General features: G+C 69.6%; 54 protein-coding genes and 1 rRNA gene (1 of these 55 cut by a window edge). 21 read left to right on the top strand and 34 right to left on the bottom strand.

What is annotated here, in order from left to right; genetic code table 11:
• The 3 genes from F8S09_RS08630 to F8S09_RS08620 form a co-directional block, all read right to left on the bottom strand.
• Positions 1-250 carry the 5' portion of a DUF6624 domain-containing protein gene (locus tag F8S09_RS08630; protein WP_152871100.1) on the bottom strand. Its footprint begins 212 nt before the window's first position, so only the first 250 of its 462 coding nucleotides appear in the window; the start codon lies at positions 248-250; its stop codon lies beyond the left edge, outside the window.
• 15 nt (positions 251-265) lie between these two features.
• Positions 266-1,012 carry a DUF6683 family protein gene (locus tag F8S09_RS08625; protein WP_152871099.1) on the bottom strand — a complete coding sequence of 249 codons (747 nt, stop codon included), beginning with the start codon at positions 1,010-1,012 and terminating at the stop codon, positions 266-268.
• 210 nt (positions 1,013-1,222) lie between these two features.
• Entirely contained in the window at positions 1,223-3,298 is a 2,076-nt protein-coding gene (locus F8S09_RS08620; protein ID WP_152871098.1) for a S9 family peptidase, read from the bottom strand.
• Positions 3,299-3,335: 37 nt separating this feature from the next.
• Between F8S09_RS08620 and F8S09_RS08615 the strand changes: the two genes are divergently transcribed.
• Entirely contained in the window at positions 3,336-4,388 is a 1,053-nt protein-coding gene (locus tag F8S09_RS08615) for a serine hydrolase domain-containing protein (RefSeq protein WP_152871097.1), read from the top strand.
• Between the two features lie 189 nt (positions 4,389-4,577).
• Here the strand turns inward: F8S09_RS08615 and F8S09_RS08610 are convergent, their stop codons facing one another.
• From F8S09_RS08610 to F8S09_RS08600, 3 genes are read right to left on the bottom strand one after another with little or no spacing between them, the layout of a single operon-like run.
• Positions 4,578-5,750 (bottom strand): hypothetical protein, encoded by a 1,173-nt coding sequence (locus tag F8S09_RS08610; RefSeq protein WP_152871096.1) that lies wholly within the window; start codon positions 5,748-5,750, stop codon positions 4,578-4,580.
• 43 nt (positions 5,751-5,793) lie between these two features.
• Positions 5,794-8,622 carry an LPS-assembly protein LptD gene (locus F8S09_RS08605; protein ID WP_152871095.1) on the bottom strand — a complete coding sequence of 943 codons (2,829 nt, stop codon included), beginning with the start codon at positions 8,620-8,622 and terminating at the stop codon, positions 5,794-5,796.
• Complete coding sequence (locus F8S09_RS08600) at positions 8,612-9,784, bottom strand: SpoIID/LytB domain-containing protein (RefSeq protein WP_152871094.1); 1,173 nt, start codon at positions 9,782-9,784, stop codon at positions 8,612-8,614. The genes F8S09_RS08605 and F8S09_RS08600 overlap by 11 nt, the downstream gene beginning before the upstream one ends.
• 65 nt (positions 9,785-9,849) lie before the next feature.
• Between F8S09_RS08600 and F8S09_RS08595 the strand changes: the two genes are divergently transcribed.
• A complete protein-coding gene (locus tag F8S09_RS08595) occupies positions 9,850-11,001 on the top strand; it encodes an FAD-dependent oxidoreductase (RefSeq protein ID WP_152871093.1) in 1,152 nt (383 codons plus the stop codon).
• 80 nt (positions 11,002-11,081) lie between these two features.
• Here F8S09_RS08595 and F8S09_RS08590 read toward each other — a convergent pair whose 3' ends face one another.
• The 3 genes from F8S09_RS08590 to F8S09_RS08580 all read right to left on the bottom strand — a co-directional run bounded on the left by F8S09_RS08590 (position 11,082) and on the right by F8S09_RS08580 (position 13,612).
• Entirely contained in the window at positions 11,082-12,044 is a 963-nt protein-coding gene (locus tag F8S09_RS08590; RefSeq protein ID WP_152871092.1) for a TolB-like translocation protein, read from the bottom strand.
• The gene (locus F8S09_RS08585) at positions 12,041-12,760 is read right to left on the bottom strand and encodes a M23 family metallopeptidase (RefSeq protein ID WP_152871091.1); all 720 of its coding nucleotides are present in this window, start codon (positions 12,758-12,760) and stop codon (positions 12,041-12,043) included. The genes F8S09_RS08590 and F8S09_RS08585 overlap by 4 nt, the downstream gene beginning before the upstream one ends.
• 66 nt (positions 12,761-12,826) lie before the next feature.
• Positions 12,827-13,612 (bottom strand): enoyl-CoA hydratase-related protein, encoded by a 786-nt coding sequence (locus F8S09_RS08580; protein ID WP_152871090.1) that lies wholly within the window; start codon positions 13,610-13,612, stop codon positions 12,827-12,829.
• A gap of 45 nt (positions 13,613-13,657) precedes the next feature.
• On the opposite strand from F8S09_RS08580, the gene ruvX reads away from it, so the two are divergent.
• The 8 genes from ruvX to F8S09_RS08540 all read left to right on the top strand — a co-directional run bounded on the left by ruvX (position 13,658) and on the right by F8S09_RS08540 (position 24,050).
• Positions 13,658-14,050, top strand: a complete 393-nt coding sequence (ruvX, locus tag F8S09_RS08575; protein ID WP_322618669.1) for a Holliday junction resolvase RuvX — start codon at positions 13,658-13,660, stop codon at positions 14,048-14,050.
• Positions 14,051-14,471: 421 nt separating this feature from the next.
• Entirely contained in the window at positions 14,472-17,795 is a 3,324-nt protein-coding gene (locus tag F8S09_RS08570; RefSeq protein WP_152871089.1) for a COG1361 family protein, read from the top strand.
• Positions 17,796-17,924: 129 nt separating this feature from the next.
• Positions 17,925-19,622, top strand: coding sequence for a long-chain fatty acid--CoA ligase (locus tag F8S09_RS08565; RefSeq protein ID WP_152871088.1), 1,698 nt, complete (start codon positions 17,925-17,927; stop codon positions 19,620-19,622).
• Between the two features lie 25 nt (positions 19,623-19,647).
• Positions 19,648-20,658, top strand: coding sequence for an alpha/beta hydrolase (locus F8S09_RS08560; RefSeq protein ID WP_152871087.1), 1,011 nt, complete (start codon positions 19,648-19,650; stop codon positions 20,656-20,658).
• Positions 20,659-20,713: 55 nt separating this feature from the next.
• Complete coding sequence (locus F8S09_RS08555) at positions 20,714-21,784, top strand: peptidase C39 family protein (protein WP_152871086.1); 1,071 nt, start codon at positions 20,714-20,716, stop codon at positions 21,782-21,784.
• 3 nt (positions 21,785-21,787) lie between these two features.
• The gene (locus tag F8S09_RS08550; protein ID WP_152871085.1) at positions 21,788-22,618 is read left to right on the top strand and encodes a hypothetical protein; all 831 of its coding nucleotides are present in this window, start codon (positions 21,788-21,790) and stop codon (positions 22,616-22,618) included.
• 147 nt (positions 22,619-22,765) lie between these two features.
• Complete coding sequence (locus F8S09_RS08545; RefSeq protein ID WP_152871084.1) at positions 22,766-23,638, top strand: alpha/beta fold hydrolase; 873 nt, start codon at positions 22,766-22,768, stop codon at positions 23,636-23,638.
• A 25-nt stretch (positions 23,639-23,663) separates the two neighbouring features.
• On the top strand, positions 23,664-24,050 hold the full coding sequence (locus tag F8S09_RS08540) for a 2Fe-2S iron-sulfur cluster-binding protein (RefSeq protein ID WP_152871083.1): 387 nt from the start codon (positions 23,664-23,666) through the stop codon (positions 24,048-24,050).
• Positions 24,051-24,066: 16 nt separating this feature from the next.
• On the opposite strand, the gene F8S09_RS08535 is transcribed toward F8S09_RS08540, so the two are convergent.
• The 8 genes from F8S09_RS08535 to F8S09_RS08500 form a co-directional block, all read right to left on the bottom strand.
• Positions 24,067-24,858, bottom strand: coding sequence for a DUF421 domain-containing protein (locus tag F8S09_RS08535; protein ID WP_322618668.1), 792 nt, complete (start codon positions 24,856-24,858; stop codon positions 24,067-24,069).
• Entirely contained in the window at positions 24,855-25,046 is a 192-nt protein-coding gene (locus F8S09_RS08530; RefSeq protein ID WP_152871082.1) for a hypothetical protein, read from the bottom strand. The genes F8S09_RS08535 and F8S09_RS08530 overlap by 4 nt, the downstream gene beginning before the upstream one ends.
• 36 nt (positions 25,047-25,082) lie before the next feature.
• On the bottom strand, positions 25,083-26,114 hold the full coding sequence (mltG, locus tag F8S09_RS08525) for an endolytic transglycosylase MltG (protein ID WP_152871081.1): 1,032 nt from the start codon (positions 26,112-26,114) through the stop codon (positions 25,083-25,085).
• Positions 26,111-27,103, bottom strand: coding sequence for a carbohydrate kinase family protein (locus F8S09_RS08520; protein WP_152871080.1), 993 nt, complete (start codon positions 27,101-27,103; stop codon positions 26,111-26,113). The genes mltG and F8S09_RS08520 overlap by 4 nt, the downstream gene beginning before the upstream one ends.
• A gap of 57 nt (positions 27,104-27,160) precedes the next feature.
• On the bottom strand, positions 27,161-27,796 hold the full coding sequence (locus F8S09_RS08515) for a hypothetical protein (protein WP_322618667.1): 636 nt from the start codon (positions 27,794-27,796) through the stop codon (positions 27,161-27,163).
• 52 nt (positions 27,797-27,848) lie between these two features.
• Positions 27,849-29,258: an Asp-tRNA(Asn)/Glu-tRNA(Gln) amidotransferase subunit GatB gene (gatB, locus tag F8S09_RS08510; RefSeq protein ID WP_194165282.1), complete on the bottom strand. Its 1,410-nt coding sequence runs from the start codon at positions 29,256-29,258 to the stop codon at positions 27,849-27,851.
• A gap of 94 nt (positions 29,259-29,352) precedes the next feature.
• Entirely contained in the window at positions 29,353-29,847 is a 495-nt protein-coding gene (locus F8S09_RS08505; protein ID WP_152871078.1) for a hypothetical protein, read from the bottom strand.
• A gap of 58 nt (positions 29,848-29,905) precedes the next feature.
• Entirely contained in the window at positions 29,906-30,334 is a 429-nt protein-coding gene (locus F8S09_RS08500; RefSeq protein ID WP_152871077.1) for a GNAT family N-acetyltransferase, read from the bottom strand.
• Between the two features lie 51 nt (positions 30,335-30,385).
• Between F8S09_RS08500 and F8S09_RS08495 the strand changes: the two genes are divergently transcribed.
• Together F8S09_RS08495 and F8S09_RS08490 are read left to right on the top strand one after the other, a co-directional pair.
• Positions 30,386-30,886 (top strand): hypothetical protein, encoded by a 501-nt coding sequence (locus F8S09_RS08495; RefSeq protein WP_152871076.1) that lies wholly within the window; start codon positions 30,386-30,388, stop codon positions 30,884-30,886.
• 55 nt (positions 30,887-30,941) lie between these two features.
• The gene (locus F8S09_RS08490) at positions 30,942-32,387 is read left to right on the top strand and encodes an ATP-binding protein (RefSeq protein WP_152871075.1); all 1,446 of its coding nucleotides are present in this window, start codon (positions 30,942-30,944) and stop codon (positions 32,385-32,387) included.
• Positions 32,388-32,470: 83 nt separating this feature from the next.
• Here F8S09_RS08490 and F8S09_RS08485 read toward each other — a convergent pair whose 3' ends face one another.
• From F8S09_RS08485 to F8S09_RS08470, 4 genes are all read right to left on the bottom strand, one after another.
• Entirely contained in the window at positions 32,471-33,505 is a 1,035-nt protein-coding gene (locus F8S09_RS08485; protein WP_152871074.1) for a GGDEF domain-containing protein, read from the bottom strand.
• 97 nt (positions 33,506-33,602) lie between these two features.
• Entirely contained in the window at positions 33,603-34,424 is an 822-nt protein-coding gene (gene panB / locus F8S09_RS08480; RefSeq protein ID WP_152871073.1) for a 3-methyl-2-oxobutanoate hydroxymethyltransferase, read from the bottom strand.
• Between the two features lie 87 nt (positions 34,425-34,511).
• Positions 34,512-34,991, bottom strand: a complete 480-nt coding sequence (locus tag F8S09_RS08475) for a DUF420 domain-containing protein (protein WP_322618666.1) — start codon at positions 34,989-34,991, stop codon at positions 34,512-34,514.
• Positions 34,992-35,036: 45 nt separating this feature from the next.
• A complete protein-coding gene (locus F8S09_RS08470; RefSeq protein WP_152871071.1) occupies positions 35,037-35,720 on the bottom strand; it encodes a D-lyxose/D-mannose family sugar isomerase in 684 nt (227 codons plus the stop codon).
• 146 nt (positions 35,721-35,866) lie between these two features.
• Here F8S09_RS08470 and F8S09_RS08465 point away from each other — a divergent pair, with 146 nt between their 5' ends.
• The 7 genes from F8S09_RS08465 (at position 35,867) to F8S09_RS08435 (ending at position 44,132) form a co-directional block, all read left to right on the top strand.
• Positions 35,867-36,859 carry a COX15/CtaA family protein gene (locus tag F8S09_RS08465; RefSeq protein WP_152871070.1) on the top strand — a complete coding sequence of 331 codons (993 nt, stop codon included), beginning with the start codon at positions 35,867-35,869 and terminating at the stop codon, positions 36,857-36,859.
• Positions 36,856-37,791, top strand: a complete 936-nt coding sequence (locus F8S09_RS08460) for a heme o synthase (protein WP_152871069.1) — start codon at positions 36,856-36,858, stop codon at positions 37,789-37,791. Before F8S09_RS08465 ends, F8S09_RS08460 begins: the two co-directional genes overlap by 4 nt.
• Positions 37,792-38,084: 293 nt before the next feature.
• Entirely contained in the window at positions 38,085-39,305 is a 1,221-nt protein-coding gene (gene coxB / locus F8S09_RS08455; protein WP_407643657.1) for a cytochrome c oxidase subunit II, read from the top strand.
• Positions 39,302-41,761: a cbb3-type cytochrome c oxidase subunit I gene (locus F8S09_RS08450; RefSeq protein ID WP_322618665.1), complete on the top strand. Its 2,460-nt coding sequence runs from the start codon at positions 39,302-39,304 to the stop codon at positions 41,759-41,761. Before coxB ends, F8S09_RS08450 begins: the two co-directional genes overlap by 4 nt.
• Positions 41,762-41,929: 168 nt before the next feature.
• Positions 41,930-42,634 carry an SCO family protein gene (locus F8S09_RS08445; RefSeq protein WP_152871068.1) on the top strand — a complete coding sequence of 235 codons (705 nt, stop codon included), beginning with the start codon at positions 41,930-41,932 and terminating at the stop codon, positions 42,632-42,634.
• 52 nt (positions 42,635-42,686) lie between these two features.
• The gene (ruvB, locus tag F8S09_RS08440) at positions 42,687-43,685 is read left to right on the top strand and encodes a Holliday junction branch migration DNA helicase RuvB (protein ID WP_152871067.1); all 999 of its coding nucleotides are present in this window, start codon (positions 42,687-42,689) and stop codon (positions 43,683-43,685) included.
• A 90-nt stretch (positions 43,686-43,775) separates the two neighbouring features.
• Positions 43,776-44,132, top strand: coding sequence for an ArsC/Spx/MgsR family protein (locus F8S09_RS08435; RefSeq protein WP_194165281.1), 357 nt, complete (start codon positions 43,776-43,778; stop codon positions 44,130-44,132).
• Between the two features lie 14 nt (positions 44,133-44,146).
• Here F8S09_RS08435 and F8S09_RS08430 read toward each other — a convergent pair whose 3' ends face one another.
• Genes F8S09_RS08430 through F8S09_RS08415 form a run of 4 tightly spaced genes read right to left on the bottom strand, consistent with a single transcriptional unit; the run spans position 44,147 to position 47,896 of the window.
• Entirely contained in the window at positions 44,147-44,572 is a 426-nt protein-coding gene (locus tag F8S09_RS08430) for a hypothetical protein (protein ID WP_152871066.1), read from the bottom strand.
• Complete coding sequence (locus tag F8S09_RS08425; RefSeq protein ID WP_152871065.1) at positions 44,573-44,803, bottom strand: hypothetical protein; 231 nt, start codon at positions 44,801-44,803, stop codon at positions 44,573-44,575.
• A 35-nt stretch (positions 44,804-44,838) separates the two neighbouring features.
• A complete protein-coding gene (locus tag F8S09_RS08420; protein WP_152871064.1) occupies positions 44,839-46,872 on the bottom strand; it encodes a molybdopterin oxidoreductase family protein in 2,034 nt (677 codons plus the stop codon).
• A 25-nt stretch (positions 46,873-46,897) separates the two neighbouring features.
• A complete protein-coding gene (locus F8S09_RS08415) occupies positions 46,898-47,896 on the bottom strand; it encodes a phosphotransferase enzyme family protein (RefSeq protein ID WP_194165280.1) in 999 nt (332 codons plus the stop codon).
• Between the two features lie 80 nt (positions 47,897-47,976).
• Here F8S09_RS08415 and pnp point away from each other — a divergent pair, with 80 nt between their 5' ends.
• On the top strand, positions 47,977-50,148 hold the full coding sequence (pnp, locus tag F8S09_RS08410; RefSeq protein WP_152871062.1) for a polyribonucleotide nucleotidyltransferase: 2,172 nt from the start codon (positions 47,977-47,979) through the stop codon (positions 50,146-50,148).
• 67 nt (positions 50,149-50,215) lie between these two features.
• Here pnp and F8S09_RS08405 read toward each other — a convergent pair whose 3' ends face one another.
• Together F8S09_RS08405 and F8S09_RS08400 are read right to left on the bottom strand one after the other, a co-directional pair.
• The gene (locus F8S09_RS08405; RefSeq protein WP_152871061.1) at positions 50,216-50,563 is read right to left on the bottom strand and encodes a hypothetical protein; all 348 of its coding nucleotides are present in this window, start codon (positions 50,561-50,563) and stop codon (positions 50,216-50,218) included.
• Positions 50,564-50,636: 73 nt separating this feature from the next.
• Positions 50,637-50,894, bottom strand: coding sequence for a hypothetical protein (locus F8S09_RS08400; RefSeq protein ID WP_152871060.1), 258 nt, complete (start codon positions 50,892-50,894; stop codon positions 50,637-50,639).
• A gap of 36 nt (positions 50,895-50,930) precedes the next feature.
• Here F8S09_RS08400 and F8S09_RS08395 point away from each other — a divergent pair, with 36 nt between their 5' ends.
• Positions 50,931-51,245 carry a hypothetical protein gene (locus tag F8S09_RS08395; protein WP_152871059.1) on the top strand — a complete coding sequence of 105 codons (315 nt, stop codon included), beginning with the start codon at positions 50,931-50,933 and terminating at the stop codon, positions 51,243-51,245.
• 81 nt (positions 51,246-51,326) lie between these two features.
• Here F8S09_RS08395 and F8S09_RS08390 read toward each other — a convergent pair whose 3' ends face one another.
• From F8S09_RS08390 to F8S09_RS08360, 7 genes are all read right to left on the bottom strand, one after another.
• Entirely contained in the window at positions 51,327-51,794 is a 468-nt protein-coding gene (locus F8S09_RS08390) for a hypothetical protein (protein ID WP_152871058.1), read from the bottom strand.
• A 49-nt stretch (positions 51,795-51,843) separates the two neighbouring features.
• Positions 51,844-52,332, bottom strand: coding sequence for a 2-amino-4-hydroxy-6-hydroxymethyldihydropteridine diphosphokinase (folK, locus tag F8S09_RS08385; protein WP_152871057.1), 489 nt, complete (start codon positions 52,330-52,332; stop codon positions 51,844-51,846).
• Positions 52,329-52,688 carry a dihydroneopterin aldolase gene (folB, locus tag F8S09_RS08380; RefSeq protein WP_152871056.1) on the bottom strand — a complete coding sequence of 120 codons (360 nt, stop codon included), beginning with the start codon at positions 52,686-52,688 and terminating at the stop codon, positions 52,329-52,331. The genes folK and folB overlap by 4 nt, the downstream gene beginning before the upstream one ends.
• On the bottom strand, positions 52,685-53,596 hold the full coding sequence (gene folP / locus F8S09_RS08375) for a dihydropteroate synthase (RefSeq protein WP_322618664.1): 912 nt from the start codon (positions 53,594-53,596) through the stop codon (positions 52,685-52,687). Before folP ends, folB begins: the two co-directional genes overlap by 4 nt.
• A complete protein-coding gene (locus F8S09_RS08370; RefSeq protein WP_152871311.1) occupies positions 53,589-54,365 on the bottom strand; it encodes an ImmA/IrrE family metallo-endopeptidase in 777 nt (258 codons plus the stop codon). The genes folP and F8S09_RS08370 overlap by 8 nt, the downstream gene beginning before the upstream one ends.
• A gap of 169 nt (positions 54,366-54,534) precedes the next feature.
• Positions 54,535-54,789 (bottom strand): acyl-CoA-binding protein, encoded by a 255-nt coding sequence (locus F8S09_RS08365; RefSeq protein WP_152871055.1) that lies wholly within the window; start codon positions 54,787-54,789, stop codon positions 54,535-54,537.
• Positions 54,790-54,932: 143 nt separating this feature from the next.
• Positions 54,933-55,150 (bottom strand): 16S ribosomal RNA (locus tag F8S09_RS08360); the annotation flags it as partial.

The following is a 55,150-nucleotide window of genomic DNA, read 5'->3' as shown; positions in this document are numbered from 1 at the left end:
GCCGCGCCAGCACCTCCCTTTGAAAGGCCAGGTCGGGCGAATGCTGCGCGAGCAAAAAGGCTGCCGTCGCCCCCTCCTCCCCCACCCGCGAGCGGCCCGGCCAGCCCTCTCGCGTCACCACCGCCCGCAGCACGCGGGTGGATTCGGTGTCGAAGGCGAGCCAGGCCGCCGCGTCCACCGGGCCGGAGCGCAGGGCCTGGTCTGCTTCCAGCCGCGAGAGGAGCCAGGGACGGCAGTGGGGGCGTTCCACCTGGGCGCGGCCGGGTCACTGCGGAAAAGCGAACCCGGCGTCGGTCAAGCGCATCCGGGACAGGTCCAGGCCCCGCTGCTGGGCATCCGCGTCCACCGCCTCGGCCAGGGCGATCTGCGCGTCGAGGTCGCCCTGCACCGCCTCATTCGCCGCGCTGATGGTGACCGCCTGAATCAGCAGTTCTTCGGCCATCTCCTGCTTCTGGGCCTCGGTCGCTCTGCCCAGCTCCCCGGAGGCGAGCATGGCCCGCGCCACCTGCACTTTCACCGCCTGGGCCTGCTTTCTGGACCCCGGAGTGCGGACGCCGTTCACGGTTTCCCAGGCGTTGAACCAGTAGGCGGCGTAGGCGTCGGCCACGTTGTTCACCCTGAGGCCGACCTTCCCAAGGTCGTCTGCCAGCACTTTGAACAGGTCCACCCGGCGCAGCACCTGCTGGAAGTCGTCGGCCGCGGTGGGATTCACGGCTCGCCAGCGCACGACCACCGCGTTCAGCAGCTTTTGACGGCGTTCAGGGGAGGGAGTGAAACTCAGGCGGGCGTCTTCCGAGGCGGTCAAGGGGGCCAGCTTGGGCACCACCCAGCGGACCGGCGCAGGGGTCGGAGGTTGTTGTTTCAACTCCTGCAAGGCGGGTTGGAGTTCGGGAGCGAACAGGAGAAAGGGCTGGGCAAGCTCCAATGGTGGGGCCAGCCACCAAATGTCGGATTGCGCCGAAGCAGGAGAGCCAGCCAGCAGGATGCTGACGCCAAGCACCAATCGTTTCATCTCGACCTCCGGGGGCAAACCTCCGCGGGGCAGCCTCGGCATAGGGCGTTGGAATGGGGAGAAGCACAGCCTACCTCACGGCTCCTGGGGCAGCGGGCTGGAGGGGCCGAGGTTCTCCCACCACCCGCCCCATTCTCCCGGCGGTGAGCCTTGACGCATACTGCATAGTGCGCTATCTTTTCTACATCACCGCCCGAAGAGGCGGCTTTTTTATTGCTCGTCCTCCCCGACGTTCAGCCGTCCCTCCACCGCCGCGAGGGCGAAGGCGAACTCCTCGGCCATTTCGTTCAGCGCGTCGTAGCGGCTGCTGGAGCCGCCGTGCCCGGCGCCCAGGTTGGTCTTGAGAACCAGCACACCGCTGCCGGGCTGCCGCAGGTCGCGCAACCGGGCCACGTACTTGGCGGGCTCCCAGTAGGCGACGCGGGGGTCGTTCAGGCCCGTCGAGACGAAGAGATGCGGGTACACGCCCGGCTTCAGGTTGTCGTAAGGGCTGTACTCGCGCATGGTGGCGTAGGCCCCCGGCTCGTTGGGGTTGCCCCACTCGTCGTATTCGCCCGTGGTCAGGGGGATGGAGTCGTCGAGCATGGTGGAGAGCACGTCCACGAAGGGCACACCGACGAAGGCGGCTTTCCACAGGTCGGGCCGCAGGTTCACGACCGCGCCCATCAGCAGGCCCCCTGCGCTGCGCCCCATCGCCACGAGGTCGTCCGCGATGCCCGCCGCCTTCAAGCCCTCGCCCGCCGCGATGAAGTCGGTGAAGGTATTTATCTTGTGCGAGAGGCGCCCCGCGTCGTACCAGCGCCGCCCCAGCTCCGAGCCGCCCCGGATGTGCGCGACCGCCCACACCCAGCCCCGGTCGAGCAGCGGCAGGCGCGAGAGGCTGAAGGCCGGGTCCATGGACGCCCCATAGGAGCCGTACCCGTACAGCAGCGTGGGCGCGGGGAGCGCCGTGTCGCGGCGGCGCACCAGGCTGACGGGCACCCGCTCGCCGTCCGGGGCGTCCACCCAGACCTGTTCGGCCACATAGTCCGCCGGGGCGTAGTTCGGGATGGGCGTGGCCTTCACCAGCGTCGTCTCCAACGTGTCCAGGTTCAGGTCCAGATGCTCGGTGGGCCGGGTCAGGCTGGCGTAGAGGATGCGGGCTGTGGCCGTCTCAAAGACGTGGTTGGCCCCGATGCGGACGGTGTAGCTCGCCTCCGGGAACTCCACCCGGCGGGCGGGGCCGTAGCCCTCCCCGGTGCGCGGCAGCACCCACAGGCGGGTAAAGCCCCCCTCGCGCCCGGAGACGAGCAGGTGCCCGGCGAACAGGTGCATGCCGGTGAGGTACCGCTGGGGGTCGTGGGGCAGCACATCCACCGCGTCGGCCCAGGTCAGATCGTCCTTTTTCGGGAGGCGCACCAGCCGGAACTCGGACGCGTCCCCCTGGTTCGTCAGCGCGAGCCAGTGGTCGCCGCCGTCGGTGACTCTGTACTCCACGCCGCGCTCGCGGGGCAGCAGAACCTGGGACCGGGCAGCGGGGTCGCGGATGTCGAGCACCGCCACCTCGTCGGCCATGTTCGCGGAGCCGCCCAGCAACAGCGTTTCGCCGTTCTCGGCCACGTGCGCCCAGGCGTTGAAGGTGGGGTCGGCCTCGTGCCACAGCTCCTCGTCGGCGGTCTGGGGCTGGCCCAGGGTGTGCCGCCAGATGCGGGCCGGGCGCTGGGTGGCGTCCTCGGTGGCGTAGTAGAGGGTGCGCCCATCCGCGCTCCAGTCCAGGGTCCAGCCGCTCACGTCGGTCAGGGGTGTCTCTGCAAATTCGCCCGTCGCCGTGTCCAGCACCCGCAGTTCCCACAACTCCTGCCCGGTCGTGTCCAGCAAATAGGCCCAGTACCTTCCGTCCGGGCTGGGGCGGGTTACGTACACCCAGACGTTGGCGTGGCCCTCGCGCTCCTTCAGCGCATTGAGGTCGAGGAGGAGTTGCGCCTCTCCCCCATCACGCGGGCGGCGCAGGAACAGGGGGTGCGCCCGGCCCTCCTCGGTGCGGGTGTAGTACTCCCAGTCGCCCTCGGGGACGGGAGGCTGGTCGTCTTCCTCCTGCACGTGGGAGAGGAGTTCGCGGTAGACCGTCTCCTGCGTCTCCCGCAGCGGCGCCATCACCGCGCCCAGGTGCGCGTTTTCGGCTTCCAGGTAGCCCAGCACCTCCGGGTCGGCCTTGCCCTGGGTCTTGAGCCAGTGGTAGTCATCGGGGCGGGATTCGCCGTGCAGGACGTGCGTGAGGGGCTTCTTGGCGGCGCGGGGCGGGGTCATGCCTGAGCGTAGCAAGGCGGGGCGCTAGGCTGAGCACATGTTTCGCCGCAATCCCCTGAACGCTGCCCGGCGCGAGTTGGAGGCGGTGCTGGACCGGGACCTGCGCCCGGCGCTGCCCCTGCTGCGGGCCGCCCTGCGCCGGGGTGGGGTGGTGGGCGCGGCGCGGGGTGGGCGGGTGGCCGTAATCGGCGTGGGCGGTATCCCACGTGACGGCGTGTTCGAGCTGGCGAGCGTGACCAAGCCCTTCACGGCGGCGCTGGCGGGGGCGCTGGTGCGGGAGGGGCGGCTCTCGTGGGACGCGCCCCTGTCGCGGCTGGGCGGCCCCTTCCGGTCCTTTCCCGACTTCGTGACCGCCCGTGCCCTCGCCACCCACACGGCGGGTCTGCCTGCTCACCCCGCGCGGGCAGCGGTGACCACCCTGACCCGCTTTCAGGACCCCTACGGCGGTATGAGTGCCCTGGCAGCCCTGGCGAGTGCCCGGCGCTGGGCAAGTCGGCGGGGGGCGGGCCGCTTCGCCTATTCCAACCTCGGCGCGGGCGTGCTGGCCCTGGCCCTGGCGCACTCGGCGGGTGAGGAGGTCAGCGCGGCGGGCTACGGGCGGGCGCTGGCCCAGTACGTGACCGCACCGCTGGAGTTGCCGGGCGTGGGCCTCCTGCCCCCCGCACGCGGGCTGGTCACCCCCACCGCTACCCTGCTGGGCGAGGGGATCACGGGCTTCGGCCCACTGGCGGGGGCGGGCGGGCTGTTCGGAACGGCGGGGGACCTGCTGGCCTTCGGGACGGCGCATCTGGCTGGGAGGCTGGGCCAGGACTGGCGCGAAGTTCTCCGGCCTCCCGGCCTCCCCCCCCATCTGGACGGCGTCTCACCCGGCTGGTTCCGGCGCGGCGGCGTGTGGTGGCACGACGGGGTGGCGCGGGGCACCCGCACGGCGCTCGCGTTTGCCCCTGCCTCCGGCACCGTGGTCACCCTGCTGGTGCGGGGCGGCGTGCCGCTGGTGGGGCTGCGGGGGGTGGTGGGGGCGGCGGCGCTGGCGTTGGCGGAGCCTTCAGCAATCAACCCTCAGGCGGCAGCATCAGGCTCGGCTCGCTGACGGCTCTGCGAGCGTATTTGACGAACGTCTCACCCAGGTGTCGAAAAGAGGGGGTATGGGTCTAAACAGCCTCGGCGCCCACCCCCTTCTCCTGCAGACCCGCAGAGCTGCTTCCAGCGGAGCACGACCCCGCATTCACAGGAGGGCAGTGCCTCTGGCCGACTCTCGGAACAGGCCCTGACGCCAGCGCTAGCGGCTGGAGGTGGAGGGCTGGCGGGGCACCAGCCACGTCACCCCCCGCGCGTCGTTCAGGCCGCTCAGCAGGGTCACCGGGCGCCAGTTCACCGTGCTGCCGGTGTTGCCCGACCCCAGCCCGATCACGGTGTCGTAGCCGCTGAGGGTGGTTGCGCTCAGCGCGTACAGGAAGCCGTCGGGGGCGAAGGTCACGTCGCGCAGGTCGGCGAAGGCGTTCACGGTGAGGGCCTCGTTCCGCGTGCCCGAAGCGTCCCACAGCCGCAGCGGCTCGGTGCCCAGCCCGCTCACGCGGGGGTCGCGCCACGCGGCGATCAGGTTGCGTCCGGCCACCCCACTGCCCGCCGAGGTCCACACCCGGTCCACCCGGCCCGTGCCGAAGGCATTCAGGGCGTCGTCCGCGACGGGGGCGCCGGTCGTGCCCAGGGGCTGCACCCCGGCATCGGTCGCGGCATAGATGGTGCTGCCGTTCGGCGCCGGGGCGAGGTCGCGGATCGCCACCAGGCTGGGCACCGGGAGCCCCGCTTCGGCGCGGTCGGCCCCGACGGTGGTCACGGCCACCCGCACCACCTCGCTGCCGCCGCCCAGCGCGGGGCGGGCCACCACCGCCACGTCCACCCCGTCGGCCCGGCGCACCACCGCCACCCGCACCGGGGGCACGTCGGTGCCCGTCACTACGGCGGCCCCGCTCACGGCAGCCCGCCACACCAGCGTCCCGTCGGTGCGGTAAAGGGCCAGTTGCTGGCTGCCGTTGAGCACGCCGCCCGTCTCGCACTGGCTCAGGCTCAGAATGCGGTCCCGCGCGGCATTCAGCGCGGTCGTCACGAAACAGGGCGGTGTGAAGCCCGGCGCGTCGAAGGCAGGGGCGAAGGGCCGCACGTCCGCCAGATCAGCATTGCGGCTCTCCAGCCCCTCCCGGCGCGTGAGCAGCAGCCGCGCCTCGCCGCCGGGCAGGGTGTCCACCGCCACGCCCCCGGTCACGGCCACACTGGGGCCAACCACCGGAGTGGGCGTGACCCGCAGGCCGTCTCCCCCCCCCGTCGTGACCGTCCGCAGGGTCGCGCCCCCATCTGCCAGCACGGCGAGCCGCAGCGGGGGCAAGGTTTCCACCGTCCCCGTACAGGCGGAGAGCAGCAGGGCGGTCAGGGGCAGCAGGGCGAGACGTTTCATGGGTGGGACCTCCGGTGGGCTGGGAGCTGGGGACTGGCCGCTCTCACCGGTTCCCCGGATTGAGCGTCCCCGGCAGCAGCGGAATGTTCAACCCGCCCACCCCGTAGTCGAAGAGGGGGTAGCTGGAGCTGCCCGGCAGGCTGACGCCCAGGCGGTAACGGCGCAGGCTCAGGTCGATCTCGGCCTGCAAGGCCCAGCAGCAGCGGTCGATGGTCAGCCCGATCACAGGCGCGAGGGGCGCGGGGTTCAGGCGCTCGCCGTCCCGCCAGGTAAAGGTCTGGCGCAGCGCCGCCGTCACGTAGGCGCCGGGGCGCGGCCCGTCCCCGAGGGCGATCCCGACGCGCAGGGGGTCCACGATCAGCGTGTCGGTGGCGACGTCGTCGGGGAAAGTGCCTGTGCGGGTGCGGCTGTAGGCGGCGCGGCCCGACAGGGCGAAGCGGGTGCCGAATTGCCAGTCGGCGTTCAGGTCGGCCCGCGCGACCTCGGTGCGGGGCTGCTCCAGCCCCGGCGTGTTCACGGTGGCCGAGAGCGCCAGCGACTGCCCCGGCCGGGTGGCCCGCACGCTCCCGGTCAGGGTGGGGCGGGTGTAGCCCCAGCGCTCCACGTCGAAGGGGCCGCCGTAGGTCAGTTGCCAGTTCGTCGCCCGGCCCGCCGCTGTGCCCACGCTGAAAAAGGCCGTCCCGTTGGCCCGCTCGTCGCCAGGGGCCTGTACCCCAAGCTCGTGGGTGTGCGAGGCCGCATACTCGCCGCGCCACGTCGCGCTGTAGCGCCCCGAGAAGCGGTTGTCGATCAGGTTCCACGTCTCGCTGCCGGAAAAGGACACTGGGTTGATCACCGTGTCCGTGCGGGTCGCCCCGGCGAACTCGGCGCTCAGCGAGCGCAGGCGGGGCGTCTGGAGGTCGTGGCTGGCCGACACGCTGAAGTAATTGGAGCGGATGTCCCCGGTGATGGTCGCCTTCACCGTGAAGGGCTGGTACCCGGTCGCCCGGTTGTAGCCCCCCGTCGCGGTGAGGGTCAGGTTCGGCACCGGCCAGAGACTGCTGCGCGTCACCGTCGCCGGGCGGGCGGGCACGGCAGCCTGCGTCTCGGTGGCAGGCTGCGCGGGGCGGGCGGGCACCACCGTGACCTGATCGGCGGTGGGGTCGCTCAGGGTGAGATTAAAGGACGTGCTTTCCAGTTCCCCGGTGGAGAAATTGTGCCGCAACCCGAAGTTCAGGTTGACCGGCTTGCGGTTCACCGTCACCCCGAAGGCCGTGGCGGGCTGCTGGTCTTCCGGCAGGAAGAGGTCGCGGCTGTAGCCCACCGTGAAGGTGGTGTCCTTGACCGGGACCGTGTACAGGTCCAGCCCGATGGGAGCACTGAGGCGCTGGCCCGGCAGTGCGTCGAAGGCGAAGGGGCTGGTCCCCTCCACCCGGATGTAGCTGGCGCGGGCGGTCAGGGTGTTCGTCTCGTTGAAGCGCTGGGTCAGCCGCCCGGAAATGTCGAGGTTCACCGTCCGCGCCCCGGTGCCGTAGTAGCGCCCGGTGAAGGTGTTGGACACCGAGAAGTCGGCGTTCGTCCACGGCTGGGCGCTGTAGGTAACCGCGTGCTGCTCCTCCAGCCGGGTGGTCGTGATGTTCACGCCCTGCGCGGTCGCCGAGCGCGACAGCGGGTTGCTCGCGGCGGTGTAGCGCCCGGCGGTCAGGCGGGTGTCCACCGTGAAGGTGCCCTGCGAGTACGGCTTGGGGTCGATCACGAGTTCGGGCTCACGCAGGGGCGTGAACAGCGCCGTCTTCGGCTCCGGCCCAAAGCGGTCGAGGTAGGTGAGCTGCGCCGAGAACAGCGGATACTCCACCGCCGCCCGGAAATCCACCGTGGTCACGTCCCGCTCGGGGTCGGTCTCGGAGCGCCCGATGTCCCGCCGCCGCACGTTCAGGCTGTAGTCGAGGTCGCGCACCGCCAGCGAGAGCGGTACCCGCCCCCGCACCGAGAAGTCGAGGTCGATGTCGTAGCCGGGCTGCCGGGCGCCGTCCGCCGCGAAGGGCTTGGGATTCGCCAGCGCATAGAGGTCGACCCGGTCCACGTAGGGCAGCGGAGCCGTCGAGCGCAGGTCCACCCCCAGGCCGATGGAAGGTTCGCGGTTCTCGTAGTAACGCAGCAGGGTGGTGCCCAGGGTGTTCGTGCCGATCGAAAAGGGCAGGTCGGCCAGCACGGTCAGGCCATCGGGGTCGCCCGTTCCCACCGAGAAGCGCGGCTGGCGCTCGGGTTCGTTCAGCGGCAGCACGACGATGGGGAGGTACAGCACCGGCACGTCCACGATCAGAAACTGGGCACGGTAGGCGATCAGGCGGTCGCCGGGGTACACGATCAGGCGCTCGGCGCGGAAGGCGTAGTCGTTGGGCGTGCGCCCGCACTTCGCGCAGGGGGTGAAGTAGCCCCCGTTGGCCCGCAACTGCCCCGGAATGCGCTCGACCTGCTGCCCGCGAATCTCGATGTCGCCGTCGCTGATCAGCACGTCCTCGCCCGTCAGCTCCTCGGAGCCGAGGTCCACCACGAGGTTCTCGCCGCGCAGGTCCTGCCCGTCGCGGGCGGTGCGGTAGGTCGCCTGCCCCACCAGCGTCAGCGTGCGGCGGGTGCGGTTGTACTCCACACGGGTCGCCCGCACCACGTCGTCGTCCACCCGCAGCTCGACCAGCCCACCGTCTGGCCCGCCGCTGATAATCACGATCTCCTGCTCGTCAATGCGCCGCAGTTCGAGCGACTGCGCCTGCACGATGCGCACCGTGCGGGCTGCCGCTTCACCCACCGCGAGCATCGCCGCGAGCGCCCCGGCGAGCAGGGGGCCGCGTTTCAGGGTGCGGCGAAAGAGCCGTCCGATGGTCTTACTCGGCATGACCCACCCCTGCCGCCGCGAGCACCGGACGGCCCCGCCCACCGGGCGCGTCGGCCAACACTTCCAGCGTGGTGCCGGGGTAGTAGAAGCTCAGGATGCGGCGGTGGTCGGCATTCGCGCGGGCCAGCCCCAGCGCCCCGTACTGCGAGAGGCCCACCCCGTGCCCGGCCCCGGACCCCTCCAGCACCAGCGGTTGCCCCGGCCCCACGCTCCCGCCGAGCCGGACGCGGGTGCTGTGCGCCCCCAGCGCCCGCACGAAGTCGCCCGCTTGCAGGCCGCTCAGCCGCCCGCTGCCCGACGTGCCCGTCAGCGTGACCTCCAGCACCCGGCCCGACGCGGAAGTCAGGGTGACGCCCACCGAGCGCACGGTGCCCACCCGCACCCGGAAGCGTTCGGCGGCGGCCTGCACCTTCGCGGCGCTCGCCTCCACCCGCCACGCGGCGCGGGGGCCGCCCGCCGAGTGCGGGTCCGGCTGCGCGACGAGGTAGGGAATCCCGCGTCCCCAGACCTCCTCGCTGGACGCCGTGTGCCCACCGGAATCGCTGGAAAAGTACGTCTGTGCGGGCTTGTCCCCGTAGGCGAGCACCTGCCCGGCGGTAGCCTGAATCGCCGTGTCGGTCCCGACCTTTTCCGCCGGGACGCCCCGGTAGACCTGGCAGCTTTCGGTGGCGCAGGTGTCGTAGGGCAGCGCCGGGTTGATGCGGGCGGAGACGTAGGTGCGGGCGATCACCGCCTGCGCCGCGAGCGCGGCGGCGGGCCAGCTCGCGGGCATCTCGGCGGGAACCACCCCGCGCAGGTAGTCCTCCACGTCCACCACGTTGATGCCCTGGACGCCGCCGCTCACGGCCCGCAGCAGCACGCCGCCCCGGTAGGTCTTCCCCGCGATCTCCACCAGACTCCCCGGCGAGGGCGGCACGTACAGCACGTCGCTCCCCGCGTCCTGGCCGCCTAGGGTGAGCTTGCCGCCCCGGTTGCCCACCGTCCAGGGGACCGAGGGGGCGGCGGGGGCAGGCGGGCCTGCCAGGGGTGTGGTCAGCCCTGGCCCCGGCGGGGGCGGCAGCCGCACGGTGAGCTGCGGGCCGCTCGCCACCAGCACCCGCACGTCCAGCGCCCCGGCGGCGCAGGGGGCCACCAGCACCATGAGAAAGGTCAGCACGCGCATGAATGACGCGAGTATACGCAGCCCCTTCTGTGCCCCGACTGACAGGGACGTGAGAGCATGCGCCCATGACAGGCGGGCCGGGGCAGGCAGGACAGGTGTGGGCACACGTGGGGCAACCCTTCGGAGAGCGCGAGTACGACGTGGTGGTCCTGGGCGCCGGGCGGATGGGCACGGCCTGCGCCCTGTACCTGCGGCGACTGGCCCCTCATCTGCGCCTGCTGCTCGTCGAGCGCGGCGGCCTCCCCAACGAGGAGGGGGCGACCATCCTCGCGCCGGGGGTGTGGACCCGGCTGGACGTGCCGCCGGGCCGGGAGGCGGAAGCCCAGTGGACCCACGCCAATCTGTTCGGGGACCCGACGGCCAAGCCTCTCCCCCTGCTGCGCCTGCACCCGGAGGAAGGCCCCGGCCGCGTCCCCACCCGGCAGATGCTCGCCCGCTTTCCAGAGGCGGCATCCCTCCTTGACCCCGACGCCCTTCCCTGGGCTGAGGTGGATGAGGACGCCTCCACCTACCGCCCCGGCGCGGTGGCGCTGGCCTGCGGGCAGGCGGCGGTGCGGGAGGGCGCCGACCTGTTGCTCAACACCCACGCACACTTGACGCCCGGCGGCGTGCGCCTGGACCGCCTGACGGTCACGAATACGCACGAGATCGTCACCCACGAGACGCACGAGGTCCGCGCCGGGATCGTGATCGTGGCGATGGGCGCGGAGGGACCAGCCGCCGCCGAGCAAGACCTGGGCATTCACACGGCGCACGGGCGGGCCTACCGCCAGTTTCCGCGCCTGAACACGCCCAGCGACGGCTGGACCCCAGTCCTGCGGGCGGGCGGCCTGACCCTGCGCCCGCAGCATGGAGGCTTCACGGTGGTTCCACCCCTGCACCACCGCGACCCCTCCGGCTACGTCCCCCAGGGCGGGCGGCTGACCGGGGTGCCGGTGGGCGTGCGCCGCGAGACATTGGAAGACCTCACCCGCCTGATGGACGCCCTGCCCCCCCTGGCGACCGGGGCGCTGGAAATCGGCCGCAGCCTCGCCGACGTGCCCGGCGCGTGGGTGGCCCTGCCCGGCGGCCAGGTGGACGCCCCCCCCCGTCACGAGGCGCTGGGAGACGGGCGGCACCTCCTCCTCGGCGGCCCCCTTGCGGACACGCTGGGGCTGGCGGTGGCCTACGACCTCGCGGCGCGGGTGGCCGGGGTAGAGGAGCGGCCGTGGGGGTAGGGGGAGAGAACCCGTCTCAACCTCCTGCCCCAGGTGTTGCTGACGACGTTTTGCTAGCGACTGGCCGCTGGTTGCTCCCCCTACGGCAGCGTCAGCACCCGTACGTTGCCGTCCCGCGCACTCAGGTACGCCACCTTCTTTCCGTCCGGGCTGACCGACCAGTCGCCCTGCCGCACCTGATCGCCGAGGTCGCCCAGTGTGCGCCACGCATTCGTCCCCACGTTGTACTCGCGCAGGACATGCGGGCCGCCGTTCGGGTCCAGCGGGATGAGGAGCAGGCGCCGGGCGTCGCGCCAGCGGTACGAGCCGAAGGCGCTGAGCTTCCGCGCCGCCCCGCCCGCCGTGGGCCGCACCCACAGGCCATTGCGGGCCGCTGAGTCAAAGGCCACGTAATAGGTCACCCACGCCCCGTCCGGGCTGAGGCTGACCCCCCGGAACGACAGCGCCGAGGCCAGCGTGCGCCGCGCCCCGGTGCGGGTGTCCAGCGTGAACAGGTCGCGGTCCCGCGCCGCCGCCACGCTCTTGCCATTCAGCAGCAGCGTCGTTTCATTCAGCCAGCCGCTGATGCCCCCACCGTACAGGGTGGCGACCTGCCGGGGCGAGCCGAAGGCGTCGGCCACGAAGACGCGGGTGGCCCGGCGGTCGAAGTTCCCGGCCGTGTCGCTGCGCGTGTAGGCCAGCCGATTCTCCGAGCGCGTCCACGCCACGTCCGCCCCGCGCGTGGGCAGCGTGAAGCGGCGCTGGTCCGCCAGCCGCTCCAGCGTGGTGTTCTCCCCGGTGCCCGGCCGCACGGCCCAGATCAACCGGGGAGAGAAGAACGCCACCGAGGAAAAGCGCCGGGTGACCTCTCCCCCGTTCGCCGACACCTGATAGATGCCGGTCGTGGGCCGCGCCGGGGGACCGTCCAGGAACATCAGGTTCCGCGAGTCCGGCGTCCACACCGCGCCGGGGCAGCAGGTGCCGCTCAGGACCGCTTTGGAGGGGAGGGTGGCGGCGAGAACGGGCGAGCTTAAGGCGAGGGCCAGGACTGCCGCCTTCCTCATCGCGCCCCCCCCGGCGCGGGCGGCCACGGCCGGGCGAACTCGTTGAGAATGGCCCCGCCCCGCCGAACCTCGGGCTGAGACTCCGGGGTCTGCCATTTGCGCGGCGAGACGAGGTCGTACTCGTACCCGCGCCCAAAAGACCCTGCCAGCGCCAGCGAGTCCCAGTCGGCGGCGATGTAGGGCAGCGGGTTGAAAAAGCGCTGGTGCGAGCGGTCCCGCAACTCCAGGTGCAGGTGCGGCGCACTCACGCAGGTGAACTGCGAGTCGCCGCTCTCCCCGATCACCTGCCCCCGCTTCACCTGCTGCCCGACCCGCACGCTGGAGCGCACCCGCAGGTGCCCGTACAGGCTGCTGAGGTTGCCCGCGTGGTCAATCACCACATTGTGCGGCGGACTGCCGTGCGGCCCGTCCACCTCCGCGACCACCCCATCCCCGATAGCGCGGACCGGCGTGCCGCACGGAGCGCTGAAGTCCAGGCCCGCGTGCAGCCCCTGGAGGTTGCCGTAGGTGGAGCGGCGCTGGCGGTAGGCGCCGGTGGTATTGCCGTAGCCCTGGCCCAGCAGCCACGTGTTCGGCCCCGGCGCTCCCGCAAAGGGCAGGCCGAACTGCCGCGAGGGTTTGGCGATCGCGCTGTCGGGGAGGGCGGGCGCGTAGTGGGCCATCGCCACCGCCGACGCGGCCAGGATTCCCCCCGCCGCTACTGTCCAAAGTCGCATGGCCGATGCTGGCGTGAGGCGGGCGCGGGGACGGTGCCGGGGGTTACAGGACGGAGGGTTCGTGCCTCACCCTTCCCGCTGGAAGTCGGGCGCCCGCCGCGCCTTGAACGCTGTGACGCCCTCCTCGTGCTCCCAGTGGTCCCCGGCGAGCTGTTGCAACTCGGCTTCGAGGTCTAGCGCTTGATCCAGCGTGCTCGTCATGGCCTGCTGAAGCGCCCGCTTGGTCAGCCCCAGCGCGTGCGCGGGCCGCGCCGCCAGCCGCTCGGCGTACTGCTGCACGTCTTCCCCGAAGGTCTCGTCGGGGAAGACGTGCTCGCACAGCCGCAGCCGCAGCGCGTCCTGGGCGCCCACCTTTTCGGCGAGCGCCATCAGCTCGAAGGCCCGGTGGTAGCCCACCAGCCGGGGCAGGAACCACGTGCTGCCCGAGTCCGGTACCAGCGCGATATTGGAGAACACCTCAATCAGGCTGGCCGACCCCGCCCACAGCCGAATATCGCCCGACAGCGCGAGGCTGGCCCCCGCCCCGGCCGCGACCCCGTTCACCGCCGTGATGACCGGCTTGTCCAGCCCCCGGATGGTCCGGATCAAGGGGTTATAGGTGTGGTTCAGGTGCTCGGTGAAGGTCATGTCCCGTCCCGACACGTCCCCCAGGTCCTGCCCCGCGCAAAAGCCCCGCCCGGCGCCCGTGATCACCACGACCCGCACCTCGGGGTCGGCGCCAGCAGCCCGAAGTTCCTCAGTCAGCGTGAGCAGCAGCGCGTCATTCGCGGCGTTGAGCTTGTCCGGGCGGTTAAGGGTCAGGGTGCGGACCCCGGCATGGGTGCGGGACAGGATCACGGGTTCGCTGGTCATGGGGTCAGTGTAGGGCGGCCGCGCCCACGCCCTACACTGACCCGCGTGACGCCCCCGTCCCTTCCCACCATCCTCGCGCTGGACGTGAGCAAGTCCCGCATCGGCTTCGCGGTCAACGCCGGGCGCCTCGCCTTCGGACGCGGCAACGTGGACCGCAAACGGCTGCCGCTGGACCTCAAGGCCGTGCGCCTCAAGGTCGAGGAGACGGGCGCCGAGCTGCTGCTGCTGGGCCTCCCCCTGCGGACGGACGGTGCCCCCAGCCCCTCTGCCGACCGGGTGCGGGCCTTCGGACGGGTCCTGGAAGAAAAGGGCTACCGGGTCGCCTATCAGGACGAGCGCTTCACGACCCAGCGGGCACGGGCGCTCGGCGCCGCCGATGAGGACGAGGCGGCGGCGGTGCAGATTCTGGAGATGTACCTCCTGGGTCACGGGTCTTAAGAGGGGAGTCGTCAACCAGCAGGCACTCACTTCGAACGAATGAGCTTATAGTTAAGGAGCTATTAGGGCTCCTCTGTAGACCTCCGGAGTGGGCAGAGTGAGCGTCTCATGGGAACAGCGTAGCCCGAAAGTATGTGCTGAGCGATACCCCGTCCCCTCCTCGCCAATTCGGTGAGTTTGATCTGACCAATTTCTTACAAGTCGTAGGGGAGATTGTCGCGCTGCACCGCTAAATCTTGTTGACACCCCTAGGGGGCGTCCATATACTCGCCACAGGACTCACATCCTGACCTAACGTGTGACTGCTTTGTGAGCAGCGAAGTCCGAGCGGACAGGAAACCCGGCAACTGGCTCCGTTCTCCTTCTGAACACTTACTGGCATTCTCATGAGAGGTCAACGGGGATATCCCTTGGAGGAAGTATGCATAGGAACCTGGCTCTTCTCGCCCTGACTGGTGTTCTGACCCTCGCGTCGTGCAGCACCGGCACCACCCCCACGCCGACTCCCACGCCGACTCCCACGCCGACTCCCACGCCGACTCCCACGCCGACTCCTACGCCTGTGCAGACGGCGGTTCTCACCATTGACCTCAATGGTGTGGGCCGCGCTCCGATCGTCATCCGTGACGCTAGCGGTGCGGTGGTTGCCGGGTACAACGGCACCGAGACGGCTGACGGCCAGGTGATTACCCTGCCGCGCGGCCGCTACACCGTGCAAGGCGGGATCGTATCGGGCTTCAACGCGCCCGCCGTGGTCAATGTCGATCTCAGCAGCGGCAACGCCACCGCGCAGGTGAACTACACCGCTGTTCCTGCTGCCCAGACGGCTGTCCTGACCATCAACCTTGAGGGTGTGAGCACGGCTCCGATCACGATCAAGGATGCCAACGGCGCCATCGTGATGGGCTACAACAACGCCCCCACCACTGACAACAGCACGGTGACCCTGCCCCGTGGCGTGTACACCGTGATTGCGGGTGCAACCCCCGGCTTCAACGCTCCGGCCAGCACGACGGTTGACCTGACCAACGGCAACGGCACCGCCAACCTGACCTACACGGCGATTCCCGTTCAGACCACCCCCGATCCCAAGACGGGCGCCTACTACGTGAACGCTGAGGGCGACCGGGTCTACTTCTCGGACCTCAATGGCGGCCGTATTGATCCCAGCCGCTTCCGCTTCAACGCGTGGCTTGACGACAAGGACGGCGGCATCAACTCCGATCTGGTCGGCCAGGCGAGCGCGACCGGCATCGGCGAAGTCCGCAACGACGGTACTGTCAACGAGCAGCAGGAGTTCGCGCCCCTCAATAACCAGAACATCGTCGGCGCCTACATGGAGTACAACGACGACGGCACCTGGCGCCCCGTCGTGAACTCCGAAGTGCAGATGAATGTGCTGCCCGAGTTCCAGAACTCCATCCCGCTGATCCGCTTCAGCGCGGCTGACGACCAGAACCGCACCACCGCGCCTATCAGCGCCCAAGACATCACCACCAACGGCTTCGACAGCCGCAGTTGGACTAACGCTGGCCCCAGCGATCCCAACCTGATCGGTTATCCCCAGAGCCAGAAGTACGGCTACTACAACGCCACGGGCGTTGAAGACCCCTTCGTGGCCGGGTACACCTGGGCCGCGCTGTTCCACGACCCCGTGGCCGATGGCTTCTTTGGCGAGGCCGGTGAAGACGGTCTGTACGCCCGCGTCCGCGTGATCGGCTACGTGAACGGGCAGGAAATCGAGAAGCACTTCCTCGACAAAAACTTTGTGCCCAGCGCCGAAGTCAGCGTGATCAAGGAAGTCGTGAGCTTCAACCGGACGACCGGCGAAGTGACTGGCGTGCTGGCCGACGACGGCAGCTACACCGTTCGCCCCGGCGAAGAAGTGGGAATCCGCATCACGGTGCGCAACACCGGTGAGGCCGACGCCCGTGACATTCAGCTCCAGGAGCGCTTCAGCGAAGGTGTGCGTCAGGGCTACAGCATCGGGATCACGCCTCAGGAGCGCGAGCGCCTGGCCACGAGCGGGAACAACGTTCGTATCGAGGGCCTCGACCTGACGGCGGACAACGACTTCGCGGACGAGCAGTTCAACGCGACCCTCGACCTCGAGGCCGGTGAGTCCGAGCGCTTCCTGTTCTTCGCCTCGGGTGAGCAGAACGGCCGTTACTGCGATACGGCGACCATCACGAGCTACATCAACAATGACGGGCGTCTGGAACCCTACTACCTGAACGGTGCCGAGAACTTCTACAACGGCAGCGTGACGGATAACGCCTGCTTCACGGTGTTCGGCCAGCCCAATATCAACATTATCAAGGAAGTCGTCTCGGCGCGCGACAACAACCCCATCCGTGCGGGCACGACGGTCAACGGCAACGAGGACGTGCAGATCCGCATCCGGGTCAGCAACAACGGCGACCAGACGGCGACCAACATCCGCGTGACCGACGTGCTGCGTGACGAGGCTCTGCTGCCCTTCCACAGCATCACCCTCGGCCCGGTGGTTACTGGCATGACGGACCTCGCCACGACCCAGGGCAACGATGGCCTGACCTTCACCATCCCCACCCTGAACCCCGGCCAGGAAGTCGTCTACCTGTACAACGCGCGTGGTCAGTTCCGTGGTCTGGACACCAACAACGACGGCATTGCCGAGAACGACGTGTACTGCGACGTGGCGAGCTTCACGGCCGATGGTGGTCAGACCGGCCGCTCCGAGGCGTGCTTCACGGTGGCGCAGGCCCGTGTCCTCATCAGCAAGACCAACACCCCCACCGACCTCGTGGGCGGCGACGTCTACACCAGCACGATCATCGTGCGCAACACGGGTTCCTCCGACGCGCTCAACGTGCGTGTGCAGGACATCCTGGGTGTCAACGCCACCGGTGCGCAGGTCGAGTTCGTCAACGGCCGCTACATCATCCGCACCGACGAGGATCTGCCCTACACCGGCGAGCGTGGTGTGGAACAGTTCGACAGCGACGGCAACGGCACGCTGGACGCGGTACGCACCATCGGCGAGGCTGGCGCTCCTGGCGTCACCATCCCTGCGGGCGGCTTCCTGACGCTGAACGTGGTCAGCCGCGTGCCCTTCGGTGCGGCTCCCGGCGAGTACTGTGACGTGGCGAGCTTCACTGCCGACACCCTCAACCTCGTCAACACCATCCGCGAGGCGCGTGCTTGCGTCAACGTGCGTCCGGTCTCGGCCATCCAGACCGAGTTCGTGGACTCGGCGGACAACCTGCGTGCGGGCGAAAGCACCAACTTCACGTCCACCGCCTACAACGAGGCCAGCAGCACCGAAGGTCTGCGCAACAACGTCTTCCGCTTCAACGTTGGTTACCCCGAGGGGCAGGCGAGCAGCGAAGGCCTCTTCGATGTGTCGAACGTCGTGGTCTACCTCGATACCGATGCGGACGTTGACGAGCGTGGCACCGTGATCTTCCGCGCCCCCGGCGTGGATACCACTGGCACCACCTCTGTGATCACCCCGGCCCGCATCGAGTATCCGGATAACAACACCCGTGGGTCGTTCAACGTGGTCCTCCCCGAGGACTTCGTCATCGCCCCCGACCAGGCAGTCTTCGTCACCTTCACCGGTGGCACCCGTGCCGACCTGCCGCTCGCCGAATACTTCAGCTCCTACAGCTGGAACTCGGTTGGCGCCATCAGTCGCGATGCGAAGGGACCGGCCACGGTGATCGAGAGCACCAAGATCTCCTTTACCGCCCCCACCCCGTAACCTTCTCTCTCACAACAGGCTCCCTCCGGGGGGCCTTTTTTCGTCTCTCGCCCCCGCACGGGCTACACTGAGCGCCCGGTTTCCCTATCTCTCCACAGCCCGTGCGGCACCGCCCGCCGAGGAGGCCCTATGCAAGGCACCATGATGGACGTTCCCCTCACCATCCCCTTTATCCTGGAACGCGCCCGCACGATCTACGCGGGGCGCGAGGTCGTCAGCCTGCTGGTCGCCGGGCGCGACGAGGCCGGGCAACCCATCCCCCACAAGCACCGCACAACGTACGGGGCAGTGGCCGACCGGGCGCTGCGGCTGGGCACGGCGCTTCAGGAGCTGGGCCTGAATCCCGGCGACCGGGTGGCGACCCTGGCGGTGAACTCGTTCCGGCACCTGGAAGCGTACCTGGGCGTCCCCAGCGCGGGCTATGTGCTGCACACGGTCAATATCCGGCTGCACCCCGAGCAGATCGCCTGGATTCTCAACCACGCCGAAGACCGGGTGCTCCTGATTGAGAATGTCTTCGCGGCGATGATTCCAGCGCTGAAGGCCGCCTGCCCCCAGCTTGAGCACATCGTCGTGCTGGGGCCGCTGCCGCAGGCCATTCCTGGCGTGCTGGACTACGACACCTGGGTCATGGAGCACGCGCCGATGGGGCGTTACCCGCAGCTCGCGGAGACGGACGCCGCCGCCATGTGCTACACCTCTGGCACGACCGGGAACCCCAAGGGCGTGCTGTACACCCACCGCTCGACGGTGCTGCACTCGCTGGCGAGCGCCCCCAAGGACGCGCTGAACGTGGGCGAGCGCGACGTGGTGCTGCCCGTGGTGCCGATGTTCCACGTCAACGCCTGGGGCCTGCCGTACACCTGCGCGATGTACGGGGCGGCGCAGGTCTTCGGCGGGGTGTTCAGCGACGGGGCGACCCTGGCTCGGCTGATGCAAGACGAGCGCGTGACCATCACGGCGGGGGTGCCCACGATCTGGATGGGCCTGCTGGCCGAACTCGACCGGGCGAAGGCAGCGGGGCAGCCCTACGACCTCTCGGCCCTGGAGCGCCTGGTGGTGGGCGGCTCGGCGGCGCCCGAGAGCATGATCCGCGCCTTCGAGGAGCGGCATGACCTCAGTCTCGCGCACGCCTGGGGCATGACGGAAACGCATCCGCTGGGCACCGCCAGCATCGTGCCCGTCGGCATCGACGAGCGCAGCGACGAGGGCTACCGCCTGCGGGCCAAGCAGGGCCAGCCTGTGCCGCTGGTCTTTCTGGAAATCGTCTCGGAAGAGGGCGAGCCCCTCCCCCACGACGGCAAGACGATGGGCCGCCTGATCGCGCGGGGACCGTGGATCGCCAGCTCGTACTTCAAGGGCGAGGGCGAGAGCAGCTTCTTCGAGCGCGGCGGCGAGCTGTGGTTCGACACCGGGGACATCGCCACCCTCGACGAGCGTGGGTACATGCACATTCAGGACCGGGCCAAGGACCTGATCAAGTCGGGCGGCGAGTGGATCAGCAGCGTGGACCTGGAAAACGCGATCATGGCCCACCCCGCCGTCGCCCAGTGCGCTGTGATCGCCATGGACGACCCCAAGTGGGACGAGCGCCCGCTGGCGGTGGTCACCCTGCGGGGAGGCGAGCAGGTCACCCACGAGGAACTGCGCGACTTCCTGGCCCCGAAGTTCGCCAAGTGGTGGCTCCCCGACGCGACGGTCTTTGCCGAGAGTCTCCCTATCGGCGCGACGGGCAAGTTCCTCAAGCGCGAGTTGCGCGAGCAGTACCGGGGCTATCCCCACACCCACGAGACGCACCACACCAACCTCGCGGGCGAGGGAAGCTAAGGCCTAACCCCGTAGAATTTCCCCTATGGCCGTTTCGGTGCGGGGACAACAGGTGACCTTCGTTCCCCCGGCGGGTGCTGCGGCGCTCGTCGGGGATTTCACGGACTGGAAAAAACAGCCCGCCCTCCCGGTCGTGGGGGGGCAGCCCATCACGCTGACCTTGCCGCGCGGGGCGTGGGTGGAATACGCTTGGCTGGACGCGGAGGGCAAAGCCTTTCCTGACCCCGACAACGCGCAGCGGACGCTCAACCCGTGGTGGCCCTACCCCCGCGCCGCCGTGGTCGGGGAGTACGTGCGCCACGCCCTGTGGCAGCTTCCCGACGCGGCCCAGAAGGGCACCGCCCACCGCCTGACCTGGCCCGGCGAGGTGTTTCCCGGCACCCGCCGCGCCATCGTCTACACCCCGCACGGCCACGACCCCACTCGGCCCACGCCCGTCTACTACGTGCAGGACGGGGTGGCCTTCTACCGCACCGGGCGGCTGGGCGAAGTCATGGACCGGGCGGTGGAGGCGGGGCGGGCGACGGGCGCGGTGCTCGTCTTCGTGGAGCCAGGCGACCGCAGCGCGGAGTATTACCTCAACGACCGCTATCTGGATTTCCTGCGGCAGGAGGTGTTTCCCCGTGTGGAAGGCGAATACGCCACCGTCTCCGAACGGGGACTGTGGGGCGCGAGCCTCGGCGGACTGATCTCGCTGCATCTGGGGAGCGGGCACCCGGAGCTGTTCTCGCGGGTGGTCAGCCACTCCGGGGCCTTTATCGCCCGGCCCGGCGCGACCGACCCGGACGGCACCATCAACACGACCACGGCGGGTGAGTGGCTGCGCGAGCGGCTGGAGACGAATCCGCCCCGGCACCTGCGGGTCAGTCTGGACACCGGGGTGATGGAATGGCTCACCGCGCCGAATCGCCGCATGGCCGCCTCGCTCGCCGACCTCGGCGTCGAACACCAGTACCGCGAGTATCCCAGCGGCCACAACTGGGTCACGTGGCGCGACGCGCTGCCCGAGGCGTTCCTGTACATGCAGGGCACGTGACCTCCGCCCCCCGGCACTCACCCGCTTCCGCGCCCCAGACGGCACAATCGGCCCCATGCGTGCCCCCCTACTCGCGGCGCTGCTCCTCGCGGGCGGCGCGGAGGCCCTGACCATGACCCATCCGAACTCCACCACCGCCCTGCACGAGCGGGCGGCCGACTGGCAGGGGGCCACGCTCGCGGGCGTGGCGGTGCGTGGCGACGCCCTGACCCTGGCGCCGGGCAAGACCTCCGGCACCCTGACCAGCCTCCCCGTGAAGGTGCCCGCCTTCGACGAACTCGTGCCCTCGTGGAACGCGACCACGGCGGGGGGCGGCAGCATGACGGTGGAGGTGCGGACGCGGGGAGCGGGCGGCACCTGGAGCCGCTGGTTTTCCTTCGGGACGTGGCAGCGCTCGGAGGGCCGGACCTCCGTGAACGGGCAGCGCGACGCGGCGGGGCAGGTGCTGACCGACACCCTGCGCCTGAGCGCGAAGGCGGGCGCCTACCAGTACCGGGTTACCCTGCGCGGGGCAGGCACGGAAGTCCGGCTGGTCGGGATCAATACCAGCGACCGCGCCCGCCGCAGCGCGGGCCTGGGGCACCCCGGCGACCGGACGGCCTGGGGGAAGGTCGTGGACGTGCCCCGGCGCTCGCAGATGCTCTACCCGGACGGCGGCGAGGTGTGGTGCAGCCCGACGAGCGTCTCCATGATTCTGGCGAAACACGGGGTGGACGTGCCTGTGCCGCAGGCCGCGAAGGGCACCTTTGACCGGGCCTACGGCGGGACCGGGAACTGGGCCTTCAACGCGGCGTATGCGGGCGAGCAGGGCCTGCGGGCCTTTGTCACCCGGTTGCCCCACCTCGCGGCGGCCGAGCGGTACACGGCGGCGGGGGTGCCACTGGCCGTCAGCCTGGGCTGGAAGAAGGGCGAGTTGCCCGGAGCGCCCCTGAGTTACAGCGACGGGCACCTGATGGTGCTGGTGGGCTTCGACGCGGCGGGCAACCCGGTCCTGAACGACCCGGCGGCCCCCACCGACGCGGGCGTGCGCCGCACCTACCCCCGCGTCGCCTTCGAGCGGCTGTGGCTGGGGCACTCGGGCGGCTTGAGCTACGTGATTGCCCCGCCGGGACAGCGGCTGCCCTAGTCCATGCTCTTCCCCACCCGCTGCCCCGAGTGCGCCCGAGAGGTCCGCGCCGAGTTCGCCGACAGCGCGGTGCATGACCTGACCTGCCCGCACTGCGGGGCCGAATTCTGCGTGCTGGTCCGCAAGCACAAGTTCGAAGTGCTGTTCGACCTGGGCACGCGGGCGCTGATGGACGGCTACGCGCGGGAGGCGGTGGCGACCTTCGCGGCGGCGCTGGAGCGGTTTTTCGAGTTCTACGTGCGGGCGGCCGTGCTGGAGCGGATGGCGGACAGCGAGACGGACTTTGAGGGGGCGCTCGCGGCGCTGGACGGCACCTGGAAACATGTCTCGGCGCAGTCGGAGCGGCAACTGGGGATGTTCGCGCTGGCCTACCTGCTGCGCGAGGGCCGCGCCCCCGACTTCCTGACCCCGCAGGCCCTGGGCAGCGAATTTCGCAACCGGGTGGTGCACCGGGGAGCGCTGCCCCGCCGCGAGGAGGTGGAGGCCTACGCCGCCCGCGTCTTCGCGCTGATCGACCGCCTGCTCACCGAACTGGGCGAGGGGGCCGCGCACGCCGCGCTCGCGCAGGAGGCCGAGTTCGCCGCGCACCTCGCGCGGCTGCCGGGACACGTCACCGCCGTGTTCGAGGAGCACCCCGGCATGTTCCGTGCCCGGCGCTTCGGGGGCGACGTGCCCGGCAAGGCCGCCCCGGACAAGGCGGCGCCCGACTCCCCCCGCAACGACGCGCAGGCCTTCGCGCGGGCGCTGGCCGAGCGGGGGCCGGGGCTGGATCACCTGCTGCGGGAACATTTTCTCAAGGAACCCTTCCGCAAGGGAGGCGGGGACCGGTCCTGACAGATTCCGGTTGAACAGTTTTTGTAACTGTTCAACCTGAGCAGAGAAGGAACAAAGCGGTTGCCGTCCACTCCGTTCTCCCACCGGGAGGGCGCCGATGGGAGAACTCCTTTCCCGGCAACCGTATGAAGCCCCCTACACTGGGGCATGACCACTCCCGAGCTTGACCTCCGGCACCGCCACGTCGTCACCAACGGGGTGCGGCTGCATGTCGTGGAGGCTGGGCCGGAGGGGGGGCCACCCGTGGTCCTGCTGCACGGCTTTCCCGAGTTCTGGGAGAGTTGGACCCGGCAGATCGGTCCGCTTGCCCGCGCGGGCTTCCGGGTAATCGTGCCCGACCTGCGCGGCTACAACCTCAGCGAGAAGCCGCCCGGCGTGCGGGCTTACCGGGTGAGCCTCTTGCAGGAGGACGTGGCAGGCCTGATCCGGGCGCTGGGGTATGAGCGGGCGCGCGTGGTCGGGCACGACTGGGGCGGGATTATCGCGTGGGCGCTGGCACTGCGGCAGCCCGAGGTCGTGGAACGGCTGGTCATTCTCAACGCGCCGCACCCCGCCGCCTACCGCCGGGTGTTGAAAAAACCTGCCCAGTGGGCGCGGTCGTGGTACGTGCTGTTCTTCCAGCTCCCCTGGCTACCCGAGCGGGTGCTGCCGCGCTTCGGGCGCTGGGCGCTGCGCGGGACCAACCCGGCGGCCTATCTGCCGGAGGAACGGCGGCGCTACGAGGAAGCGTGGGCGCGGCCTGGGGCGGCCACCGCGATGATCAACTACTACCGGGCGATGGTGCGGCTGGGCGGCCTGGGGCGGGGGGGCGGCTCGGTCCCGTCCATCCACCTGCCCACCCTGGTGCTGTGGGGAGAAAAGGACGTGGCCTTGTTGCCGGAACTCGCCGACGGGCTGGAGGAGTGGGTGCCCGGCGTGCGGGTGGTGCGCCTTCCACGAGCGAGCCACTGGGTCATGCGCGACGAGCCGCTGCGGGTGAACAATCACCTGATCGGGTTCCTGTCCGGCTCAGTGTCTTGAATCGCTTTTCGTGCCATCCTCGGCCATGACGACGGAAACGGTGCAGATCAGGGTCGAGGGCTACGGCGAGGTCACGGCGCGGGCAGGCGAGCGGCTGGTGCTGGCACTGGAGCGCGGCGGGGTGGACATCCTGCACCGCTGCGGCGGCGTGGCCCGCTGCACGACCTGCCGGGTGAGCTTTCAGGAGGGAGAGCCGGACCTGATGACGGTGGCCGAGCACGACAAACTGACGGAAAAGGGGCTGCTGGGCCAGGCGCGGCTCTCCTGCCAGATCGAGTGCGCCGAGGGCATGGCCGTGACCCCGCTGCAAACGGCCCGGTCGAGCGGGCTGGAACCCGGCAAGGCCCCCGCCGAGCAGATCGAACCTGACCCCGAGTGGACCACCCGGCCCGGATCGTCCACGGAGGGCTGAGGCCGCCCAGCCCGGTCTACCCCGGCGCCGTGCCGGGGCCGCCCCCCAGCGGGCCACCCAGGCCCAGGCCGTGGTCTCCCCCATCGCGGCCGGACCCCTGTGGCCCACCCCCCAGCGGGTCGGCGGTCGCGTGGGTCCAGGCCACGCGACCGCACTGGGGACAGGGGGGCACCGGGCCGTCCACCGGGCACACCGCGCCGCAGTGGGTGCAGGCCAGGAGGCCCCGGCCGCCCTGCGTGACCGAGGGGGGCGTTTCCAGGTCCCAGGGGGGCACGATGGGCAGGCCCGGCGGGGCATCCTGCGCGTGCAGGAACACGCTGAGGTTGCCGTCCTGCTCGAAGTAGACCCGCTGTACCTCCCCGAGCTGCCGCACCCCGGCGACCCGCAGGCGCTCGAAGAGGTCCTCGCGGCTGAGGTTGGAGCGGTCGAGCGCCGCGTTGAACATCACCCCGTCGCGGACAAGCTCGACCGGGACGCCCTCGATGAAGGTCTCGACGCTCTCGTTCTTGATGACGAGCCAGGCGAGCAGCCGCTGCATGCCCACCACCAGCGCGATCACCAGCATCGCGTGGGCGAGCGGCACCTCCGGGTAGAACATCGGGTCGCCCGCCGCCGAGCCCAGCCCGATCACGATGGCGAACTCCAGCGGACTGAGCTGCGCCAGCCCCCGCTTGCCCATCAGCCGCAGCAGGAGCAGCAGCCACCCGAAGATCACGACCGTCCGCAGGGCGACTTCCAAGAAGAAGAGCGGTGAGAAGTCGCCCAGGAACATCCGCCCGAAGTCGAGCGGGACCATGTCGGCGCTCACGGGGCGGGCTCCGGCGGCGGGGCTTCGGCCTCGGTCAGCCCCAGCCCGGCGAGCACCTGTCCGCGCGTCCAGCCCACGGAGGCGGCGAGGTCTGCCAGGGCCACCTCGAACTCGGGCGAACCGGGGGGCAACGCCCGCAGCCGCGCCCACAGCGCGTTTCGCCGCTTCAGGAAGTCACGGTCGGGCATCTCGGGCCTCTTCCCCCCTTGTTCGGCGGCCCTGCCTCAGCGGTAGGTCGCGTTGTCGCGCAGGTGCTCGGCGTAGGTGTGGTTGACGTAGATCTTCCCGTCCGGCGCGTGCAGGAAATACAGGGCGTCGCGGCCGTCGGGCAGCTTGCGCTCGGCGTTCAGGACGCTCAGCAGGGCGGGCTGGCCGGGGTTGTTGATGGGGCCAGCGGGCAGGCCCTGACGCGTGTAGGTCGAGTAGGGCGTGTCCTTGGTAAAGTCCCCTGCCGAGCGGTCGAGTTCGGGGAGGTCCTTGCCCAGCCCGTAGGCCACGGTGGGGTCGCTGCCCAGCGCGATGCCGTCCCGCAGGCGGTTGAGAAAGACCCCGGCGATGACCGGCATCTCCGCGTTGTTGGCGGCCTCGGCCTGCACCATGCTGCCCAGAATCACCCAGTCGCGCACTGAGAGGCCCAGCGCCTTCGCCTTCTCCACGTTCTCCGGGGTGAATTCCTGCTCCATGCGCTCGACCATTTCCTTCACCGCGTCCACAGGCGTCTCTCCCACCCGGAACTCGTAGGTCGCCGGGAAGACGAAGCCTTCGAGGTTCTCCTGCTCGCCCCGCGCGTACTGGCTGAGCGAGGCGTCGTTCAGCGCCGCCTCGATGCCTGCCCGGTCAAAACCCGCCTTCTCGAAGACGGGGGGAATGTCGCGGATACGCCAGCCTTCGGGCACGGTCACGTTGACGGTGGGGATGCGGGCAGGTCCGGCGAGCTTCTCGGCGACCTGATAGACGGTCATGTCGCCCTTCAGGTCGTAAAGGCCCTCCTTGAGGCTGCCCGCCGTGCCGTTTTGCCGCATCACGAATCTGAGGGCGTCGGCGTTTTTCACGATGCCCTTGTCCTGCAACTCGCGGGCCACGGCGGGGAGGGTGTCGCCGGGCTCGACTTGCAGGGTGTAGGGGTTCCCCCCGGCAGGCTGGGTCAGGCCGCGCAGGTACACGAAGACCCCGGCGGCGGCGACCAGCAGCAGCACGACCAGCCCCAGCAGGAGCTTGACCCACAGGGCCATCCCGCCCCCCTGAAGCCGGGTCATGCGGGCACCCCATCCGCGCCGAACGGGGTCACGCCGTGCGCGGTCAGCCGCCGCCCCAGCTCCGCATCGGCGGGGGGCCGGGCACCGAAGCGCGAGACGACCCAGCCGCCCACCTCCACGGCGAGGCGGGCGGCGCGGGGGGCGTCCCCGTGCGCGAGCCAGCCTGCCAGGAACGCGCCCCCGAAGGCGTCGCCGGCTCCGGTCGCGTCCAGCGGGCGGTCCGTCGTGGCCGGGATATGCACGCGGGGCTGCTCCGGGCCTTCGATCAGGGCGCCCTCGTCGTCCATCTTCAGAACCACCAGGGCGCGGGGGTAGCGCTCCCGCAGGCAGGTCAGGGCCTGCCTCGGCTCGGCCTCGCCGGTCAGGGCACGGGCCTCGTCGGCGTTGGGGAAAATCACGTCGAAGGGGACCGCGTCGATGATCCCGAGGAAGGTCTCACGGCCAAGTTGCTGAATCATCTGAAAGCTCCCAGGGTCGAGGCTGAGGGTGGCGTCCCCCTCGCGGGCGAGGGCGGCGGCGGCCAGGGCCGCGGCGCGGGGCGGGTCACGAAAGAGGCTCCAGGCGGTGAGGTGCAGGTGCCGCGCCCCGCGCAGGGTCTCCCCCGGCAATTCTTCCGGGCGCAGTTCCCAGTCGGCGGCCCGCCCGGTCAGCATGGCCCGCTGGCCCCGCGCGTCGATCAGGGCGAGAATCACGCCGGTGGGGTGCTCGTCCGAGAGGATGACCTCGGCGCTGACGCCTTCCGAGCGCAACTCGTAGGCGGCGAGGTCCCCGAAGCGGTCGCGGCCCACCTTACCCACAAAGGTGGCGGGGTATCCGGCCCGGCGTGCCCATACCGCCAGATTCGCGGCCGAGCCGCCGCCGGAGAGTTCCAGGCGCCCGGTCGTGTCGCCGCCCGGCAGCAGCATCGTGTCCGGCTTGGCGAGCACGTCCCAGGCGAGGTCACCCAGCGACACCAGCGGGCGGAGCAGGGAAAAGGAGGGTTGGCTCATGCGTGCCTCGCAGCATACCGTTCCGGGGCCGCCGCGCTCTGCCCCCCGGTGCCCCCCCTACCCCCGTGGAAAGGGCGCCGTCAGCACCGCCTGCCGCGCCAGCAGGGTCGCAGCCACGTCCAGCGCCCCGCTCAGGCCGTAAACCCACAGGTCCACGTCGGCAGGAACGCTGCTGAAGCCCCGGATGGGCACCAGATTGAAGACCGCCATCGCCAGGCTGAGCGCCGCCGCCACATTGAGCCAGTCGGCCAGCCGCGCCCGCCGCCCCAGGTCGGCGGGTTCGGGCGCGAGGCGGGCCAGGGTACCGTACACCGCGTTGCCCGCGAGCACGGAGGCAGGCCACACGGACAGCAGGGCGGTCAGGGCGACCGGGTTGGCCTGCGGCGCCGCGCCCCCCAGCACCGACACCAGCGTCAGAAACCACAGCGCCAGCCGCAAGGACGTGAGCCAGGGAAACACCCCCCGCAGCGCCCGCAGAGTGCCGTCCTCGGGCGGCGTGCCCCACCCCGCCGTGAAGCGCCCCAGCACCGCCGTCCACAGGCCCAGCACCAGCGCGGCGAGCAGCGCCTCCGCCGCGTTCAGCCAGCCCAGCTCCGCGAGGCCCCCCCGCCACAGCAGGGAGGCGGCGAGGCCGACGAGCCCGGCGACCTGGACCCACAGGGCCGCGAGGGCGGGGGTGCGCCAGCGGGTCACGGGGCAGCTCCCGGCAAGGCGGCGCCCGGCGCTGGGGCCTGGGGACCCCTCCTCACAGTCCCAGCTTGGCCCGCAGCCGCTCGCGGACCACTTCGGGCTTGGCCTGGCCCCCGGTGGCCTTCATGACCGGGCCGAAGAGGGCATTCATCGCCTTGGCGTTCCCAGCGCGGACCTTCTCCACGGTGGCGGGGTCGGCCTGCATCGCGGCGTCGATGGCGGCGTCGATGGCCCCCGTATCCGTCACCACGGTCAGCCCGCGTTCCTGCACCAGCCGCTGCGGGTCGTGGCCGTCCAGCACGTCGGGCAGCAGGTCCTTGGCAATTTTGCCGCTGATGGTGCCCTCGTCAATCAGGCGCACGAGCGCCGCGAGGTGCGCGGGCTGAAGGGCTGAATCCGCGAGCGCCATTTCCCGCGCCGCCAGCAGCCCGGCCACGTCGCTCAGCAGCCAGTTGGCCAGCTTCTGCGGGTCGGCCCCCCCCGAAAGCGCCGCGTCGTAGAAGCGTGAGAGGGCCACGTCATGACTCAGCGTCTGCGCGTCGGCCTCGCGCACCCCCGCCGCGAGGTAGCGCTCCCGCTTGGCGGCGGGCAGCTCGGGCATCCGCGCCCGCACCCGCGCGATCCACTCCGGGGTGATGTCCAGGGGAGGCAGGTCAGGCTCGGGAAAGTAGCGGTAGTCGGCCTCGCCCTCCTTGGTCCGCATCACGAAGGTCCGGCCGCCGCCCTCGTCCCAGCCCAGGGTGTCTTGCGTCACCGTGCCGCCTGCGTCCAGCACCCGCGTCTGCCGCGCCGTTTCATAGGCGATGGCCCGCTCGACCGAGCGGAAGGAGTTGAGGTTCTTGACCTCCACCTTGGTGCCCCACGGTTCGCCGGGCCGGTGAACGCTGAGGTTCACGTCGCAGCGCATCTTGCCCTCCTCGGGCGTCGCGTCACTGACCCCGAGGGCCTGCGCGATGGCCTGCACACTTTCCAGAAAGGCGCGGGCCTGCTCGGGACCCGTCAGGTCGGCCTCGGTGACCATCTCGATCAGGGGCGACCCGGCGCGGTTGAGGTCGAGCAGGGAGTAGGGGGCGTAGGCGGGGTGCAGCAGCTTGCCCGCGTCGTCTTCGAGGTGGGCGCGTTTGATTCGCACCCGCTCGGTCCCCACGTCCAGATACCCGTCCCGCGCCACGGGGCGGTCGTACTGGGAGAGCTGAAAGTTCTTCGGCGAGTCGGGGTAGAAGTAATTCTTGCGGTGAAACTGGGTGAAGCCCGACACGTCGCAGTTCAGCGCGAGGCCGAACATCAGCGCGAGGTCCACTGCCTCGCGGTTGAGGGTGGGCAGGGTGCCGGGCAGCCCCAGGGTGAGGGGGTCCGCGAAGGTATTGGGGTCCGCCCCGTGGTAGTCGGCCGGGCAAGCGCTGAACAGTTTCGAGCGCGTCCGCAGTTGCAGGTGAACTTCCAGCCCGATAACGGCGCGGTACATGGGGGCGAGCATAGCGCGGGACCGCGTCCCGGACGCGCAAAGGAAAGGGCCACTCCCCACACGGGGCAGCGGCCCTGAACCCGCCCTCAGCCGCTCAGAGCCTGCGGCACTGGCCCTCGCGGTTGCCCTCCACGCGGTTGCTGCCCCCGGTGGGCGTGCGGGCGTTGTTCTCGCATTCCAGGTTGCCGTCCACGGTCACGCGGCTGACGCGCAGGGCGCCGCTGTTGCGTTCCAGCTCAATGTTGCCGTCCACACGGGTGTTTTCCACGGTCACGCCGCCGCCACGCTCGCCCTTGAGGTTGCCGTCCACCCGGCTACCCGTCACAGTGATCTGGCGAAAGCCGTCCTCGCCCTCGACGTTGCCGTCAATGGTGCTGTTGCGGATGGTGACGCTGCCGCCCCGTTCGACCTCCACATTGCCGTCCACCCGCACGTTGATCAGGGTGCAGGTGGCGCCCCGACGCACCTTCACGTCACCGTCCACGGTGCGGTTGCGGAGCGTGCCCGAGCAGGTCACGTCGTCGGCTCCCGCCGTGGGCAGCGCGATCAGGGGCAGCAGGGTCAGGGCCGCAAGCAGCATTCGTTTCATACCTCAAACCGTACCCTGGCCTCCCGCTCCGCTCTCTGGGAAGACGGTGGGGGCGACTTCATTCCCGGCGCACCATTTCCGTTCCGCTGGTCCGGAAGCCCAATGCCTCGTACAGCGCCCGGCCCGCCTCGGTGGTCCCCAGGCTGAGGTGGGTCACGCCACGTTCCCGAGCGACTTCCATGCAGCAGGTCACCAGCTCGCGGGCCAGGCCGCGCCGCCGGAAGTCGGGATCGGTCCAGACGTTCACGATCCGGCCCCGCCAGGGCTGCGGGTCGCCGCGCGTCGGTCCCCACTCCAGCAGGGTCAGGCCCGCCCCGGCGACCACCCGCCCCCCGTGCTCGGCCAGGAAGCCCAGGTACACGCCACGTTCCATCGCTCCCGCCACCCACGCGGCATAGGCGGCCCGCTCCCCGGCGTCCGCCCCGTCGGGAAAGCGGTGCACGGCGAGGGTAGGCGCGTCGGTGGGTGTGGTGGGGCGCGGGGGCATGGGACAGAGTGAACCGCAACCTTCCGTGGCTGCGCCACGTACCCGGTGACGATGAACAACCTCGAAGGACGAATCGGCGGTCTCACGGTGGGCTACGACCTGCACGCCGAGTGGGACGGCACGCGGCTGCGCGGGCGCATCGGCGGGCGTTTCCAAGGCAAGGACCTCGACCTGACCCTGCGCGGGGGCGACGTGGACGGGCGCGTGGGCGGCACCTTCGCGGGCTTCGACGTGGACGGTGACGTGACCCCCGACCGGGTGGCCGTGCGCCTAGGGGGGCGGGTCGAGGGGGACGACGTGGCGCTGACGCAGCGGGGCGACCGCATCGAGGGCCGCTTTTCCGGGCGCGTGATGGGCAAGGACGTGAAGCTGCACGCCACGGCCCGGCGCCTCAGCGGGCGCATCGGCGGCGCGGTGGAGGGCAAGGACGTGGCCCTCGCCCTGCCGGAGGGCCTGCCGCCCCTGCTCGCCGCGCTGGCCGCCACCTGCGCCTACAAGGTGCTGGAGGACGATCACGAAAGCGCCGCTGCCACCAGCGCCGCGACCTCGTGACCCCCGTAAGCCGCACATTCCCGCGCCGGGACGCGTGCTAGCTTCCGCGCTAGCTATGGAAAACAGACCTCGGACGCTCGGAGAACTGTTGCAGACGCCGGAGTACGCGGGGCGCTCGCCCTTCGACGGTCGGGCGCGGACCGTGCAGGACGAGGTCCGCGAGAACCTGACCCGCAAGCTCAGACGCGGCGAGGAGCTGTTTCCCGGCGTGGTGGGCTACGACGACACCGTTATCCCGCAACTCGTGAACGCGCTGCTGGCGCGGCAGAACTTCATCCTGCTGGGGCTGCGCGGGCAGGCAAAGAGCCGCATCCTGCGGGCGATCACCGGACTCCTCGACGAGGTGGTGCCCGTCATTGACGGGGTGGATATGCCCGACGATCCCATCAACCCCATCGGCGCGGAGGGGCGGCACCTGCTCGAAGTCCACGGGCACGACCTGCCCATCCGCTGGCTGCCGCGTGACGCCCGCTACGTGGAAAAGCTCGCCACCCCCGACGTGACGGTTGCCGACCTGATCGGGGACGTGGACCCCATCAAGGCCGCCCGCCTGGGCACCAGCCTCGGCGACACGCGCTCCATGCACTTCGGGTTGTTGCCGCGTGCCAACCGGGGCATTTTCGCGGTGAACGAGCTGGCCGACCTCGCGCCCAAGGTGCAGGTGGCCCTGTTCAACATCCTTCAGGAGGGTGATGTCCAGATCAAGGGCTACCCCATCCGGCTGGAACTCGACGTGATGCTGGTCTTCTCGGCCAACCCTGAGGACTACACGGCGCGGGGCAAGATCGTCACGCCCCTCAAAGACCGCATCGGCTCGGAAATCCGCACCCACTACCCCAGCGACGTGCGGCTCGGGATGGACATCACCGCGCAGGAGGCGGTGCGGGCCGAGGGCGTCACCGTGCCCGGCTTCATCTCGGAACTGATCGAGGAAATCGCCTTCCAGGCCCGCGAGGACGGTCGGGTGGACAAGATGAGCGGCGTATCGCAGCGTCTCCCCATCAGCCTGATGGAGCTCGCGGCGGCCAACGCCGAGCGCCGGGCGCTGGTGTCCGGCGACTCCCCGGTCGTGCGCGTCTCGGACGTGTACGCGGGCCTTCCGGCAATCACCGGCAAGCTGGAACTGGAGTACGAGGGCGAACTTAAGGGGGCCGATCAGGTCGCCCGCGACGTGATTCGCAAGGCCGCGGGGGCCGTGTTCGCCCGGCACTACGGCAGCGCGGACACCCGCGAGCTGGAAAAGTGGTTCGAGGACGGCAACGTCTTCCGCTTTCCGCAGGGCGGAGACGCGGCGAGCGCCCTGAAGGCGGCGAAGGACGTGCCCGGCCTGACCGACCTCGCCGCGCAGGTGGCGAGCAGCCCCGACGACTCGGTTCGGGCGAGCGCGACCGAGTTCGTGCTGGAGGGGCTGTACGGCCGCAAGAAGCTCAGCCGCGCCGAGGAAACCTACGCCGCCCCCGAGCCGGAAGTGCGCCGGGAGCGGGGCGGGCGCTGGAACTGAGCGGCCAGCCACCAGTCCAGGAGAGCTTCAGCACGCGCTGAAGCTCTCTTCTTCTTTTGCGGGCAGCTGGAAGTTGCCTGCTCTTACGCCGCCGGGGCCATCACCAGCCGGTCGCGCCCGCTGTCCTTGGCCTGCCGCAGGGCGGCGTCAGCCTGGGAAAAGGCGTGGGCGAGGCCCTGCTGCAGGCCGTAGGCGCACAGGCCCACGCTGAGGGTGACCTGCTGGCCCTCCCCGAAGGTATGCCCGGCGATGCCTGCCCGCACGCCCTCGAGCAGCCGCGCGGCCTCGTGGGCCGAGCGGCCCGGCAGGCACACCACGAATTCCTCGCCGCCCCAGCGGAAGAGGGGCACACTGCCGCCCAGTACCTCGCGCAGTACGGTCGCCACGCCCTGCAACACCCGGTCCCCGGCCTCGTGGCCCCAGCGGTCGTTGACCACCTTGAAATGGTCGATGTCCAGCACCGCGAGCACGCCGGAGGGGACTGTCTGGGGCCATTGGGCGCACAGTTCGGTGAAGGCCAGACGGTTGCCCAGGCCGGTGAGGGCGTCTTGCCGGGCAAGGCGCTCTTCCTCGCGCATGCGGCGTTGCAAGATCACGACCGCTCCCGCGAAAAAGTGCGTGACGAGGCTGACCGCCAGCAGCAGCGCCGAGGTCGTCAGGTGTGTGGTCGCCACGTCCTCCCAGCGGGTCGCCGCGAGGGTGCCCGCCGCCGTCAGGGCCAGCACCAGCGCTCGCGCCCGCCGGGGCCGGTCGCTGAACAGCAGGTGCCAGATCAGCACGTTCAGCGGAATCAGCAGCAGCAACAGGTGAACAATCAGCTCGTGGTACGGGGCCCGGACACCAAGCCGCTGCGGTTCCAGGCCCAGGACCGCTACAAACACCAGCACGCTGACGGCGAAGGCCAGCCGCAGCCCCTCGCTCCAGCCAGGGCGCAGCAGGTGCAGCAGCGCGAACATCGCCAGCGTGCCCGAGAACAGCGCCACGAGCGGGTGAACGCTCCCCGTCAGCGCCGAGATGATCCACAGCACCGCCGCCGCCACCAACGGCACCAGCAACCGGAAATAGACCCGCGCGATTCGCTCGGGCAGGTCGGCCGGTCCCAGGGGACGAGGAGACATCTTCCTCCTGTCATAACACGCCCATCACGGCCGCGGCAGCGCAGATGTGGAGGTCCCCCAGACGGGTGGAGGGGGGAGGGGGGGGCCTACCTCCGGATCAGTACAGCTTCCCCAGTACCTCGTCCTTCATCACGAAGCTGTGTTCCTTGCCGGGAAACTCACGGGCGCGGACCTCGCGGGCGTAGGCTTCCAGCGCCTCGCGGGAGGTGCGGCCCACTTCGGCGTAGCGCTTGGCGAGCTTTTTCTCGTCGCCCTCATAGAGCCCCAGCAGGTCGTGGTACACGAGCACCTGACCCCGGCAGTGGACTCCGGCGCCAATCCCGATGGTCGGGACCGCGAGCCGCTCAGTAATCAGCCGGGCCAGCCGGGCAGGAATCGCTTCCAGCACGACGCTGAACGCTCCGGCCTCCTGCAACGCCAGTGCCCCGTCCAGCGTGCGCCGCGCTCCCTCCTCGTCGCGGCCCTGCACCTTCAGGCCGCCCTGCGCGGTCGCGGTCTGGGGCATCAGGCCGACGTGGCCCATCACCGGGAGGCCGTTGCGGGTCAGGACCGTCACAGCCTCCAGAATCTCGGGGGTCGCGCCCTCCATCTTCACGGCGTCCGCCCCGGTCTGCTGGATCACCTGCACCGCCGAGCGCATCGCGTCCCCGGCGCCCGTCTGATAGGTGCCGAAGGGGAGGTCAACCACCAGGAACGTCTCCGGAGCACCCCGCCTCACCGCCCGCCCGTGGTGGATCATGTCGGCCAGCGTCACGGGGGCGGTCGAGTCGTAGCCCAGCACCACGTTGCCCAGGCTGTCGCCGACCAGAATCAGGTCCACCCCGGCGGCCTCGGCGTGCCGGGCGCCCGGATAGTCGTAGGCCGTCACCATCACCAGCGGGTCGGCAGCCTGGATCAGGTCGGGGACGGAGCGCTTCATGAGGAAAACGCTATCAGCTTTCAGCAACCAGCCGCCAGCCAAGGGCCGTGAGTGCTGACCGCTGGAAGCGGGTGGCTGGCCGCTCCCTTACCCCGTGACCACTTCCCCGTACCTCCCTAGCACGAGGTAGATGATCCAGCCCGTGACCGCCACGTACAGCCACACCGGGACCGTCCAGCGCACCCAGGCGCGGTGGCGGTTGAACGACGGGCGGGCGGCGGGGGCATCGATGTTGCCGAGGTTTCCGGCGGCCCGCAGGCCCTTCCAAGCGTGCCACAGGGCGCCGAGCGCGAGGGGCAGGTTGGCGGCGGCCAGGATGATGTGGCTGATCAGCAGCGTGAAATACGCGCCCCGCCACCCATCCGGCCCGGCGTAGGCCTTTTCGTAGCCCAGCGCGAGCCGGGTGAGGTACAGCACCAGAAAGACGGTGGCAAGGGCACTCGCGGTGAGCATGGCCCGCATGTGCGCCTCGCGGTTGCCCCGGCGGATAAAGACGACACCGAACACGAGCGCGATGCCGCTCAGGACGATGGTGATGACGGCCCACTGGTTGATGATCGGTGCCACGCCCGGCAGTCTAGAGGCCAGGGGCCGGGGCGGGTGTCCGGACAGTCAGTGCCCGTCCACGCCTCCGACCTCGCTCCACAGCGGGTAGAGGGCCGCCTCCTCAGGCTCCACCGGGGGAAAGCGGCCCACCGCCTCCAGAAAGACGTTGTCGTGCAGGTCGTCGTTCACGGCACTGACCTCCCCGGCGAGGACCGGACCGCCGCCGGGCCGCGCATAGAAGCGGTGGTAGGTCCCCGGCCGCAGGGTGATGCTCTCGCCGGGGTGCAGGGCGAGCGGGGCCAGCGGCGGGACGTGGCGCAGACGGCCGTCGGTGGTGACGGGTACGGGCACGTCACGGACCTCGCCCTGCGGCCCGACGAGCGCCAGTTCCATCACCAGGACCCCACCCCCCCGGTGAATGATGTCCTCGGTCTTGTGGTGGTGGGTGTGCAGCGGCGTCTCCTGCCCCTCGCCCACCAGCAGCAGCTTCTCGGCGTAGGGCACGTCGCCGGGCACACCGGGGCGGCCGTTGCGGGTGCAGATCAGCAGTAGCCCCCGCCGGGCGAAGTCGCCCGAGCCAAAATCGGTCACGTCCCAGCCCATCTGCCGGGCGCGGCAATAGGCGGCGACCTCCGGCTGCGCGGCCCAGTCCCCCGGCCCCCAGGTTACCCAGGGCGGCGCGGCGAAGCGCAATTCGCGCAGCAGGGCGAGGGCGCGGCGCTGGGCGGCATTGACTTCGGAGCGGAGCATGGGCACCTCGGGGGGGCGAACGCGGGAAGGGGGGACCGGGCCAGGGGACAATTTTCAGCGGGGCGGGGCGATTAGAATAGCCGGGTTGACCGCGCCCCCGGTGCAGAGCCGGGCCGAGGCGCGGCGGGAAACAGCAGAGGAGGAAGATGAGCGGAACGCTGACGGTTCCCCGCACGGGTGCGGGCGCGTGGCTCCCCCGGCTGGCGTGGGCGGCCCTGGCCTACAACGTGCTGGTCATTTTGTGGGGGGCGGTGGTCCGCATCACGGGGGCGGGCGCCGGGTGCGGCGACCACTGGCCGCTGTGCAACGGGGTGGTGGTGCCGCAAAGCCCCACGGTCCACACCCTGATCGAATTCAGCCACCGCCTGACCAGCGGGGCGAGCGGGCTGCTGGCCCTGGCGCTGATCGCCCTGGCCTTCCGGGCCACCCCGAAGGGCCACCCGGTCCGGCTGGGCGCGGTGCTGAGCTTCGGGTTGATCTTGCTGGAGGGACTGGTGGGCGGCGTGCAGGTGCTCCTCGGCCTGACCGCCGACTCGACCGACCCCGCGCGGGGCCTGGTGCAGGGCATTCACCTCGCCAACACCTTCCTGCTGCTGGGCGCCCTGCTGCTCACGGCGCTGTGGGCCTCGGGGCGCCCGGCGCTGCGGCTGCGTGGGCAGGGCCGGGCGTTGGGCGTGCTGGCCGTGGGCCTGGGCCTCACGCTGGTGCTGGGCATGGCGGGCGCAGTGACCGCGCTGGGCGACCTGCTGTTCACGCCCGCACCGGGCACGCCGCTGGACACGGTGCGGCGCGACTTCGGCGCGACCGCTGGCCTGATCGAGAACCTGCGGGTGGTTCACCCCATGCTCGCGGTGCTCACGACCGTCTACCTGGTGTGGATGGTGGGGGCGCTGCGGCGCTGGCGGCCTTCCCCGGCCGTCACGCGCTGGGGCGCCGCCTTGTTCGGGGTGATCGCCGCGCAGATGGCGGTGGGATTTGCCAACGTGGCCTTGAAGGCCCCCGACTGGATGCAGCTCACGCACCTGCTGCTGGCGTGCATCATGTGGCTCGTGACCGTTTTGCTGGGGTATGAAGCGCTGACCACCCTGCGCCGGGTGCCGACCCCGGCCCGTGCGGCCCCCCCCGAGGTGACGGCATGACGGACAGCCACCTCGCCGCCTCCGCCTCCCCGGCGGGCACGGCCTCCCCCCGCCCCACTTGGCGCGACTACCTCGCCCTAACCAAGCCCAAGGTCATCAGCCTGCTGCTGTGGACCACCCTCACCGCGATGGTGATGGCTGCCGAAGGCTGGCCGGGGCTGTGGCTGCTGATCGTCGTCAGCCTCGCCGGGTACGCCTCGGCGGGGTCGGCAGGCGTGTTCAACATGATCATCGACCGCGACATCGACCTGCGGATGAAGCGCACGGCGGGGCGGCCCACCTCCAGCGGGCTGATCGGCACCCGCGAGGCGGCGATCTTCGGCACGGCCCTGCAAGTGCTCTCCTTCCTGGCCCTGTGGGTGTGGGCCACGCCGCTGGCCGCGTGGATGAGTCTGGCGGGATTTTTCACCTACGTGGTGATCTATACCCTGTGGCTCAAGCGCACGACCTGGCACAACATCGTGCTGGGGGGCGCGGCCGGGTGCTTCCCGCCACTGGTGGGCTGGGCGGCGGTGACGGGTGATCTGCCGCTGGTGGCGTGGTTTCTCTTCGCCATCGTGTTCTTCTGGACGCCGGTGCACTTTTGGGCGCTCGCGCTGATGATCAAGGAGGAGTACCGCGAGGTCGGTATTCCTATGCTGCCCGTCGTGCACGGCGACCGCCTGACGGCCGCGCAGATCTGGCTGTACGCGATCTATACGGTGGTGCTCTCGGTGATGCCGGTCTTCTTTCAGGCGGTCGGGGGGCTGTACTTCGTGGCGGCGCTGGGGTTGGGCGCGTGGCTGCTGGTGCTCTCGTGGCGGCTACGCGGACACGTGATGGCGGGCCGCAAGATCGAGCGCCCGGTCACGCTGCCGCTGTACCTCTATTCCATGCTGTACCTCGCGCTGCTGTTCCTGGCGGGGGCGCTGGACCGGGTGCTGCTGGCCTGAGCCGACTTTCGTCCCAGGCGGGCCGTGCGCTTCCCAAAGGAGGGGGTGCGCGGCCCGCCCATTGACCGAATCCTCCTTAACCCGATGGACCCGGCAGGCCGCCCTAGCAAGGCTTTCATGAGTGCAGCCTCCCCGGCTCAAAGGACACTTGCCTACCTCCCAGCCTGCTCTCATGGGGAGCATCCCTGACCGCTCGGTCGACCCTGCCGCGAACTGCGCGGGGCGGGCGGTTTTGGAAGGTGCAAGGTTCCGGTGGAAGCGACTACACTGGGGCGCGAGGAAAGAGGAAAGGAGTGACATTGAACACCAACCAGAGTGGCCGCCTGCGCGGCCGAGGGGGAGGCCGGGGGCTCCCAGCGCGGGCCGCCCTGCTTGCAGCGGGAGCGGCGCTGCTGACGGGCTGTCAGGAGTCGAACCAGCTCGTCACCTTCGGCGACATGTCGTCGGCCTTCAACCGCGAGATCTTCTGGATGAGCGTGTGGGCCATCGCCTTCTCGATCATCATCTTCATCGGCGTGTCCTACGCCCTGTTCGCCACGGTGCGGCGCTTCCGTGAGGAGAACAACTCGGCCGAGCCCGCGCAGTTCCACGGCAACAACCGCCTGGAAGTGGCACTGGTGGCCGTGCCCGTCCTGATCGTGATCGTGCTGAGCGTGCTCACCGTGCGCTCGATGGCCCGGCTGAACCCCACCCCGGAGAACGCCACGACCGTCACGGCGCTCTCGCGGCAGTTCTGGTGGAACTTCAGCTACCCCACCGCCACGGCGGCAGCGGGCGGCGTGGTCACCAACGGCAACGAGATGGTGATGCCCACCCGCAACCCGGTGGCCGTGACGATCACCTCCGGCGACGTGATGCACGCCTTCTGGGCGCCCAACCTGGGCGGGCAGCGCAACGCGACCCCCGGCACCGAGAAGACCTGGCAGATCGACACCGACCGCCCCGGCGCGTACCAGGGCAACTGCTCGATGCTGTGCGGGGCTTCTCACGCCAACATGCGCTTCAAGGTGATCGCGCTGGAGCCCGAGCGCTACAACGCGTTCCTGGCGGCGGCGGCGGCCTACCGCGCCCCCACGCCCGCCCCCGGCAGCGCCGAGGAGCGCGGCTATACCCTCTTCATGCAGGGCAAGGCCTCGACCGGGGCGCTCGCCTGCGCCGCCTGCCACCGGGTGCAGGGCACGCCCGCCAACGGGGCGGCCGGGCCTGATCTGAGCTTCTTCGGCACCCGCCGCACGCTGGGCGCCGGGATGTGGGAAGGCGAGCGGGCCGAAGAGATGCTGATTCCCTGGCTGGCGAACAGCCCCGGCGTCAAGCCCGGCAGCCTGATGCCCCCCTACAACGGCGCGACCTATCAGGTCAACGGCAAGGAGCAAAAGGGCGGCGTCCTGACCGAGGCCGAACTCGCGGACATCGCCGCGTACCTGCGCAGCCTGCGCCTGCCCGAAGAAGCCGACTACTGGCGCGGCACGCCCGTGATCGGCAGCGCCCAAGACGCCCAAGGAGGCTCCCAGTGACGGTTCAGCACGCGCCACAGCCCACGGCGACCTCCGCCCGGCGGGGAGCCTGGGAGGTCATCAAGGACTACATGATGACCACCGATCACAAGAAGATCGGGCTGCTGTACATCCTCGTTTCGATCATCGCGTTCGGGGTGGCGGGGCTGATGGCCGTCGCCCTGCGCCTCCAGCTCGCGCTGCCGGACCAGGGCTTTTTGGTGGGCAACACCTACAACGAGGTGCTGACCGGGCACGCCGCGATCATGCTCTTTTTCTTCCTGATTCCGATTGGGCTGTTCGGCTTCGGGAACTTCTTCCTGCCGCTGCAACTCGGCGTGCGCGACGTGGCGCTGCCGCGCGTGAACACCTTCGCGGTGTGGTCCTTTATCGCCAGCCTGGTCCTGATCCTGACAGGGCTGTTCCAGGGCGGGCTGCCGGGCGTGGGCTGGACCTTTTACTACCCGCTGTCGGTGGACGGCAACCAGACGGGCGTGAGCGTGTTCATGGTGGCCGTGATCCTCAACGGGATCGGGTCGCTGCTGGGCAGCGCGAACTTCGCGGCGACCATCGTGAACATGCGGGCGCCGGGCATGAGCCTGTGGAAGATGCCCATCTTCTGCTGGAGCATCTTCGCGACCAGCCTGCTGCAGCTCATTAGCCTGGGCGGCCTGACGGCGGCGGCGCTGGTGACCTTCCTTGAACTCAAGCTGGGCCTCTCGATGTTCAACCCCGGCATCGGCGGCACGCCCATCCTGTTCACGCAGTTTTTCTGGTTCTACTCGCACCCCGCCGTGTACGTGATGCTGCTGCCCTACCTGGGCATCGCCGCCGAGATCGCCTCGACCATGGCCCGCAAGCCGCTGTTCGGCTACCGGGTGATGGTGTACTCGCTGCTGGGCATCGTGCTCGTCTCGCTGCTGGTGTGGGCGCACCACATCTTCGCCATCGGCCTGCCTGAAGGCTGGCAGATCGCTTTCGCCATCGCCACGCTGATCGTGGCCGTGCCCACGGGCGTCAAGATCTTCAACCTGATCGGCACCCTGTGGGGCGGGCGCATCATCATGAAGACGCCGACCTTCTGGCTGGTGGGCTTCATCTTCAACTTCCTGATCGGCGGGATCACCGGCGTCTCGCTGGGCATGGTGCCCTTCGACTACCAGGTCACCAACTCGTACTACGTGGTGGCACACTTCCACAACGTGATGATGTTCGGCACCGCGTTCCTGGCGATGGGCGGCATCTACTACTGGTGGCCCAAGATGACTGGGCGCTTCCTGAACGAGCGGCTGGGGATGTGGCACTTCTGGCTCTTTATGGTCGGATCGTGGCTGACCTTCCTGCCGCAGTACATCCTGGGCCTGCTGGGCATGCCCCGGCGCTACTACACCTACCCGGCGGGCAACTTCGCCTGGACCGAGCTGAACTTCATCTCGACCATCGGGGCGCTGGTGCTGCTCGCGGGCGGGATCGTGTGGGTCTGGAACATGCTCCAGAGCCTGCGTAAGCCCATCACGGCCTCCAACAACCCCTGGGGCGGCTTCACGCTGGAGTGGACAGCGGCGTCCCCCCCTGCCGCCTACAACTTCGCGCACGAGTTCCCCACCACCTTCCCCACCGAGCGGCCGCTGTACGACTGGGAAAAGAGTGGGCAGACCCTGACGCCCGTGGACCCCAAGAGCATCCACCTGCCGCAGGACTCCATCTGGCCCTTCATGACGGCGCTCTCGCTGCTGCTGATGGGCTACGGCCTGAGCTACGGCTGGTTTACCAATTACACCCCGGCAGGCGGATTGCAGGCCTTTTCCGAGGCGAGCCTGAACTTCCAGATCTCCACGGTGATCCTGTACCTGTCCATTCCGCTGTTCCTGTACTCGCTGTTCAAGTGGGCGGGCACCCGTGAATACGCCGTGCCGGTCGAGCACCACCACCTGACCAAGTACGACAACGGCTTCATGGGCATGGCGTGGTTCATCATCTCGGAAATCAGCCTCTTCGGCGTGCTGATCGCCGGGTACGTGTACCTGCGCATCGTGGGCGCCGCCGAGCCGCCCGCACTGCGGCCCAGCATCTGGCTGGCCGCCGTGAACACCCTGATTCTGGTGACCTCGTCCTTCGTGATTCACAAGGCCGAGCAGGACCACCACAAGGGCCGCTACACCTGGTTCCGGCTGGGCCTGCTGATCACCCTGATCCTGGGCGCGGTCTTCATGATCTTCCAGGTGTACGAGTTCGCGCTGTTCGGCGTGGAAAGCGACTGGACGCAGAACCTGTGGCAGTCGTGCTTCTTCATCATCGTGGGCCTGCACGGGCTGCACATCCTGATCGGCGGCACCGGCATCGCGCTGCCCTACTACCAGGCGCTGACCGGCAAGATGGACAAGTACAACCACGGATCTCTCACGGCCGCCAGCCTGTACTGGCACCTGGTGGATGTGGTGTGGCTGCTCATCGTGGCGATCTTCTACGCGTGGTGAGGGCGTCGCCAGCGGCCAGTCGCCAGTCGCCAGAAGGCTAAACAGATTCACTTGGAAGTGGGAGCGTGACGAGCGCTCCCACCATCTTTTTGCCTGGCGACTGTTCCCTGGCGACTGGCGACTCCCCTGGGACACCCCGCCCCCTGCCCCCCCGCTAGCCTCGGCCCGATGAAGTGGCTCACGGCGGTGCTGTTGGCGGTCGCGGCGGTCCTGGGGGGGCTGCTGCTGTACCGGGGTGTCTCTCCCAGCGCGTCCGGGGGGACGGCGCTCGACACCCCGGTAACCTTGCCCGCCCTGTCCCTCCTGAACGACCGGGGCGAGGAGACCCCCCTGAACGACTCGGGCGGCAAGATGCGGCTGGTCTTCTACGGCTTCGTGCGCTGCCCGGACGTGTGCCCGGCGACCTTGGCGAGTCTCGCGCGGGTGTACGCCGACCTGCCGGAAGCTCAGCGCGAGCGGGTGCAGGTGCAGTTCATCACGGTAGACCCGGAGCACGACCGGCCCGAGGTGGTGCGCGACTATCTGGGCCGCTTCAACCCGGCTTTCACTGGCCTGACGGGCGAGGCGAGGGCCATCGACGAGGCCGCCCGCGTCATGTTCGTGGCGAACGTGAAGCCGCAGCCCCAGCCCGCCGAGGACCACAGCGCCCACTTGGCCCACGCGGATGGGGAAGCCCAGAGTGGGGGGGACGGCGCCGCCAACGCTCAGCAGGCCGGGGCGACCGCCGCCGAGGCCGCCCGCATCCACGGCGATCAGGTCAGCGTGGTGGACCCCCAGGGCCGCTTCGTGCGCGTGTATGCCAACGGTGAGGTGCTGGACGGCACCCTGGCCGCCGACCTGCCGGGATTGATCCGGACCTACGGCGGGTCGTGACCTCCACTCAACCCGGCCCACCCTATTTCGCAAATAGCGTAATATGGGCAGCATGACCGAACCGCTCGACGCCGCCCTGCGGCCCAAGACGCTGACCGAGTACGTGGGGCAGGAACGCCTCAAGGAGAAGCTCTCGGTGTACCTCCAAGCGGCCAAGGGTCGCCGTGAGGCGCTGGATCATACGCTCCTCTTTGGCCCGCCCGGACTCGGCAAGACCACGCTGGCGCACATCATCGCGCACGAACTCGGGGTGAACATCCGCGTCACGTCGGGTCCCGCCATCGAGAAGCCGGGCGACCTCGCCGCCATCCTGACGAACAGCCTGGAGGAAGGCGACGTGCTGTTCATCGACGAGATTCACCGGCTGGGGCGGGTGGCCGAGGAGCACCTCTACCCCGCGATGGAGGACTTTAAGCTCGACATCGTGCTGGGGCAGGGACCGGCGGCGCGGACCATTGAGCTGCCCCTCCCCCGCTTCACGCTGGTGGGGGCGACGACCCGGCCCGGCCTGATCACGGCGCCCATGCGCAGTCGATTCGGGATTATCGAGCACCTGGAGTACTACACAGCAGAGGAAATCGGCGTCAACCTGCTGCGCGACGCCCGGCTGCTGGGCTTCGGGCTGGAGGAGGAAGCCGCGCTGGAGATCGGGGCCAGGTCGCGCGGCACCATGCGCATCGCCAAGCGGCTGCTGCGCCGGGTGCGCGACTACGCGGACGTGGCCGGTGAGCCGGTGATCGGAATGGCGCGTGCCCACGACGCGCTGGACAAGCAGGGGCTGGACTCGGCGGGCCTCGACGACCGCGACAAGAAGTACCTCGAAACCCTGATCCACCGCTTTGCGGGCGGCCCGGTGGGCGTAGATACCCTCGCCACCGCCATCAGCGAAGACGCCCTGACGCTGGAGGACGTGTACGAGCCGTACCTGATCCAGCTCGGCTTCATCAAGCGCACGCCCCGTGGCCGCGTCGCCACTGCCCACGCCTACGACCACCTCGGCCTGCCGGTGAGCGGGCGGGACGATGAGGGAATGGGGCTGTACACGAACTGAGTTGCCAGAACCAAACGGCATTTGCCCCGGCCCAGGTCGGGGTCTTTTGCTGGCGGCTGGAAGCTGGCAACTGGCGACTACAATCCCCCCATGACCGCCCCCCAGGTTCAGATGTTCGGCCTGAAAAAGAGTGCCGCCACCCGCGCCGCCGAGCGTTTTTTCAAGGAGCGGCGGGTCAAGATTCACTTCGTCGATCTGGCCGCCAAGCCTATCGCCAAAGGCGAACTCGCCCGCTTCGTGCAGAAGTTCGGGCTGAACGCGCTGCTGGACCTGGAAGGCAAGGCGTATGAACGCAGCAACCTCGCCTACCTCCGTACCACCGAGGAAGGCATCATCGCCCGCATCATCGAGACGCCGGAGCTGCTGCGGCTGCCGCTGGTGCGCGGCGGCAAGGTGCTGACCGTGGGCGAGGACCCGGAGGGCTGGGCACGGATGCTGGAGGGGTAGGCGCACCCGCCGTCCTAACTTCCTAATTTGTCAAAGGAAAAAAACAGTCGGTCCTCTTCCTCAATTAGATCACCTAGCTTCATGTGCCAATCTGTGACCTCGTGCTCACCATACAGCCAGCTCTCGCGCCACAGGATGAAGCGCTGACGCCAAATCTTTCCGTTTGGATTAGAGTAGTACATTGCAATCTCTAGATTGTAACTTTCGGGGATGTCGCCTTCTGCAAGCCCTGGATAATGCTCTGATATTGGAACGTCTATCTCGATACTTTTTAAAGGAAAAATCATCTCTGACCTCAGTTCATCTTCTAGTGAAATGAGAGGGTATAAATTTGTCCTCTTTATAAGGATAGGGTACTTTCCCAAATTTGTTAGTTTAATCTTGTAGTCTTTTTCACTATGATCTATCACCAGATTAGGCTTAGATTCAATAACCAGCATCTATTGGGCTATGTCGATTTGTTTTTGAGCTTTTTCAATTTGAGAATCACTTCTATCAATAGCATTCCAAGTAGCCCACAACAAAACTCCTGCCAAGACAGCTTGTGCAAATCCCGCACGCTCACCAAGGTCAGAGCCACCGAGGAGCGCCCAGACAGCAATTACCAACAGAGCCCCGACAATAAGATAACGAGTAAGCCATATGTGCTTACTAAAATTTTTATGCTGCATAAAAATTGCTACGCAGTAGACCAGTCAATAGTTCCTTAGTTCGCCTGCTCCAGCCGCACCCGCGTGTTGTGGAAGGTGCTCCCGCCGCCCAAGTCGGTCAACGTCTGCGCGGTCACGGCGTTGATGCTCTCCCCATCGGGCGCCGAGAGCCCCCACCACGTCCCCTCCACCACCGCCACGCCGGGCTGCGCGGCTTCCGTCACCTTCACCCGGCGGCGCACCTGCCCGACCTCGCTGACGATGCGGGCATAGCCGCCGTCCTCCAGCCCGTAGCCCTGGGCGTCCTCGGGGTGGACCAGGACGTGCGGCTCGTCTCCCTCGGCGCGGTTGAGGTTGGCGAGGTTGCCGTAGGTCGAGTTCAGGAAGTGGTGGGCGGGCGGCGTGAGCAGGCGCACCGGGTAGTCGGGGTTCAGCGCCGCACCCACCGGCTGATACCTCGGCGCAGGCGAGAGCTGGACCTTGCCGCTGGGCGTCTCGGCCCCGTGTGCGTAGGGCAGGAAGCCCTCGGGGATGTTCAGCCGCACCGTGCCCTCGGCCTTCAGCCGCTCGGGCGTGATTCCGGCGAGGTGGGGGTGGTCGGTCGCCAGCACCTCCGCCAGCAGGTCATCCACCGTCCAGTAGACGCTGGGTTCGGTCACCCCGAGGCGGCGGGCGAGTTGCTGAAACACCCAGGAGTTGGGCCGGGCCTCGCCGGGGGCCTCCAGTTCGGCGGGGTTGTAGCCCAACCAGTGGTGGCCGTAGCTGGTGTACACGTCGGGATGCTCCATGAAGGTCGTCGCGGGCAGCACGTAGTCGGCCAGCCGCGCCGTTTCGGTCATCGCCTGTTCCAGCACGACCACGAGGAGGTCATCGCGCTGGAGACCCGCCCGCACCCGCGCGGAGTCGGGGGCGACCACCGCCGGGTTGCAGTTGTAGATCACGGTCGCGCCGAAGCCCGATTCCGGGGCCAGGGCGTTCGCCAGTTCGTTCATATTCACGTGGGGCACGTCCGGGCGGGTCAGGTGCGCTCCACCTAGCCGGGCGCGGTTGAGCGCGAAGGCCCCGCTGGTGCTGAGACACAGCCCGCCCCCCCGCTGCCGCCAGTCGCCCGTCAGCGCCGGAAGCAGCGTCACTGCCCGCAGCGCCGTGCCGCCGTTCTCGTGACGGGTCATTCCGTACCCGACCCGGATGTAGGTGGGCCGAGTGGTCCCGATGGCGTGGGCGAGGTCACGCACCTCCTCCACGGTCAGCCCGGTGACCTCCGCCGTGCGTTCGGGCGTCCACTCGCGGGCGGCCTCGCGCAGGTCCTCCACCCCGGTCGTCGCCTCCGTGATGTATGTCTCATCCGTCCAGCCGTGGGCGAAGAGTTCGTGCATCACGCCCAGCGCGAGTGCCGCGTCTGTGCCGGGCTTCAGCTTGAGGTGGGTGTCGGCATACCCGCTCGTGCGGTTGCGGTAGGGGTCCACGTGGATGATGCGGGCGCCTGCCTTCCGCGCCGCCGTCATCTGCGGGGTGAGGTGGCTGTGGGTGCTCAGGCTGTTGATGCCCCACAGCACGATCAGGCGGGCGTGCGGCACGTCCAGCGGGTCCACCGTCAGGCGTGAGCCGTAGCCCATCGCCCAGGCCGCCGTGCCCGCCGTCGCGCAGATCGTCTCGTCGAGTTCGGGGGTGCCCAGCGCCCGCCACAGGGCGTGGGCGTGCGAGTTCTCCATCAGGCCCATCGTGCCCGCGTAGTGGTAGCGCAGGATGGACGAGGGACCGTTCCGGTCCAGCAGATGCCGCAGCCGGGCCGCGATGTCGTCCAGCGCCTCGTCCCAGGTCACCCGCTCGAACTGCGGCTCGGGGTCGGTCTTGGGGTTGACCCGGCGCAGGGGGTAAATGGGGCGCTCGGGGTGGTGCTGCCGCGCTGGGTAGTGAACGGTCTTCACGCAGGCAAAACCCTTCGTATACGGGTGCGCCGCGTCCCCGGTCAGCTTCACCGCCCGCTCGCGGCCGTCCTCGCCACGCTCCAGGGTGATCCGCAGGCGGCAGGCGTCGGGGCAGTCGAGGGGGCAGGTGAGGAGCACGTCGCGGGTGGCGGGGGCGGACATGGGGCGAGTGTACGCCCAGCGCGGGTCAGGCTTCTGGCCACGCCTCCCAATCACGGATGAACTTCAGGCCGTACTGGAAAAACCCCAGGTCCGGGACCTCGGTGCCGTACTCGTGGGCGCGGCCAGCGTTCAGGCCCATGAACCAGATGGCCCGCGCCGTCACGAAGAGGGGCAGGGCCTGGAGGTCCGCCGCCCCCAGCGGGCGCAGGCTCTGATAGGCCGCGAGAAAGGCCCGCCAGGCTTCCTCCGCCGCCTCGGGGGTCTGACCGCTGTTGGAAAACAGGCTCCACCCGTAGACCGCCAGATCGTAAGCCCGCCAGCCGGGGCCGCCGCAGTCGAAATCGAAGAGGCGCACCGTGCCGTCCGCCTCCAGCCGGGCATTACCCTCGTGCAGGTCGCCGTGACAGGGACCCCACTCCAGCCTCGGGGCCAGGGCGGTCAGGGCCGCGTGCGTGCGGTGGGCGGCGGCCTCCAGTTCCTGCCAGACCTCCGGGGACTCTGCCAGCAGAGGGCGAATGACCGCCAGTGGTTGGGTCAGCAGATGGTCCAGGTCCAGGGCGAAGCGCCCCTCCGCGCGGAAGGGGTCGGCGGCCGTGTGGAGACGGGCCGCCGCCTTCCCGTATGCCGCCGCGTCCTCCGGCACCGCCTCCAGCCAGCGTCCCTCCACCCACCCGAACAGGGCGGCGACCCGTGGCCCCTCGGCGGCCTCCAGCACCTCCCAGCACGCGCCGCCGGGTTGCGGGAGTGGCCCTGAGACGGCACATCCCGCCCCCGCCAGATGCCTCAGGAAGCCGAGTTCCCACTCCACCTCTCCCGGCGAGCGCCAGCCCGAGCGGTAGACGCGCAGTGCCGCGCGGTCCCGGCCCGCCAGTCCAGTCACCCGGTAGGTGTCGTTCAGGCCGCGCCGCAGCAGGGTGCAGGTGACGGGGCCGGTGCAGGAGTACCGCGCCTCCACCCAGGCGGCCAGGGCCTGCGCCGAGAGAGTGGAGTAGGCGGCGGGAAAGGGAGCGGCGGGAATGGACATGGCCCCACCCTGACACGTCTGGAGCCGACCGCAACCCACCATCCCGTCGGGGTGCGGCGGGGCGGGATAGACTCACCCTCATGATCGGAAAGACCTACACCACGGTGCTCGGCGGGCGCGAACTGAGCATCGAGACGGGCAAGCTGGCGAAGCTCGTCAGCGGCAGCGTCACCCTGCGCTACGGCGACACCATGCTCCTCGTGACCGCGCAGGCCCGCGAGGACAGGAGCACGCTGGACTTCCTGCCCCTGACCGTCGAGTTCGAGGAACGGCACTACGCCGTCGGCAAGATTCCCGGCTCCTTTCACCGCCGTGAGGGGCGCCCCGGCGAGCGGGCCATCCTCTCGGCCCGCATCACCGACCGCCAGATTCGGCCCCTCTTTCCCAAGGGCTACCGCCACGAGACGCAGGTCATCATCACCGTGCTCTCGGCCGACCAGCAGAACCTGCCCGACGTGCTCGGCCCCATCGGCGCGTCGGCGGCCCTGAGCATCAGCGACATCCCCTGGGGCGGGCCGACCGCCTGCGTGCGGGTGGGCCTCGTGGACGGCGGGTACGTGCTGAACCCCACCACCGACCAGCTCACGCGCTCGACCCTGGACCTGGTGGTGGCGGGCACCCGCGACGCCGTGATGATGGTGGAGGCCGGGGCGCAGGTCGTGGACGAGGAGACGATGGTGGGCGCCATCGAGTTCGCCCACGCGGAGATGCAGGGCGTCCTGTCCTTGATCGAGCAGATGCGGGCCGAACTCGGGGCGCCGAAGTTCAACATTCTGGCGGAAGGCGACCTCGCCCCGGACCTCGTGCCCGAACTTATGGAGGCGGCGCGGACGGCGGGGCTGCGCGACGCGCTGCTCACCGTGAAGAAAAAGGAGCGCGGCGCCAACCTCAAGGCCCTGCGCGACCGCATCATTCAGGACCGCATGATCGAGGGCGAGGTCGAGGGCGCCGAGGAACGCATCCTGGCCCTAAAAAGCGCCTTCGGCAAGGTGGAAAAGCAGGAACTGCGCCGCCTCATCCTGGAAGAGGACCTGCGGGCCGACGGGCGCAACTCGCGCACCGTGCGCCCCATCTGGATCGAGACCCGGTCCCTGCCCCGCGCCCACGGCAGCGCGATCTTCACGCGCGGCGAGACGCAGGTGCTGGGGGTCGCCACCCTGGGCACCGAGCGCGACGAGATTCTGGTGGACGACCTCACCACCGAGGAGAACGACAAGTTCCTGCTGCACTACAACTTCCCGCCCTACTCCACGGGCGAGGTCAAGCGCATGGGCGGGCAGTCCCGGCGCGAGGTCGGACACGGCAACCTCGCCAAGCGGGCGATCCGGGCGGTGCTGCCCTCCTTCGAGGAGTTCCCTTACGTGCTGCGCGTGGTGGGCGAGGTGCTGGAGTCCAACGGGTCGAGCAGCATGGCGACCGTGTGCGCCGGGACCCTCGCGCTGATGGACGCGGGCGTGCCCCTGAGGGCGCCGGTCGCGGGCGTGGCGATGGGCCTGGTCATCGAGGACGGGCGCTACCGCATCCTCACCGACATCCTGGGCCTGGAAGACGCGCTGGGCGACATGGACTTCAAGGTCTGCGGGACCGCCGAGGGCGTGACGGCCCTCCAGATGGACATCAAGGTGGGCGGCATCACCCCGGCGATCATGCGGGAAGCGCTCGCTCAGGCCCGCGACGCCCGGCTGCACATCCTGGGCAAGATGGCCGAAGTGCTGCCCGCGCCGCGCCCCGAGCTGTCGCCCACCGCTCCCCGGATCGTCAGCCTCAAGATCAACCCCGAGCTGATCGGCAAGGTGATTGGGCCGGGCGGCAAGCAGATCCGCGAACTCGAGGCGATGGGCGCCCAGATCACGGTCGAGGAGGACGGCTCGGTCCGCATCTTCTCGGCCGACAGCGCCGCCGCCGAGGCCGTCCGCGCCCGCATCGAGGGCCTGACCAAGACCGCCCGCGTGGGCGAGGAGTACGAGGGCACGGTGGTCAAGACCGCGCCCTTCGGCGCCTTCGTCAACCTCTTCCCCGGTCAGGACGGAATGCTGCACATCTCGCAGATGAGCGAGGAGCGCATTCAGGCCGTCGAGGACGTGCTGAACGTCGGGGACAAACTCCGGGTCAAGATCGTCAACGTGGACGACCGGGGCAAGATCGACCTGATTCGCCCCGAGCTGGAGGGCAAGATTGCCCCCCGCGAGCCCCGTGCTCCCCGCTCCGGCGGCGACCGGGACCGGGGACCGCGCCCGCCCCGCCGGGACTAAAGGCAGGCCAGAGAGGCCGCTTCTCCAACGGGGAGAAGCGGCCTCGTCCTGTCGTCGAACTCTGCTGTCACTGCCCCGCCAACCCGAGATACTGCACGGGTCCCGAGTGGCCGACCACCGCCGTGATGGTGTTCTTGCCGCGCTGGAAGAGATAGGTCTGGCTGCGGGGCGTCCTCGCCTCCTTGACCTTCCTGTACCCGCCCTTCTGAAGACCGGCGAGCACGTAGGCGGTCTGCGCGGCGCCCGTCTTGGCGTCCAGGGCGTACATCTCGGTCCATTTCACTCCGGACATGGCCTGTTTGAAGGTCAGGTACAGCGGGCCGCAGATCGGCGTGAGCCGCCGCGTGTCCTTGAACAGGCTGTTCGCGACGGTGCCGGGCTTGACCGGACAGGCCAGGGCCGAAGAAAGGAGCATGGCGGCCACCAATAAAGTCAACCGGCCTGAAATGGGCTGGACCATACGCCAGCATAAGGGAGCCCATTCCCTATCATTCCCGCGCCGTGAACACCGCCAGCGCCGCCGCCGCGAGGGCGCCCACCGCGCCGGTCACCAGCGGGCCGTCCTGGTGGCTCAGAAAAGCCTCAATGGTCAGCGCCAGCCCCAACACACTTGCCCCCAGGGTCAGCGCCAGCATCCAGCCCAGCGGCAGGGGCGAGCGCCCCGCCGACACGCGAGTGCCCCAGCCGTAGCCGGCCAGGATCAGCAGCGCCGCGCCCAGCCAGCCCAGACCCGCCCCCTCCAACATGGGCGCAGCATAGCCGCTGGCGTTAGAATTCCTTCCATGCGCCCCGCCTACCTGACTGCTGCCCGCCACCTGCAACTGGGGCGCGAATGGGCGGTTGAGGGCGATCAGGAGCAGGCCGTGGGGGCCTACGAGGAAGCGCTGCGGCTGCTGCGGACCCTGCCCCCCGAGCGCACCCGCGACGTGCTCTTGGCCCACACCCACCTCGCCTACTATCAGACGCTGGCCCTGCTGGGCGACGAGGCGGGGCCGGAGCACTTGCACCTCGGCGTGAGCTACGCCCGCTCCACCCGTGACCCCCTGGCGCGGGCGATTGCCGAGGAGTGTCTGAGCGGGCTGGAGACAGTGCTCTAAAAGCTCGTCAGTCGCCAGAGAACAAAGAAAGCCCCAGCACTGGCCGGGGCCCCTTGTTGATGACTGGCCGCTGGCGACTTCCTACACCCCGCCCGGAAGCTGAAGCTGGGCGGTCGTGCGGTTCTGGGCCTTGTCGTGGGCGCACTGGAAGGGCAACTGGCCCAGTGGGGCGCCCCCACCGTTCACCTGAATGTTGGCGGGGACATTCAGGGTCCAGCCGCCGCCCTGGGCAGGCTGAACGCTGGCCACGAGGTCGGCGGGTTCGGGGGCGATCTCGGCGGTCAGGCGCTGCCCGGCCTGAAGCTGGCCGCTCTGCTGCAGCAGGCCCTGGAGGGAGGCGAGCTGTTCGTCTTCGGCGAGCTGTTCCTTGCAGGCTTCGAGGAACTTGTACTTGCTGACCCCGTTCGCCTCGCGGTCGCTGACGTAGGGGTTGGCACGAATGGTCAGGGCGGTCACGAAGCCCAGCAGCAGCACGCTGAGCACGATCGCCACCCACAGCAGGGTGCGGCCCAGGTTCCCGTTGCGCTTGGAGGAGGTCAGCTCGCTCATGTCGGGACGCAGCATAGCGTGCCCAGGGGGGACCGGGCCGTCTGTTCGCCTACCAGTCGGCCGCCACCCGCGTGACGCCTGCCCGGCCCACCCGTCCCAGGGCCGCCTCCACCCGCTCCCCGGTCACCGGATGCGCCAGCCTCGGCGCGAGGTCCGCCAGCGGCGCGAGCACGAAGGCCCGGTCCCAGGCGCGAGGATGCGGGAGGGTCAGGTCTGGCGTCTCCCATACCTCCTCCCCGCACAGCAGAAGGTCGAGGTCGAGGGTGCGGGCCTCCCAGCGTTCGCGGCGTTCGCGTCCCGCCTCCGCCTCCAGCCGGTGCAGCGCGGCAAGGAGGTCAGGTGGCCGCAGGGCCGTCTCCAGGCGCAGCACGGCATTGAGATAGTCGGGCTGCCCTGTCGGCCCCCCGACCGGGGCCGTGCGGTACAGGGCGCTCACACCAGTCACAGTGCCCAGGCGCGCCAGCTCGTCCCTGGCCCAACGCAGAGCGGCCAGAGGGTCCCCCAGGTTCGCGCCGAGCGCCACATACGCCGCCCTCATTCGCCGGCCCGCAGGGTCAGCTCGGCGTACACGTCGCGGAAGACGCCGGGAAGGGGCGCGAAAGGCTTATGCACCCGCACGGTGACCGCCTCCAGCCGCCCATGCTCGCGCAGCAGCCGCCGGGCGATGCGGTCGGCGAGCACCTCGATCAAGAGGTGGCGCTCACCCGTCACCTCCTCGCGGATGGAGGCGTAGACGGCAGCGTAATTGACGGCCGCCGCGAGGTCGTCGGCAATCCCCGCGAAGGCCCAGTGCAGCTCGGCGTCCACCACAAAGCGGGCACCCAGCGCCGCCTCCGACTCAAAGACGCCGTGCCGGGCATGAAACTCCAGTCCCTCCAGCACCACGCGGCTCATGCGGGCGATTGTAGCGGGCCTGCTCCGTTGGTCCCATTCAGCGCCGCTTGCACCCGCAGCGCCTGAACATGCGCGGCCACCGCGTGCACCCGCACCATCGCCGCCCCCTGCCGCGCCGCGTGCAGGTGCAGGGCGAGGCTGCCGGGGTCGCGCTCCGAGGCCACGGGCACGTCCGCGAGGCGGCCAATCAGCCCCTTGCGGCTGGCGCCCACCAGCACCGGCCACTGCCCGTCCGTCAGGTCCGGCAGCGCCCGCAGCAGCGCGAGGTTGTGCTCCACGGTCTTCCCGAAGCCGAGGCCGGGGTCAAGCAGCACGGAGGGCACCCCCGCCGCCTGTACCCGCTGTGCCTGGGACCGCAGATACCCGTGAACCTCGGCCATCACGTCGCCGTAGTGCGGGGCGTGTTGCATGGTGCGCGGCTCGCCCTGCATGTGCATCACGCAGGCGGCGGCCCCGGCCTCCGCGCATGCAGCCACCATAGCGGGATCGCGCAAGCCTGACACGTCGTTGACGAGGTGTGCTCCCGCCTCCAGTGCCGCCCGCGCCACCTCGGGCTTGAGGGTATCCACGCTGAGCAGTACGCTCTCGCCCGCCAGCGCCCGCAGCACCGGGCGCACCCGGTCGATTTCCACGTCGGCGGGCACCGGATCGGCGCCGGGCCGGGTGCTCTCGCCCCCCACGTCGATCATGAAGGCCCCCGCGTCCCGCATCGCGCGGGCGTGGGCCAGGGCCGCCTCCAGCCCGGCGTGACGGCCCCCGTCGCTGAAGCTGTCGGGCGTCACGTTGAGGATGCCCATTACCGCGCAGCCCGTCCAGGTGACTTCCCAGCCCTCCGGGGTGCGGACGCCACCCGGCACCGGGAAGCCAAAGGTCAGGCGGTGCTGACGCTCTGGCCAGGAGCTACTCACCCGCCTCCTCTCCCGCCCGCTCGCTCCGCTGCCCCAGCGCGAAACTCACCAGCACGCGCTGCCGCTCCGGAAAGGCGTCCACGTAGGCGGGCATTCGCCGCCCCGAGCGGAAGGGCACGTAGCTCTCCTGCGCGAGCGGGAGCCGGGTCGCCAGCGCCACCGCGACCGGGTGGTCGTCGGGGATGGGTGTGCCGGGGCGCAGACTGTATTTGACGCCGGGAGCGCCGCTGCTCGCCCGCACGGTCAGGCCCTTGCCGGGCGATGCCTCCTCGTCCTCCGTGTCGAGGCGGCTCACGGCACAGACGGCGTAAAGAACAGGGGCGGTGGTTCTCTCGGCCAGGGCATACAGGGCACTGCTCGCACTCACGTCGGCGCGGCGGGCCAGCTCCGCGAGGGCCTGCCCGCTGGGGCCATGCCGCGCCATCACCTCGTCGATCAGGGCGTCTGGCATCAGCAGCGCGGCGGCGCCCACGTTGCACAGCGTCTCGATGACCTGCTCCAGCCGCTCGCCCTCGTAGGCGTCGTGGAGGTCGCTGAGCAGGTCATCGTCGCCCAGCAGCAGGGCGTGGCTGATCTCATGGGCCAGGGTGAAGCGCTGGCGTTCGGGCCGCACCCGGCTGTTGATCAGCACGACGCGGTGCTCGGGGTCATAGGCGCCGTCACGGTCCCCCATCGGCAGGAACCGCAGGGTGGCGTCCAACCCGGCGAGGAGGCTGTGCGTATCCAGCCCCGGCAGCCCGCTCGCGTAGGTCGCCGCCAGCTCGCGCATCCGCGTCTTGGCGGCGGCGAGTGCCTCTCCCCCGTTGGAGGCCCCGCGTTCGGGTGTCTGGGAAGCGGAGGAACCGGGGTTCACCCCCGCAGCTTACCGTGTGGGTGCTTCCAGACCAAGACAAAGGGTGGCCTGCCCAGAGGCGGCTACCCCAACCGGTTGAGAACCCTCAGCCCCGAGCTTTAAGCGTTTCGACAAGTGCCGCGTACTCCGCCTGTGCCTCCTCGGCGTTCATCCCCTTGAGTGCAGCCCAGGCGTCGTACTTGGCTCCCCCCACGAAGTCGAACCCGCCGGGACGGTCGCCCGTCACGTCGCCCACCGAGCCCTGCTTGTACAGCGCATACAGCTTGAGGAGCGTATCGTTGCCGGGTTTTTTGGAGAGGGTCTGGACATCCTGCTGGGCCTGTTCGAACGGCGTGGTCATGGGGAGATTGTACCCGGTCAAAGTTCCTTGACCCGGCGATCCAAAAGGCGCGTCCCCCCGGCGGGAGCCGGGGGGGCGAGGTCAGCGTGGATTGTGTCTGGCGGTGAGGCCAGAGGGATGGGAAGAGGAGCGGAGCGCAATAGAAAGGAGGTGATCCAACCGCACCTTCCGGTACAGTTACCTTGTTACGACTTCACCCCAGTCATGCGCCACAGTCTAGACGCCTGCCTTGCGGCTCCCGGCGGTTTCAACTGCAACGTACTCCCATGGTGTGACGGGCGGTGTGTACAAGGCCCGGGAACGTATTCACCGCGGTATGCTGACCCGCGATTACTAGCGATTCCAACTTCACGGAGTCGAG

The organism is Deinococcus terrestris, assembly GCF_009377345.1.
Lineage (GTDB): Bacteria > Deinococcota > Deinococci > Deinococcales > Deinococcaceae > Deinococcus > Deinococcus terrestris.
Note: the sequence above shows the minus strand (reverse complement) of the source record. Positions and strands in the feature narration are given on the sequence as shown.

Bases quoted from the DNA above. Each gene is read 5' to 3' on its own strand.
- F8S09_RS08625 (WP_152871099.1), bottom strand. From the start codon at position 1,012: ATGAAACGATTGGTGCTTGGCGTCAGCATCCTGCTGGCTGGCTCTCCT.
- F8S09_RS08620 (WP_152871098.1), bottom strand. From the start codon at position 3,298: ATGACCCCGCCCCGCGCCGCCAAGAAGCCCCTCACGCACGTCCTGCAC.
- F8S09_RS08615 (WP_152871097.1), top strand. From the start codon at position 3,336: ATGTTTCGCCGCAATCCCCTGAACGCTGCCCGGCGCGAGTTGGAGGCG.
- F8S09_RS08610 (WP_152871096.1), bottom strand. From the start codon at position 5,750: ATGAAACGTCTCGCCCTGCTGCCCCTGACCGCCCTGCTGCTCTCCGCC.
- F8S09_RS08605 (WP_152871095.1), bottom strand. From the start codon at position 8,622: ATGCCGAGTAAGACCATCGGACGGCTCTTTCGCCGCACCCTGAAACGC.
- F8S09_RS08600 (WP_152871094.1), bottom strand. From the start codon at position 9,784: ATGCGCGTGCTGACCTTTCTCATGGTGCTGGTGGCCCCCTGCGCCGCC.
- F8S09_RS08595 (WP_152871093.1), top strand. From the start codon at position 9,850: ATGACAGGCGGGCCGGGGCAGGCAGGACAGGTGTGGGCACACGTGGGG.
- F8S09_RS08590 (WP_152871092.1), bottom strand. From the start codon at position 12,044: ATGAGGAAGGCGGCAGTCCTGGCCCTCGCCTTAAGCTCGCCCGTTCTC.
- F8S09_RS08585 (WP_152871091.1), bottom strand. From the start codon at position 12,760: ATGCGACTTTGGACAGTAGCGGCGGGGGGAATCCTGGCCGCGTCGGCG.
- F8S09_RS08580 (WP_152871090.1), bottom strand. From the start codon at position 13,612: ATGACCAGCGAACCCGTGATCCTGTCCCGCACCCATGCCGGGGTCCGC.
- F8S09_RS08570 (WP_152871089.1), top strand. From the start codon at position 14,472: ATGCATAGGAACCTGGCTCTTCTCGCCCTGACTGGTGTTCTGACCCTC.
- F8S09_RS08565 (WP_152871088.1), top strand. From the start codon at position 17,925: ATGCAAGGCACCATGATGGACGTTCCCCTCACCATCCCCTTTATCCTG.
- F8S09_RS08560 (WP_152871087.1), top strand. From the start codon at position 19,648: ATGGCCGTTTCGGTGCGGGGACAACAGGTGACCTTCGTTCCCCCGGCG.
- F8S09_RS08555 (WP_152871086.1), top strand. From the start codon at position 20,714: ATGCGTGCCCCCCTACTCGCGGCGCTGCTCCTCGCGGGCGGCGCGGAG.
- F8S09_RS08550 (WP_152871085.1), top strand. From the start codon at position 21,788: ATGCTCTTCCCCACCCGCTGCCCCGAGTGCGCCCGAGAGGTCCGCGCC.
- F8S09_RS08545 (WP_152871084.1), top strand. From the start codon at position 22,766: ATGACCACTCCCGAGCTTGACCTCCGGCACCGCCACGTCGTCACCAAC.
- F8S09_RS08540 (WP_152871083.1), top strand. From the start codon at position 23,664: ATGACGACGGAAACGGTGCAGATCAGGGTCGAGGGCTACGGCGAGGTC.
- F8S09_RS08530 (WP_152871082.1), bottom strand. From the start codon at position 25,046: ATGCCCGACCGTGACTTCCTGAAGCGGCGAAACGCGCTGTGGGCGCGG.
- mltG (WP_152871081.1), bottom strand. From the start codon at position 26,114: ATGACCCGGCTTCAGGGGGGCGGGATGGCCCTGTGGGTCAAGCTCCTG.
- F8S09_RS08520 (WP_152871080.1), bottom strand. From the start codon at position 27,103: ATGAGCCAACCCTCCTTTTCCCTGCTCCGCCCGCTGGTGTCGCTGGGT.
- gatB (WP_194165282.1), bottom strand. From the start codon at position 29,258: ATGTACCGCGCCGTTATCGGGCTGGAAGTTCACCTGCAACTGCGGACG.
- F8S09_RS08505 (WP_152871078.1), bottom strand. From the start codon at position 29,847: ATGAAACGAATGCTGCTTGCGGCCCTGACCCTGCTGCCCCTGATCGCG.
- F8S09_RS08500 (WP_152871077.1), bottom strand. From the start codon at position 30,334: ATGCCCCCGCGCCCCACCACACCCACCGACGCGCCTACCCTCGCCGTG.
- F8S09_RS08495 (WP_152871076.1), top strand. From the start codon at position 30,386: ATGAACAACCTCGAAGGACGAATCGGCGGTCTCACGGTGGGCTACGAC.
- F8S09_RS08490 (WP_152871075.1), top strand. From the start codon at position 30,942: ATGGAAAACAGACCTCGGACGCTCGGAGAACTGTTGCAGACGCCGGAG.
- F8S09_RS08485 (WP_152871074.1), bottom strand. From the start codon at position 33,505: ATGTCTCCTCGTCCCCTGGGACCGGCCGACCTGCCCGAGCGAATCGCG.
- panB (WP_152871073.1), bottom strand. From the start codon at position 34,424: ATGAAGCGCTCCGTCCCCGACCTGATCCAGGCTGCCGACCCGCTGGTG.
- F8S09_RS08470 (WP_152871071.1), bottom strand. From the start codon at position 35,720: ATGCTCCGCTCCGAAGTCAATGCCGCCCAGCGCCGCGCCCTCGCCCTG.
- F8S09_RS08465 (WP_152871070.1), top strand. From the start codon at position 35,867: ATGAGCGGAACGCTGACGGTTCCCCGCACGGGTGCGGGCGCGTGGCTC.
- F8S09_RS08460 (WP_152871069.1), top strand. From the start codon at position 36,856: ATGACGGACAGCCACCTCGCCGCCTCCGCCTCCCCGGCGGGCACGGCC.
- F8S09_RS08445 (WP_152871068.1), top strand. From the start codon at position 41,930: ATGAAGTGGCTCACGGCGGTGCTGTTGGCGGTCGCGGCGGTCCTGGGG.
- ruvB (WP_152871067.1), top strand. From the start codon at position 42,687: ATGACCGAACCGCTCGACGCCGCCCTGCGGCCCAAGACGCTGACCGAG.
- F8S09_RS08435 (WP_194165281.1), top strand. From the start codon at position 43,776: ATGACCGCCCCCCAGGTTCAGATGTTCGGCCTGAAAAAGAGTGCCGCC.
- F8S09_RS08430 (WP_152871066.1), bottom strand. From the start codon at position 44,572: ATGCTGGTTATTGAATCTAAGCCTAATCTGGTGATAGATCATAGTGAA.
- F8S09_RS08425 (WP_152871065.1), bottom strand. From the start codon at position 44,803: ATGCAGCATAAAAATTTTAGTAAGCACATATGGCTTACTCGTTATCTT.
- F8S09_RS08420 (WP_152871064.1), bottom strand. From the start codon at position 46,872: ATGTCCGCCCCCGCCACCCGCGACGTGCTCCTCACCTGCCCCCTCGAC.
- F8S09_RS08415 (WP_194165280.1), bottom strand. From the start codon at position 47,896: ATGTCCATTCCCGCCGCTCCCTTTCCCGCCGCCTACTCCACTCTCTCG.
- pnp (WP_152871062.1), top strand. From the start codon at position 47,977: ATGATCGGAAAGACCTACACCACGGTGCTCGGCGGGCGCGAACTGAGC.
- F8S09_RS08405 (WP_152871061.1), bottom strand. From the start codon at position 50,563: ATGCTCCTTTCTTCGGCCCTGGCCTGTCCGGTCAAGCCCGGCACCGTC.
- F8S09_RS08400 (WP_152871060.1), bottom strand. From the start codon at position 50,894: ATGTTGGAGGGGGCGGGTCTGGGCTGGCTGGGCGCGGCGCTGCTGATC.
- F8S09_RS08395 (WP_152871059.1), top strand. From the start codon at position 50,931: ATGCGCCCCGCCTACCTGACTGCTGCCCGCCACCTGCAACTGGGGCGC.
- F8S09_RS08390 (WP_152871058.1), bottom strand. From the start codon at position 51,794: ATGAGCGAGCTGACCTCCTCCAAGCGCAACGGGAACCTGGGCCGCACC.
- folK (WP_152871057.1), bottom strand. From the start codon at position 52,332: ATGAGGGCGGCGTATGTGGCGCTCGGCGCGAACCTGGGGGACCCTCTG.
- folB (WP_152871056.1), bottom strand. From the start codon at position 52,688: ATGAGCCGCGTGGTGCTGGAGGGACTGGAGTTTCATGCCCGGCACGGC.
- F8S09_RS08370 (WP_152871311.1), bottom strand. From the start codon at position 54,365: ATGCGCGAGCTGGCGGCGACCTACGCGAGCGGGCTGCCGGGGCTGGAT.
- F8S09_RS08365 (WP_152871055.1), bottom strand. From the start codon at position 54,789: ATGACCACGCCGTTCGAACAGGCCCAGCAGGATGTCCAGACCCTCTCC.